The organism is Laspinema olomoucense D3b, assembly GCF_025370785.1.
Taxonomy (GTDB): domain Bacteria; phylum Cyanobacteriota; class Cyanobacteriia; order Cyanobacteriales; family Laspinemataceae; genus Laspinema; species Laspinema olomoucense.
Map to the genome: position 1 here is coordinate 115344 of NZ_JAMXFA010000013.1, position 42534 is coordinate 157877.

The following is a 42534-nucleotide window of genomic DNA, read 5'->3' on the forward strand; positions in this document are numbered from 1 at the left end:
GCCTGCGATCGGCGAACCGGCACCCGAATTTACCCTTCCCACGAATACCGGCAATGGCAACATTTCCCTGTCTGACTATCGGGGACAGTGGGTGGTGTTGTATTTCTATCCAAAAGACTTTACCTCTGGTTGCACCTTAGAAGCGCGGCGCTTTCAGCAGGATTTGCCTAAATATCAAGACAGAAATGCTCAAATCCTCGGGGTGAGTGCAGACTCGGTGGACTCTCATGCGGAATTCTGCGATTCCGAAGGGTTGCGATTTCCCCTGTTAGCCGATACTGATGGTGCTGTGAGCAAAGCTTACGGGTCCTGGATGCCTCCTTTGTCCATGCGTCATAGTTTTATGATTGACCCGGAAGGCATTTTGCGCGAAACCTTTCTCGGGGTCCGTCCTGCAACTCACAGCGTGGAGGTGTTAACGCGGTTAGATGAGTTCCAGAAGCGGGCTTGATGAGGTTGTTTCATATCATAAATTAGGCAATTTGTCAAGCCTTAGACTAAGTTTTGCCTGAGTTTTCTGGCGGTGCGTTAGTCTAGGGATAGGTTTATCGATAAAGATGATATGGATTGGCAACCGGAACGGATTCCTGAACCGACTCCTGAAATTCTGGAGTTTGCAGACCCTGAAGTGTTACCGCCTTTAGAATTAGTGCTTGTAAAGGGGATATCCCTAGATTTAGAAGTTCCGCAGGATGCGAATTTGCCGATCGCCCTTGCGGATGTCTCTGTACCCAGTTTCCAGGCGGATGCTACCGAAGTCCAAATGCCGCTGATGGAGCAAATTAAGCAGGAACTGCAGAATGTAGGGGATGAGGACCTGAAACCGGCGCGAATTCAGATGGGGTTATTGTTTATCGGGGTTTCAGCCTTGCTACTGATGTCGCTGTTGCTTTATATCACGGCAATGCATCCCGGACTGACGGTGAAACAGCAGATGCTCAGATATTGGTCTGAATATGTGGGGTTTGTGGGATTGGGGGTGGCAGGATTGATGATGTTGGGACGGGAAGCAATGCGATCGCCTGAGATATCAGAAGAGGGCGATCGCTAAATCTACCGTTACTCAAACCCCAATTCCCGTTTGAGCATATTCAGGGAGTCCACACCAATATAATTCTCCGTCTTAAACACCCGAGGGGCGCGAATCATTTCCTCTCGCGCCGCATGGATGGCCCCTCGGACTTTATTGTAACTGGGTTGATCACAGATAATCGTATGAGCAGTCCGGACTACTGCATTCACCTTGTAGGCATCATCGGGTTGACTGGTCATTACCAGGACATCTTCGCCGCGTAAACTGTGGATAATTACTTCCGCAACCCGCATAATTCCTAAACTCAAACAAACAATCCCAAAATAACTATTTTTGGGTAAAGTTTTGACTAATTCCATCTCTTCCATATAGTCATAAGTATCGATAGGAATCACCCGAACCGCTTTCGGGCCCGCGACTTCTTCTGCTTTATTGAAAAAATAGCGACTGGTGACTACAGTTCCAGTTGGAGTCTGTTCCAGTGCCTTTGAGAGGTCTTCCAAGGGAACCAACTGCACGGGAATTTTGAGTTCTTGTTCGATTTCAAATGCCATTAATTGCCCTGCACCGATATCATGAGTCGGTGCAGTAACTAATACTCGCGCACTGCATCGTAAGCGCCAGTCAATTTCTGTTAAAAATAGCTCCCGCGCCTGATTGAGAGAACATCCCTGTTGCAGCAATTCATCTAAACTGCGTTTTACCGTTTTATAGGCATCGGGGTATTTTTGAAACAGGGGAGAAGTCATCCGGACCACTCGTTCTTGGTTTTCGTCGCGAACGTAAATGCCCGAACCTGCTTGAGAGTCTACCAGTCCGAGTTCTTCGAGTTGACGGTAAACTTTAGAGATGGTATTGCGGTGCAGACCCGTTTGAATCGCTAACGCGCGGGTACTCGGCAGCTTTTCCCCGGGGGGAATTTGTCGAGAGGCGATCGCGAAGCGGATTTGATTAAACAACTGAGTGGATGCAGGGATTTCGCTTTCGGTCTTGATATGAAACTGAAGCATTCTAGGGACTCCAAGGCACTCGGATTAAACGGGTAGAGATATTCTGCTGCTGACAGTGGTTTGAGAGACGTCGTACCGTTTCAAGGACGGCTGTGCGTTCTCTCTCTTCTTTTGTATCTAGTAAGAAGCCTGTTTGTCGAGTGGGGGATCGCCAAGCATACCAGTCACCCCTTATGGGGATACTTGTTATGATGGGGCGGATCAAATCCCACTGGTGAAAAAGGATTGGACTTAAGCCTCGGGTCGTTCGTTCCACGCTTAAGTTGCCTCTGGGGTGAGTAGATTAAGGGGACAGCACGCTGAAATTTTAGGGTTCAAATGCCGCAGATAAATCGTTCTTCTAAGCCACTGAGTTCTATTTAATTCTAGCATTTTAGGTGGGAAATCTCATTGAAGGTTTTTTAAAGGGAAGTACCTGTTATGCTTGACCCATTTGGGAGAAAACAGCGATAGAATCATGAGTTGTGACAAAGGGTCATGGAGTGTGGGGCAAAGAGATCCCTTGCACCCCGGCTCAAAGGAGGCACCCTAACACCTCTATAAAGTAGGAAGAGTAAAAGGGGGACTCAGGCATGGAAGTCAAGGCGTTTAAGTGCAAGATAGGAGTTAATGGAAAAACCAGGTTGTAACGCAAACCAATCAGAAAGAATATGGCAGATTTAGAGATAAAAAGCGCTCCTGTCAAAGTGCCTAATACAGATTTACTGATTTCTGCGTATCTGGCACAACCCTTGGGAGTCGGTCCATTTCCTGGAATTATCGTGTTTCAGGAAATTTTTGGGGTCAACGAACATATCAGATCCGTGACCGAGAAAATCGCCAAAATGGGATATGTGGCGATCGCTCCGGCATTATACCAACGCACGGCACCTGACTTTGAGGTGGGCTACTCAGAAGAAGAAATGACCCTTGGACGGCACTATAAAGAGCAAACCACGGTTTCAGAACTCAGAAGCGATACCCAAGCGACTCTGGATTACCTGAAAACCCTCCCTTCAGTCAAAACAACGGCAATGGGCTGTATTGGGTTCTGCTTTGGGGGCCATGTGGCCTATCTTGCCGCGACCCTTCCAGAAATTAAGGCGACTGCCTCCTGTTATGGGGCGGGGATTGTCAACTGGACCCCCGGAGGCGGGGAACCCAGCTTGAGTGTTACCCCAGAAATTACGGGGACGATCGCGCTGTTGTTTGGCACAGAGGACCCGTTAATCCCTAACGAACAAGTCAACCAAATCGAAGCGGAACTCCAAAAACAAGGCATTCGTCACCGGGTGATTCGATACCCAGGGGCAACCCACGGGTTTTTATGCGATCGGCGATCGAGCTACAATCCCGAAGCAGCCGTTGATGCTTGGACTCAGATCCAGCAACTGTTCGATGAGACCCTCCAATCCCTGTGAAGGGCTGGGAAATTATCCCGGGTTATCATAAGCTGGCCTATGAAACCAGGGAGGGCCGACTGGGCGATCGGCTGGGTTCACCCTTGGCGATCGCAAAGCGTGAAAATTTTGGCACGATTGGCATGATCAGTATCCACTGGGGCAGGTCGTACATCCGCCAACTTTAATGAAACTGTAATCAAGAGGAAAAAATCATGGTTCAAGGTGTTTTACCGGGTCTGGCACTTGCACCCCCTGAAACCGAGTATTTTAATGCGGAACTCTATCTGCTTGCCAATCCCGACTTGATCGGACTCAATCCCGAGCAATTGCAGACTCACTTTACCGAACGAGGGGTGGCAGAGGGACGTCGCATTATCGTTCCCTTTGATCCCAACTTTTATCGAATCGCGAACCCGGATCTGGGGGGTTTAAATAATCGCGAACTATTCGATCACTTTATTAATGTAGGGCTCGACCAGGGACGGCGATTTTCTCCGATTTTCGACCTGGATTTTTATCGCAAAAATCTCGAACAGCTCGATCCAGAGATTATTACCCAGCTCACTCCTGTTGTAGAACAACCCGTTTCGCCGTTCATTCAGCTAGACCCGAATCGTCCTCAACCCCCTTCCCTGAATGAAAACCTGTTCAATCTCTTTCTGGAGACTCAGCTAGAAGTCGAGACTGATTTAGATGTGGAGGGTCTTGGGGTTCCCGTCGAAGAGCTTCAGAATGTCAGTTTCTCCCCATTTTTCGACCCGATTTTATATCTGAATCAAAATCCCACCTTAGCCGAAGCCTTTGGACCCAATAATCGCCAAAAGGCGATCGCTCATTTTGCTCTCTACGGCATTAACGAAAATCGCCGGTCTTCTTTGATTTTTGACCCCAAATTTTACCGCGAAAATAATCCAGACCTCGTAGCAGCAGGATTAACAACTAGCGAGCAATTACTCATCCACTATCAACTCAGCGGGATACAAGAAGGACGTCGCCCTTCTTTAAACTTCAATCCTTCATTCTATTTAGCCAATAACCTGGATCTACAGGCTAGAGGGTTAACCCTACCTCAACTGGTTGAGCAATATCTCTTGGAAGGACTCGAAGAGGGCCGGCGATCCTCGGAGTATTTTGATCCGATCACAATTAATTCCTTGCTCATTCCCCAAGCCCCTCCTCCTGCAACACCTCCCGCGACCGATGCACCTCCTCCGGCTTCCTCAGTGACCTTACTTGAGGAGAATTTTGTCAAGTGGAACGTTCCCGTGGGCGGGGTCCTCAGTTACAGTTTCGTAGAAACCGCCAGTGCACTGAGCTATTCCGGTCCTGAAAGCGGCGTGGGGGAGGTCAACGAAGGGATTAAAAATAATGTTCGCCAAATTATGGAGGAGTATGATGAAGTCCTGCCTTTTAGCTTAGTCGAAGTTCCCGATCGCCCCTCGAATAATGGTCAGATCCGGATCTTATTTGCCAACAATCCGGCTTACGCTTATAGCAATGCTCCTGGACTGGAAACTGGGGGAGATATTGTACTCAGTCGGAATTATGAAATCGATCCCCAGTTGTCGTTTTCTCAAAGTCGAAGTAATTTTGGCTATCAACGATTGGTTCATGAAATTGGCCATGCTTTAGGGTTAAGGCAACCTAATAACTATGCCGGGTTTGCCTTCGCAGAACGGCCCACGTTCCCAGCCCAGGGTCCCCGCTTATCCTTTGTCCAGGATAATAATAGCAACACGGCGATGAGCTTCAATATTGCTGGGGTCGGAGCCAGTACGCCCATGCCTTATGATATTCGGGCACTCCAGTTCCTGTATGGATTTAGTGACGGGAATAGCGGGAATGATTTATATCAGTTTGATGGTAATAATTTTATTGGCGTCAAGCAAACGATTTGGGATGCCGGGGGAATCGATACCTTGGATTTTTCTGTGTTACCGGCGATCGGCAGCTACTTTTTTGATATGAACGAAGGGGGGGTCAGTACCAACCAGAGCGCCCTGAATGCCTCCACTTACCTGGCGATTAATGATCCAACCCAGTTCCCTTACAGTGCCAGCAGCTATGGGACCTATATTTCCTATGGGACAACTCTTGAAAACCTCCAGGGAAGTCCGGTTAACGATCTGATTTTGGGGAACACTGCGGCCAATGGGATCAATGGCGGGGGTGGGGATGACATTCTCATCGGGGGTTTGGGTCCCGATACATTGGCAGGGGGTCCCGGTCGAGATAGGTTTGTTTACGCACCGGGAGATGGCACGGATCGGATTACGGATTTTAATGCGGCAGAGGATTTTATTGCGTTAGCGCCTCCTCTATCCTTTGAGGGAATCTCGGTTCAAGCTTCGGGTGCCGATACATTGCTCCGGGTAATAGGAACTGGCGAAGTATTGGCCCTGTTGGGGGGGGTGAACCCTAATACCCTGAGTCCCGCTAATTTTGTGGCCTATGGTTAATCTGGTTTTCCATTCCTTGAGGTACTGGGATCTCTCGGGCAATCAGGGACTGAAAGGGTCGGATTGGGGTGGAAGGGCTAGATCCCCGGCAGAACGGTTCTGCCGGTGTTTTGTTAGGAAGGGGCCATTGGTAGAGCCGGGGTACAGTTTTAGATGACTGCGAGAAGAAACTGGGTTTCTGGAGTTTTCTTTGTTGCGGATTGCTATAGATTTTTTCAAGGCCCCAGGTTTCTCTTTCCTATACTGTACCCCTGGACTGGGTGGATCGGGGAATTTTTGGCGGCGACAGTAAGAGTTGCTAAAGTGCAAGATTGTTCGTCAGAATTGAGCCAAGGGAGGACAATTAGGGTGTGCTCTGGGGGATCAGGTGTTAAAGCACTCCGACAATCCGTTGGGAGGCGATCGCTTTAACGCTGATTTTGCTCGTTGCAGCCAAAGGCCCAGGCTTTCTAGGAATGCGCCGATTCTATCGCTTTAGTTGGCACGGCGATCGGCGATGCGGTGCCAGCGATTTCAACTTCATCTTAATTTTGTTTTTTGTTTTAATCACGATGAATTCTAACTCATCCCGTTCTCAAAAGGCCCAACCGTCTTTTTCTGCTGAGGATTTTGCTAAAGCCCTCGAACAACAAGATTATGACTTTCGTAAAGGTCAGAAAGTCCGTGGTAAAGCCTTTGAATATGTTTCTGAAGGGGCCTATATTGATATTGGGGGTAAATCGGCAGCCTTCCTCCCCCTGGCGGAAGCTTCTGTAAAGCCGGTCAGCAATCTGGCGGAAATTGTACCGATTGACGAGGAACGGGACTTTTTAATTGTCAGCGAACCGAATGACGAAGGTCAAGTCAAGGTGTCGATTCGCCAGATGGAATTGAGGAAAGTCTGGGAGCGTTTAGCGCAGGTACAAGAGAATAATGAATCGCTGCCAGTGCGGGTCATTGGCGTGAATAAGGGTGGCGTCACGGTTAATGTGGAAGGGTTGCGCGGTTTTATTCCGCGATCGCACCTAAGCGAGCGGGGGAATTTGGAGCAGCTCATTGGACAGAATCTGAGTGCTACGATTTTGGAGGCCGATCGCGATCGGAATAAGTTGGTGCTATCTCAACGCCTACAAGCTCGCGCCAAGCGCATGGGCCAACTCGTAGTGGGTCAACTGGTTGAAGGTGAAGTAGTGGGACTCAAGCCATTTGGAGTCTTTGTAGACCTCAATGGAGTGACGGGCTTGCTCCATATCAATCAGATTAGCCAAAAGTATGTGGCATCTCTCCATACGGTGTTTCAAGTTGGACAACCGATTAAAGTGGTGATTGCTGAGTTGGATGAGTGGAAAGGGCGGATTTCTCTGACGACGAAGGTGTTAGAGAATTATCCAGGAGAGATTCTGGAGAAAATGGATGAGGTGATGGCAACGGCGGAGGAACGGCGATCGCAAGGGAGTCAATCCGAGTCGCAGTAGGAATTCTCTACCTAAGGGGGAACTGGGGGAGAATTAAGATGAGGATGAAGCGGCGCTCCAACGTTTAATCTCCGTATTTCCCCCATGTCCTGATTGATTTTTTTAGGAAACAGGGGCAGGGAATGGCTCAAGGGTCAAAATTCTGCCCTATTCCCAATACAGATAAAGATTAGGATTCAAATTCCCATGACGTCCCTAGACCCTCTGTAAGGGTTAGGAATCCAATCCCGCCTTAGGTTAAGGAGATTCTGCTTCGCCAACGCTTCACGGATAGCTTCAACCGATGAATTTCTCGTGGGATTTTATTTTCGGGGAAGTAAATTCTACACTGAGAATTACTGGGTAATTCCACGTAATTAACGGGATAATTTTAAAGAGTTATTAAAGCTGTGATCGCGATCAGGGAAGTATTATAGATTTCATGGCTTAATAGAGAAAAGGAAAGAAAAAAGAGCGAGATTACTTGCCTGCCACTCCCCCAAGGCCAGTCGCAAGCCATCATTCAAAAAAATACTTCAGGACCCAACGGGTTAAAACATCACCGCTAGAGCATAATTAAGAACAACTGAGGGCCAAAACAATGAACTTCCCACAAAACATTCTCTGTGTAGCAACAGCAACCACGCTTCTGGGCCTAGCCTCTGTAGCACCTGCCGACGCTTTTACATTTGGAAACAGCGGCATCCTGTTCGATACCGATACAACAGTCAACTTTGAGTTTCTACAATCCCACGGGTGGTGGTTCGGCGATTTTGGGGTTAAAGATCTATCTACGGGACTAGAAACGCTTCTGATTTCTGAAACTCGGAATGTGGATCCCGGGAGCGGTCGCCTAAATGATAACCTGGGGACTCTAGGCACTACAAAGGCTGTCTTACCCGAGGATGCTTTTACCAGTTTCACCTTTAATCAGGGCAAAGACTATAGCTTTTTTCTAAAAAGCTACGATAAAACTACTCAGGGGACTCGTGGAGCTCACACAAGGACGGTCTATTCGACTAGCCTGCTAAATCCTCAGCTATGGAACACCCCGATAACCCTTACTAACAATAACTATGATGAGAGTCTGAATGAGAGAACGGTCAATGGTCGCGATCGCGTCTTGTTTGAGGGGAATTTGTTATCCGGTCTGACGTTATTTTTTGAGGATAACGGGATCGGCGGAAATAATGACTACGATGACTTTATCGTCTCCGCCCGAGTGGTGAACGTATCCGTACCGGAACCGACGACCGTGATAGGTTTAGGAATCGTATCAGCCGCAATGGCCTTGTCTCGGCGTCGTAAATCTAGTCGCGGGTGTTAGGTAACAGTCTGGATGATATAACGGGTTGATCAATGGCCTTTACCATAGCACCAGAAAGCTAATAAATGCTGTCTCCTAGTTGTGAGCGGCATTTATTAGCTTTCTGGTATTTAAGAAGAGGCGCGTTTAAAATTATTAGCAACCACACCCAGAACGGGAGCGCCAGAAATTTTTAATTCTTCCAGAGCTTTGGAGATCGAAGAGCGATCAGTCTTAGCCAGTCCCACCACCAAGATTAAACCATCAGTTTGATCAGCAAGGATACTGCCATCTGCCAGCCCCACAATGGGTGGGGTATCGTAGATAACCAAGTCAAAAAAGTCTTGAAATTGCTCCATGAGCGCGTGCATTTTTTTAGAAGAGAGGAGCTTAATGGGGTCATCCGGCACTGACCCAGAGGTCAACACAAACAGATTGTTCTCTCCTGGGGGTCGCTGAATCAGATCATTGAGACTGATATCAGTGGAAATCGCATCTGTGAGTCCCTGAAAATTCGGGAGCTCTAGTCGGGTATGGAGGTCAGGAGAGCGAAGATCGGCATCCACTAGTAACACTCGTTGACCGATCGCTGCTGCTGCTTCCGCCAGATGTAAGGCAACAGTAGACTTCCCATCTCCTGCTTCTGCCGAACCTATCACCAAGGAATGGATAGGGGAGTTAGAACTTAGCAAACGGACATTCGTGTGTAGAGAGCGGAAACCTTCCACAAACGGTGAGCTGTTGTAACGGCCCGTAGCAGATAAGACAGTTCCAGTTCCTAACCGATTCCCTGAGCTGTGGCGCGCCAAACTGACAAAAGCCGGTTCAGGAGAGAGTTTTTTGACGGGTTTAGCAAGCTTCTTGAGTTCTTTGGCGAAAGGAATCACACCCACCACAGGCAATTTTGTAGCCAAACGGATTTCCTTGGGGACATGGAAAACCGTATGCAACACCTCCACCAGAAAACCAACCCCTACTGCCAGCAGGATGCTTAAAATAACCGTTACTGCTAACTCGCGGCGTGTTTGAGGAACAGTAATTGAGATGGGATTACCTCTTGCATCCCGAGGAACTACCGGGGGATCTATCAGTTCCCAAGGGACGTCATTGCGAGCCGCATCCACACGCAAAGCTTCTCGTCTAGCTAAAAACTCCTGAAGGGTATTTGTCGATACGTCAAGTTCCCGGTTTAGATCGGTATATTGGCGCGAAACTACTGGCAATTCTTTTAGGGCTTGAGTTAAAATTTCTTCAGCTTCAGCGAGGCTTTGCTCTCGAGCCTCAATTTCTTCGATTTCGCTACCCACCTGCTGTACAACTGATTCAGCTGCTAGGCGAGATTGAAGGTATAAGTTGTCGAGTTTTTCCCGCAACATCAAGATCGGTTCGCTGTCATCAAAAAACATAGCTGACTGGATGGCAAGCTCTCCTTCAAGCCTTTGAATCTGACCGATTAAATTTTCATAAGCCTTGGCCTCTCGCGAGAGGATGGTTACGGGATGTTTTTCGAGCAACTGCTTTTGCAGGTTCTTGTACAGTGTTCGCTGTTGTTGTAGCTGTGCAGTCAGGTCTAATCGCTGTCTTTGAATAATTAAACGGTGTTCGGAAAGATATCTATCAGCTAGATTTGGATCCATCAAGTTGTAGTTTTGGCGCAGGCGTTGCAAATCGCCTTGGAGAGTGTCAACTTTCTCCTGGAGTGCGGGGAGTTGCGCCTCAATAAACTGAATACCCTGCCGCAAACTAGCTAGGCGCTCTTCAACACTGTATTCTAAATAAGTCTCTACTAACTGATTTAATACCGCTTCCACTCTTGTAGGATTTTCATCTTGGTAACTCACGACTAAAATTTTTGTACCTTGCTCTTGGTTACCTTTTCCTACGGTGATTCGAGTCATTTCAATGTTCCTAACCACCGATCCATATTGGAGCTTAGGATACTCGGTTTGAAGCTTTGAGATCGCTGGCAACATCAGTTTTGGACTTTTTAGGACACGAATCAAAGTTTGGTAGTCTACCAAGCTAGTTTCTTCAATTCTTGCGCGTTGAAGATCACCATCTCCCCCTGAACCTCGAGCCATCACATACTGCCGAGCTAACCGCCCTTCTGCTGTTACAGGCTCAACTAACAGCTTAAAAGAGCCTTGATAGATAGGAATGGTTTGACGAGAACCTCGGACAATCACTGCTCCCGCCATTACACTCAACGAGATCGCCACCAAAAGCATGATCGGCGTTCTTCTCCGGAACACTGCAAATAGCCAAGCTACGTCAAATTTTTCTTCATCACTTGGCTCGCTCCTTTCCCGGTAAAGTGTCGATAATGATCCTGAATGTTGTAGTTCATGAGGCTTGGGAGATGATGAAAAATTCTGTAAATGGCGATCGTAATCCATGATTAATACCTTTAGGTTTTTGGTTACACGAGGGATCCGTCACAAGTTCCTAGCTTGTCTCTGGCACTCATCACCGACGAGGCAGTCTTAGATAGTCAAATATCCCAAAAAAGTCAAAAATTCTTAGAAATCCAGTGGCATTTGAACTAAAGCCGGTTGCCGTATTAACAGTGTCACCAAATGTAGCTAACCGCGATCGGTTGATGACAACAATATCGTTATCGCGCAGAATTGGATTCGTTTCCTCATTAATGGCAGCATCTAGATCGATGCTGATAATGCGCTGAAAAACTGTACCATTCGGATTAAGACGAAGCAGTTCAACCCTATCCTGCTTCGCCCGGTTGGGATCAAATCCCCCAGCTGCCAGGAGGGCTTGGTTTAAAGGAGTGTTAGGCGGAAGCCGTAGATTACCCGGTCTGACCACTTCTCCCACCACATTAACTTGAATCGCTTCGGGAGAAAAATTAGTGGTCGCTAATACCCCGGCTTCATTGGGATTAATGAAAGAAGCAGTAGGAATAAAAATGGTATCACCATTTTGCAGAATAGGGTCCTGAGTGAAATCCCCAGTTTGTAACAGTTGCCACAAATTTAGATTCAAAACTTGGTCGCCCCCAGTTATCGTAGGTCGGCGCAACTGGATCTGACGAATATCTGCATCCGGTTGAATTCCCCCAGCCAACTGGATTGCTCGCGTCATTGTTGGCAGCCCCGCAGCTCTGATTCCTTCTCCTGTCTCAGATCCCAGTATAGTATAGGTCCCAGGACGCTCAACAGATCCTACCACCGCCACAGTCCGAGGTAGTTCCGTATCCCTCGAAAAGCTAGTTGTTGCAAGTTGCCGGGTTTGTTCTAGGTTGACTTGAGGAGATGTCGGTACAAAGATCACGTCTCCATCTCGCAAGGTTATATCCTGGCGACCATCACCGAGTTGCAGCATCGCCCAAAGATCGAGGGTGAAAACTTGCTCTTGACCCGCCCTCGATAATCGCCGTACTTGGACTTGACTAATATCAGCGGCCAGAGTGACCCCCTGAGCGATTTCTAATGCTTGTACTACAGTGGGGTATTGAACCCCTGGGATATTTCCCGCTCCGGGCGTCAGGCGCATAATGTAGGAACCAGGACGAGTGACTTCTCCAGAAACCCAGACGTTTAGCGGTCTAGGTGCTACCAGACTCACCGCTATTTGGGGACGTCTGATTACCCCTTGGTAAGCGGCTTCGATAGCCCGACTCGCTTCTTCTGAAGTCAACCCCTCCAAATTCACCGTGCCAATCAGGGGCAAGTTCAGTCTGCCATCTACCGGAATCTGGTACTGACCGCTGTACTCCGGAAGTCCCAAAATATTCACATTTACCAGATCCCCACCGCCTAGGGTATAAGCTGGCGATATTGGCATCATGGGATTGATTTGTCTTTGCTCTAGTACATTCTCTTCTCCCCTCAGTTCCTGAGCTACACTTGGAGCAGAGCAAACCATTGCTGCCACCGCCAACAGAGTCATCCCCACAACTGAGTGGATTATTTTTTTTGGCTGTTGTACATCAAAGTGACCTTCAACCCGAGTCCGATTCAACTGCTGCTGCTTCTCCATATTGCTGTTCTGAGGTGCTACCTGCCTAGAATGCCTTGGTGTGGTTAGTCGTCTCGGAGTATTTCCTGCATCATTTGGGGCTTCTTCTTACTGGTTTCTTAGCTTATTTTATGATATAGTTAGACCGACTGACAACCTTTTCCTACATCCAACGATAACATAGGGTTCAAACTGGGACTTGCTCAGGCAAGAGGCCGCCAAAACTCTCAACTTAAAACTTCAAAAATACCTGGCCTTTTTAGAAGGAAGTTTAGTAAAGCTTCATAAGCCCTAATGGAAACAAAAAACTACAGAATTAAAGAATCTTAGAACTATGCACTGAAAAAAACAAAAATTTCTATGATAATTCAATCAATCTCGATAGTAAACTCAGCCCATTCAAATTGATTTGAGTTACTTAATTAAATTAAAGAAGGGTAAACTCACTGGATCCTCCCTCAGAACATCTATTTTAGATAAATAATTTCAATAGGCCACCCTTCAAAAGAATTGATAAAGCATATTTTTATTTAAACCCATAAAATCTTTTTAATCCTAGCCTTCTTAGTAGAATCGGAGAAGGCTAAAAATATTCTTAAATTGTAAAAAGCATACAGTTTGGACAGGAATTATTGGATAAAAAATTAACGGATTGCTAAAATTAGAATAAGGATCAGGGAAAGGTAAATTTTGCTTTTAACCCTTTTATCATCAAAGTTTCAGTGCGATTTATGCAAGCTATCTAAAAGGAAAAATCGGATTCCCCCTTAATTATAATAACTTATTCCTGGTCAAGTTGTAGATTTGTCTCCCTGGATATAAGCCAGAGTAATTCCATGAAACAGTTACTTGCAAATCCTATTATTCTTCTTCTTGTCAGCGGAATAGGTCTCGTTTACATTTTATTATTCTATAACTCTGTCAGCAGAAATAAAAAAATAGCGACATGGCTAGAAGATGCCAGTATTTTTTTATTTTTATTTCAAATTCCCGGGTTAAGTATAGAACCATTTCCCCGATTTCATCCAATGGGACTCTACAACCTCGATAAAACAATGCCTGCTTTAGTAGTTCAAATTGTTGCGTATGCAGCGATTCTATTTGTATTATCACCCCAACTTAGGCGGAATCTTAAAGATGTAATTTATACTTTTTCTATTGTTACGATTAAAAACCCTTTTTTATTGATATTTCTATTGCTGATGTTGCTGTCTGCATTTTGGTCAGAAACAAGAGACTACACTTTAAAAGCATCTTCCGCCTTTTTATTGATTACAATTGTTTCGGCTTATATTGGCAAGCGCTATTCTTTTGAAAGAATTGATAAAATACTCCGGTGGACTCTGGCTTTAAATGCAATTGTCAGTGCTTATTACGCCCTGCTGGTTCCTTCGGTAGGAATCAATGCTACTAAAAATAGCTGGCAAGGAATTAATAGTCATGCAAATCCCTTTGCAGCGTTGATGGCTTTAAGTTCAGCACTCTGGTTATTTGAGACCTTGAACAATCCCAAACGTCGCTGGCTTTCTGGGGGTTTGAGTTTGTTGTCACTGTATGCTTTGCAGAGTGCTGAATCAGCAGGAGCAAGAGTCAACTTTCTAGCCCTAATAAGCTTGTTATTAGTGTCCCGGTTTCTAAAGCGTTTAAGTTTTCACTGGGCAATGTTTATGATTGTCCTTTTTCTAGTAGTAGGTATCAGTTTATCCCTAGTTGTTACAGAAAACCTGGAAGCCATTGTGGTCGATGGTTTGGGTAAGGATTTAACCTTAACGGGTCGAACACCCCTGTGGGAATATTTGATTGTAGAAAAGATCGCATTGCGGCCCTGGTTAGGCTATGGATTTCATGGATTTTGGCAACCTTGGCGCGGCAGTGACAACCCAGCAGCTAACTCCCTCGATGGTAAGCTCTGGATGCCGTCAGGGGATGGTTTTTGGACACCCCCTCACGCTCATAATGGCTTTATGGAGATTATTTTGGAGCTAGGTTGGGTGGGATTTTTTATATTCGCTCTTTCCTTTATCATCACTTTATTTGCCGTAGTCCAGTGTCTGGTTCGGAAGGAGCCTGGATACAAACCCATTGACTCCATCTTGCCCCTAATACTGTTTATGTACATCATTTTTCCAAACTTGACGATTAGCCGTCTAACCGAACCGACGGAAATTTGGTGTTTTTACGTGATCATAGCAGTGGGTACCAGTCTCGATCCGGTCAGGAAGCGATTAGACCAAAAAGAAAGAATGAAGAAGGATATTGCTTCCTTCCCTCTACCGAGAGGAACGTCATTTGATAAATATGGCTAAAGTTGCAAGTTTCCCATATAGGGTATTGTGGAAAATAGTACAAGTGATCGCTTCTTTTTTGCTTAAAGGATTTAGTTCAGGCATTAAGTCCCTTATTTAAAGGCAACTCTCAATCAATGAAAGGTAAGTAAGAAAACCTCTTGGAAAATTTTCTTGTGTCAAGTTTCTCTGTTTGTAAGAGAGGAGATTGACACAATAGAATACTTATTTACCACGAAGTACTTACCAATCTCCGCAATCTACTACCATTTTTCAATAATCATGATAGATATAAAACTTAAGGACACGGCACTGCCGTGTCCCTACAGTTGATGAACCCCTATCGGGTTTAGAGAAAATGGTGTAACGCCACTATATCGTGCCTATTCTACTAAATACGTCTTTCCTACCCTGGGAGTGGGGCAGGCAGGGACTCTTATTAGAATTCATGTAGAAAGAAAGAAAGAAAGTTTGTAATTCCTGATCGTTTCTATTTCGGGGAAAGTTTTCCCTTAAATTGCTCTACCTTGCGACTTATCTTCATTGCCAATTGTATATAGGGATTTTTTTCCATTTTTGCCACTCTCGCTCTACAAACTTTTAATTCGCGTTCTAGAGTTAACAACTTACTGGTATTAGTTAACTCTGGTATGCTTTCTTCTCGATCGGGCTGCAAGATGAGAATCCAGCTCTGCAAGTTAGGATGAGGCCAGTCAATGGGTTGACAAGTCAACCCTTCTGATTCTGCTAGTTCCTTCATCCGCTCTAAAGTGTAAGTCGTAACTCCAGGGTAGACCCATTCATCTCCCGTGTAGTTTTCTTCTCCCTTGACAAAAGTTGCTGCAAAAATACAGTTTTTCTTCATGACTTTCTTGGCTTCAGAAAAACATCTTTTAATCTGAGCTTGACTTGCATGGGAAAAAATGGACTGAGCGAGGATAAAATCAAATGATTGATTAAATGTGGTTAGGCTAAAATTACTATCATTGCTGAAGTGCGGTTGTTTAATATCGATTAATTCTTGACAGATTTCCTGCTTAATTCCTTGTTCTATCAATACTTTGTTCGGTTCTATTCCATAATATTTTCCTTGAAGTAAGTACGGTATAAAAAGCTTTCCACTTCTAAGAGAACCACACCCAATATCCAACAAAAAGTTATGTTCTCTCAATCCTAGCAGGGTGAGCAAGTTAAATTGAGTTGCTCCTTGAACATCATAAATTTCGGCTGGACCAACTGCTCCTCTATAATTTTTTGGATCTTTTGTAAAATCTTCTTGCTGGGTTGTCATAAGCTGTACTTGCTTGCTAACGATTGCTTACCAACTGTGTATTGGAAGGCTTTTGTAAGCCTAATAAAACGAGTAGACCTTGATTGGATTTATAAAGAAACTCTTAAATTATTCCCTCCTCATGCAGGATAACAAGGCATCATTTCGGCTAGAAGGTTTATGGCCTAACCGAATGGCTGACTTGGAAAAGGCTGGAGAAGTTGAAAGGTAGACTTTATAAATCAGGTTTTAGGTAATAACCCTGTTATACTATAAAAAACATCAAACGTCAATGAACTTACCACAACAGGCGCTTAAAGGAGTTGTTTGGTCCGCCATCCAGAATTGGGGCACTCAAGTTATCTCCTTTGTTGTATTCTTTGCCCTTGCCCGATTACTCGATCCGAAGGCATTCGGTTTGGTTGCCCTGGCTGGGGTGTTCTTCTCGTTTATGGAACTTTTTGTGGGGCAGGGATTCTCTAACGCGCTCGTTCAAAAACAGGAGCTAGATCCAGAACACCTAGACACTGCATTTTGGATTAACCTGAGTATCAGTGGGATTCTGATGGTGATTGCCATTGGATTTGCAGGGCCAATCGCCAATTGGTTCGATCAACCCCAGCTTGCTGCCATCTTGCAATGGATGTCAACTTGAACATCCTAAAAAGTAGGTATTCTTCGGCTCATGACAAGTTATTAACCCAGCTTTTCTAAGAAAAGTCTAGTTAACTACTCATCAAGAGTATAGTAGAAGAGGGTTGCAACTCCAAAGACTGATCCCAGATGGCGAAGGCTATTAGTTGGGTCTTCAATATAAGAGGTCACACTCTCTAAATCTGAAGTAACTGCTTCAAATTTAGCTTTATCTACAAAATTCCATAAGAGAGAATTGGGTTGAGAAAGACAGGTTTCTCGAATTCTTAAATAATTACCCTTAATCCATTGAGAACGCTCATATTCTACTGCTTTCTTAGAAACTTGAAAGTCCTGATTTTTTTTTGTATTTGTTCCCAGAATATTCAACAATCTTTTAATTTTTTTGCCAGCTTTAACTAGCCCAGGTTTGACAAGCTGACGAGTCATATGAAAGGTAGAATTTTGGGGCGGCCAAGGAGCCTTATCAAAGGGAAAACTGTGGAGCTGAGGCATTATCAATTTCATGATTTCATAATGGAGACTTTCTGAATATCGATAAGCCGGAGGTATAGCAAAAACTGCTTCCGTAAAAGGACGGGTACAGAATGGCGAAAAGAAATCCCCGATAGGTTTCACTTTTCGAGCATTACTACCCCCCCACCTTCTCACTCGTTCGTAAGTAGCATACAAATCGGGCACGTCATTAACAGAAAATCCATCATCAAGCGCTTCATCAATAAATTCATACAGAGCCTCTTGAGCAAGCGCTGTAGCTTCCGGACGGATAAAACCCCCTCGATTGCTAACGATCTTCTTTCCCATGTATTGTTTGAGTTCTTCCAGCTTACACCCAAACAGGAGATATTCCGGATTATTTCCTATTCCCCTAGAACTGCCAGAACCTACCCCCCATAAACTTGTAAATAAACTCTCAACATGGGCGGGTTGTCCTAAAACATCGGCGATGTACCATAAACTAATAGTGCCGTCATTTTGTCTGATTAATCGCTGAGTCGTTGTTTCCCAAGCTTCATTGACATCCTCATTTGTTCTAGTAATAGTTTGATGTCTTAGATTAAAAGCTTCAGCTATCTTAGAGGCAAGAATTACGTCAGGATTTTTGGAAAACCCATAGGTGTAATACTGAGCATCAATGCCCCCGTAAAGTAGGAAAGAAGCCATCAACCGGGAATCACGACCTGCCGTTATTGGACATTCTAACTCCCCCGCTCCTGCTGCTAAGTAACGACAGATTGTCGTCATTTCTTCAGCAAGTTGGCGCGTATCTTTTTGAGTTAAAGGGGTTTGAGGCTTCCGGGACAGTTGAGAACGGTTGTAATAATTACTACGGCTGGGTTCTGCACGACCCTGTTGCCACTTCCAATGTTGTGACCCAGGAATCACCCGGATTTCTTCATGTAATGTCCGGTCTGATCCAACCCAGCCCATAGTTAACCATTGGCTTACTCCTAGGGGATCAAAGGATTTAGCTTGACTAATTCGAGAAATGAGCCGCACGCTATTGCTGATTAGCCACATATCCTGGCGTTGAAGATAAAACACCTGCTCCATGCCTACAAAATCAGTAAGCAACTCAATTGATTCCTGATTTTGATCGAGCCTCACCACCACAAAATGTCCTTCTAATTCTTCGGGAAGGCTCTTCCAGTGGACATCCAGAGCCGAGGCATCATAGGCATTAAAGTCTCCGGAACGTGCGACTAAACAACCATCATAGAAGGTTGTTTGGTTTTCGTTAGCGAATACATATCTTCGGGATCTACCTTCATTCTCGCGCGTGTACATTGAAGCAGTAAAGCCAGATGTCCCAATACTCTGATGCCAAATCGTATCTGGATCTAGCTGTGGGTAAACCTGAGTCATCTGGCGGAGTTCTGCCATGACTTGAGGACGCTGTTCTTTGGGAAGATTCCACGCAATGAGAAAGAGATTCATAAAGATTTCTTACAGATGTTTATTTTTTTTGCGTACCTGGACTATACTCAAGACAGTTATTACCAGAGTGATGAGTAATGGTACGGTTTCAGCCTTCTAAGTGGGTGAAGGGTTTAACGAACAATCAAGGGTTTCAGCCTTGGATCCTCAAAATGTTTAGACAGTTGGTAGAGTCTAGAGTATGGTAGGATTTAGACAGTGTAACTAAACCATAACACAAAATTTTGTGGCTGTTTGAGTGGACGTATGGATAGAGGGGCATCTCCACGGTTTAGACGCTCATATGTAGCTGCTTCTAAGTGCGGAGGGATAAATTAGCTCCATATATGGTGCATTAAGTTCACTGTCTGACGCTATGTTCTTCTTTTGCCCTTGTCGAAATATGGTGATCGCCATATCCCTGATGAGGAGAGACCTAAGCGGATCTGACTATGTTTTTGAGTTGCTATTAGGAAAACCCGTCGTGAGCGCTGACCCTGTAACAGTTTTAGAATTCAATCAAGACCAAGGTTTTCCTGGAGTGACAGAAGAGGGATAGTTGACATGATTTCTCTAGGCTACAGGGATCTCTGTAGTCGAATCCCCGTTAAGCGTTAGCAAACTTTTCTAGGAACAAGGTGTGGTCAAGGAAACACTAAAACCCTGAGCCTATCCGGTCAAAGCTTCAATATTTTGAGCAAATTTGTTGCTAATTGGTTATATTGGAATTGGTAATTATGTTTTCAACAGTTAATGTCAACATTTATAAAAAATATGACCAAACTGAAGACCAGACTACTCCTGAAGTCAGCTATTGTTAAAACAGTTTATTCCAACTTAATCAATCCCCTCAAGTTGTTTGTAAATATTGAAGATTGGGGTGGGGAAGCAGTAGGGTCAAGAATAGGCTAAAATTCTACGGATTAGCTACGCAAGGGACTCAGTTCAAAGGAAGAATAAATACTAGGAGGTAAAAGCAAAAGTTGTGTCCGAAATAAACTTACGGCAACAAACCCTCAAAGGAGTCTTTTGGTCGGCTATCCAAAATTGGGGTTCTCAAGCAATTTCATTTGTTATTTTCTTTGTTTTGGCCCGTCTACTAGAACCAGAATCATTTGGTCTAGTTGCTTTAGCTAGTGTATTTTTTGCGTTTCTAGAGCTATTTCTAAATCAGGGATTTGCTCAAGCACTCATTCAACGGAAAAATGTTGAGGCAGAGCATCTCGATACAGCTTTTTGGATTAACTTTGTCATTGGGGTATTCCTAACACTGCTGGGCATTACTGCTGCTGAATCAGTCTCTGATTGGTTTGGAGAACCTAAGCTGACACCGATCCTACAATGGATGTCTGTAAGTTTTGTGATTTCAGCCTTTAGTAGTGTCCAGCAAGCCATCTTCCGCCGTAAATTTGCCTTTAAAGCTTTATCGAGCCGTTCCTTAGTGGCCACGTTGATTGGGGGATTGGTTGGCATAGGGATGGCATGGCAAGGCTTTGGGGTCTGGAGTTTAGTGGGCCAAAAATTAGCAAATGCTTTTGCTGGAGTCGTGGTACTCTGGTGGGCTAGTGATTGGAAACCTGGGTTTAAATTATCTACAAGACATGCGAAAGAATTGTTTAGCTTTGGCGTGAATATTATGGGGTCTCAAATTCTTACCTTTTTCATCCTCCGAGGAGATGATTTTTTAATTGGTAAATTTCTGGGACCTGTCCAATTAGGCTATTATACAGTGGCCTACCGGGTATTACTGACGATTTCCCAAATGCTTTACGGCACTATTAATCAAGTGGTATTACCTGGATTCTCTAGAATCCAAGAGGAACCGGAACGGGTACGAAGTGCCCTATGTACTTCAACAAAGTTATCAAATGCTATCTCATTTCCTCTTAGCTTAGGGGTAGCAGCACTAGCGCCAGAATTGGTGCTGCTTCTATTTGGAGAGAAGTGGACACCTAGTATTCCGGCCATGCAAATTTTGGCTTTTATTGGACCCATTCAATTGAGTCAGGGCATTAGTACAACATTACTGACAGCCCTGGGTAAGCCTAGCTGGAATTTAAGCATCAATTTTATTAATTCTGTCACTCATGTCATTGGTTTTTTGATAACCGTATGGTGGGGATTCATTGCCGTAGCGGCTGCACGGGTTGTTTGTGGTTATTTGGTCGTTCCCATTCGGATGTTAATGGTAAAGAAGCTGATCCAGCTCAAACTAACTACCTATTTTAATCAATTTACTACCCCTCTTGTGGCCTCGTTGACAATGGTTGCTGCTATATTTGGCGTGAAATATCTACTAAGTGGTTGGGTTCCCTTAGTTGGCATTCTCGGAGTTTCTCTGGGGATGGCTGCAATCGTCTATCCCCTAATGGTTTGGTTACTCGACCGGGAATTAGTAGGTGTAGTTCTGGATATGGGTTACTCCGTCATTTCCAGGAAGAAAAAGAATCAATAACCGTTTTTATTTTTAGGGATCAAGTGAATTATGAATCAACAAATTAAAGGCCGTATTTTTCTAGTGGGGTGTCCGCGATCAGGAACTACCCTATTGCAAAGTATGATAGCGGCCCATCCAAAGATCGCGTCTTTTCCTGAATCCCACTTTTTTGAACACCTGAATGGGGCTTGGCCATGGGGTCCCGTATTGGGACTTGCTTCACGACGTGCCCAATCTCAATTAGAGAAGTTTCTCAAGGTGATTGATCACCAAAACAAGGAGAGGTTAATCCCTCAAAATGCTTTGTTTAGCCAACCGTATGCGTCGGCATTTATTCAGGTACTAGATCAGGTTACTGAAGAACAAGATAAGAGTCTGTGGCTGGAAAAAACGCCTCAACATTTACACCAAATCGAGACGATAGAAAAATTTGTGAAAGATGCTAAGTTTATCCATTTGATCAGAAATGGGGCTGATGTAGTATCGTCTCTCTACGAAGCATCTCGTAAACATTCAGAAAAGACGTGGGGTGGTCCTTGGAGTATTGATCAATGCATTCAAACCTGGGTTAAAGATGTAGAAGTTTCTCTATGGTATAAAGATAAATCAAATCATACTCTAGTACGCTATGAACACCTTGTAGATGCTCCGGAATCTATATTAATAAAGCTATCTGAATTTATGGGGGTAGAGTTCGATCAGAAAATGTTGCAAGATTATGGTGAAGCTGCAAAACAGGTTGTTCGTGAACATGAGTGGGCATGGAAAGCCGCAGCAAGTGAACCAATTCGTAATGCAAACGGAGAAAAATTTGCCAAGCTTTTCGATGCACAAGAAAGAGAATATATTCTCCAAAAAGTAGCCCAAGTAAAACTAGATCATTTAAGTGATAAATATACTACGGTTTAATGGAAAGGCTTAAGTGAAATGGTAGGGGAGATGCTATTTTTGTAAGTGAATAGCATCTCTTTTACTGACTTCTCCCTTAACCGAACAACTCATGAAACAATCGTCTTAACTTGTCCATAATTGATGATGAATACCCCTATTGCCTTTATTATTTTTAATCGCCCCGATACCACGGCACGAGTCTTTGAGGCAATTCGCCAAGCAAAACCCCCCCAATTATTAGTAGTTGCTGACGGCCCTCGGGAAAAGAGACCGGGGGAAGCCGAAAAATGCGCCGCTACTCGGGCAGTCATCGATCAAGTAGATTGGGAGTGCGAAGTTCTCAAAAATTATTCTGAAACTAATTTAGGCTGCAAGCGCCGAGTGTCTAGTGGGATCGATTGGGTCTTCCAAACCGTTGACGAAGCGATTATTGTTGAGGATGACTGCCTGCCTCAACCGGAATTTTTCTCCTACTGCGATGAACTGCTTGAGCGATACCGACAGGATACCCGAGTCATGCATATCGCGGGTAGCAATTTCGGTATTACGGGTAAAAATCCCCAGGAAAGCTACTATTTTTCGCGACGCACTCATATTTGGGGATGGGCTACTTGGCGTCGCGCTTGGCAGCATTACGATGTCAGTATGAGGTTATGGCCCGAACTGAAACAACAAAATCGCCTCATTGAAATTGTTGGTAATAAACCTGAAGCTGACAAAAAAACTGAGATTTTTGATAAAGTCTATGCTGGAGAGGTGGATACCTGGGATTATCAATGGCATTTTACCTGTTTGTGGAATGGAAATTTTACCATTATTCCCAATACAAATATGGTAGAAAATATTGGATTTCACCAAGATGCTTCAACTCATACCACAGCACCCCCCGGTGATTTTGGGGATCTGAAAGTCGGGAAATTACAGTTTCCCCTCATTCATCCTAAATTTTTTATTAGAGAAGATGAGGCCGACACTTTATATTTTAATAAGATGCACAACCCGACGCTACTAACAAAAATAAAAAAGAGGATTACTAAATTATTTTAAAAAGCCAAGGGATCAGCGAAGCAGGAAAAATCCTAAAGTTGATTGAATGAATCGGTCACCGTTAAATCAAAAGACGTAAAGTGCAGGCATCTGACTAGACTAACAAGTAACTTGATGTTAGTTTAGCTCATTACACCCGGGAACGTAGTTTTCAAATAACAAGGAGAGATATGATTTTTTTGATTGTTGGTGCTAACTTCTATAACAAAGGTGCTCATTTAATGTTACTGAGTGTCATCGAATCTCTAAAGCAGCGATATCCAAATAGCCGTATTTGTGTGAGTCCGACGATTGGAACCCAGGAGCAAATAGATAGCTTAGGGGTGGAAATTTTAGACTATCCCCTGTTTCATGTGGGGGCGGGAAAAACCTTTGAGCGTTACTTGAAGTTTGGTAAGTTTCTGCGATTTCTCCGTAACGATCCCAAAGGAACAATCAAATGGAAAAATGTAGATGCAATTTTTGATATTTCTGGTTTTGCATTTTCGGATCAATGGGGAATTAATCCGGTAAAAAATCTTAGTATTTTTTTAGATGCGGCGGTCAAAAATCATACCAAATATATTTTGATGCCACAAGCTTTTGGCCCATTTGAAGGGGAAGGCATGAAAAAATATATGACAGAGGTATTGCAGAAAGCGGATTTAGTGTTTCCCCGCGATCGCGTCTCTTACGAGTATGTTAGTTCTCTGGTGAATGATCCAGATAAAATTAAAATAGCTCCAGATATTACTTTAACCTATGGGGGGGAAAGTCAGGAGCTAGGGAACTATTGCTGTGCGATTCCGAATGGCAGAATCTTAGATCAAGGGGCGGAACTGTGGGCAACAGAATATGAAAAGCTATTGAATGAGACGATCGCAAAAATATGTAGCCAAACGGATCTGCAAGTGAAGGTCCTGATCCACGATACGGGAAAGATAGATTCAGAACTCGCCCAAAAACTTGTAGAAAACAATGATAGCGATCGCGTCACAATCGTTGCTGAAGAAGATGCACTCAAACTCAAAAAAGCCATCGCTCAGAGCCAGTTTGTGATCGGGTCTCGCTTCCATTCCCTCGCCTCTGCTTTATCGTCAAATGTACCCTCAATTGCCTTGGGATGGTCTCATAAATACACGATGCTGTTTGACAATTATGGAGTCGCTGAATATTCCTTTTTAGCACCGGATCCTAAAATTCTGGAGCGTCTTGATACCCTTCTAAATCCTGGAGATCGCGCGGCGATTCGCTCTAAATTGCAGCAGGCAAACGAAAAGGTAAAAGCCGAGTCGGAAAAAATGTGGGCAGCGATCGGAGCAAAACTATGAAAATTTTACATTTAAGTCAATCCGACATAGAAGGCGGTGCCGCTAGAGGGGCCTATTGGTTGCATAATGCCTTGCAACAGGCGGGGGTGGAATCCCAAATGCTGGTAGCTTCTAAAGAAAGTCATGCTCCCGCTGTCATCGGTCCATCAGGAAAAGTTAGAAAGGGATTGCAAGAACTGCGCTGCAAAATCGATGGGTTTCCCCTGTCTTTTTATCCAGACCGAGACCCACTATTCTCTTTATCTTGGCTGCCTAATAATACCGTTAAACAAGTGAATAGTATTGATCCGGATATTATTAACCTTCACTGGTTAGGCTTGGCTTTTTTAACGCCTGAAAGTTTAGCAAAATTTAAGCAACCACTTGTCTGGACATTGCGGGATATGTGGGCCTTTACTGGGGGGTGTCATTATACCGGAAATTGTGAAAACTACCTAACTCAATGTGGCGCTTGTCCTGCTTTAAAATCTGATAAACCGAACGATATTTCTCGGCAATTTTGGGCCAAAAAGTTTAAAGCGTGGCAGGACCTAAATTTTACAGTTGTGACGATTAGTCATTGGTTGGCAGATTGTGCAAAAGAAAGCAGCATTCTTAAGAACAAAAAAATCCAAGTCATTCATAATGCGTTGGATGAATCAAAATATAAGCCGATGCCGAAAAAAATCGTTAGGGATATACTCGGCTTAAATCCTGAGAAAAAAATTGTTTTGTTTGGGGCTGTGAATGCGACTTCAGAAAAGAGAAAGGGATTTCAATATTTAGTAACCGCTCTAAATAAGCTGGCCCTTAGTGGTCTGAGCGAAAACATCGAATTGGTGGTTTTCGGGGCTTCAAAACCTAAAAATCCTCCCGATTTGGGGATGAACGTAACTTACATGGGATGGCTGAACGATGACATTTCGTTGGCGATCCTTTATGCAGCGGCTGACGTAATGATAGTGCCTTCACTGCAAGAAGCGTTTGGAAAGACAGCGATGGAATCGTTAGCTTGCGGGACACCCGTGGTGTCTTTTGATTCGACCGGGTTAAAAGATATTGTGGAACATCAAAAGAATGGCTACCGTGCGGAGTGTTTTAGTTCGGAGGATTTAGCGAATGGAATTCGCTGGGTTTTGGAGGACGAAGAACGCTGGCAGGCTTTGTCCCGTCGAAGCCGAGAAAAAGTAGAGCAAGAGTTTACACTGGAAGTACAGGCCCGCACTTATTTAAAGCTTTATGAAGAGATTTTGCAGTCTTCTAATCAGTCGGTTAGGGGATGATAGGAGTTGGGAAATTTTGACTACAATAGGTCTGGATATATGGAAAGAAAGACTATAGCTGCGATCGCCACTTGTCACAACCGCAAGGATAAAACTTTGGCAAGTCTGGACGCGCTGTTCAAGCAAAAACTCTCCGATGATGTGCAGCTTGATGTTTACCTCGTAGATGATGGCAGCACTGACGGCACGACGGAAGCAGTTTTACAAACTTATCCTCAAGTCAAGATGATCTCGGGGGATGGTAACTTATTTTGGAATGGCGGTATGCGTGTCGCGTTTGGGGAAGCGCTTAAAGCAGATCCCGACTACTATATTTGGTTTAATGACGATACGGATCTTTATCCCAATGCGGTGGCAAAATTGCTTTCCACCTACCAGAGTTTAAGCGATCGCGGCGAGTCAGAAAGCATCGTTGTGGGCGCTACCTGTGACCCGGAAACTGGAAAATTGACCTATGGCGGGATGGTGCAAAGTACCTGGTGGCATCCCCTGAAATTCCAGTTACTCCAACCCAGTCAAGACCCTCAACCTTGCCATACCATGAACGGCAATTGTGTGCTGATCCCGCAAAAAGTGGCACGGTTAGTGGGTAACCTCGATCCCAACTTCATCCACAGTACCGGAGATCTGGACTATGGACTACGGGTGAGACAAGTTGGAGGGTCAGTTTGGTTGGTCCCCGACTATATCGGCACCTGCGCTACCCATGCAAAACAGGAAGACTATTGGGAGAATCCGGACCTGACATGGCGCGATCGCTTTAAAAAAGCAACCCAAGCCAAAGGTTTACCGCCGAGAGAGTGGAAAGTTTTTGCCCAACGTCATGCAGGACCATTCTGGCTATTTTATTGGGTATTGCCCTATATCCGATTGCTGTTCTCGGCTATTCGTGGGGGCAAAATGGGCAGTCAAATTAATACCTAATTAATACCTAATTCAGCGCGGTTGTTTCCCTCAACAGCAAAGGGTTTCGAGAGTCGGGGGCAATATCAGGAGTCAAATCAATGCTTAGACGAGTGGCTTTGTTAACCAACTTTATTCCACCGTATCGGTTGCCGCTTTACAAGGCGATCGCCGATCGCGTTCCGGACTTTCAAGTATTCATAAGCACCCCGATGGAAGCCAATCGCAGTTGGAGTCCCAACTGGGATGGATTGAACGTTACCGTCCAAAAAAACCTCACCCTCCAGCGGAGTTGGAAGCATCCTCATGGGTTCTCTGAAAATTTGTACGTTCACATTCCCTACGATACCCTTTGGTCCTTGCGGCAGTACCGTCCCGATGTGGTCATTTCAGGAGAAATGGGGATGAGAACCGCTCAAGCCCTGTTGTATCGTAAGTTAAACCCAAACAGCCGGATGATTCTATGGGCCACAGTGTCTGAATATAGCGAACTGGGTCGGGGAAAGCTACGAGAAAAATTGCGACAAGTTCTTGTTCCCCAGGCGGATGCACTCCTGGTGAATGGACAAAGTGGGGCGCGCTATGTCCGCCAGTTTGGAGTCAGTGACCCGAGCATTTTTTTCGCCCCTTACACGACGAATATCGACCCTTTTCTTGCGGTTCCCCTTTCCAGAGGGCCGTTAGATGCCTACCGACTGTTATATGTCGGGCAGTTGGTGGAGCGGAAGGGGATCGAACCCTTTTTGTCTACCCTAGAACGGTGGGCAAAGGCTCATCCAGACCGGACCTTAGAATTTTGGCTGGTGGGAGAGGGGCCGTTGAGGAGCCGCTTGGAGCAACAAGTGTGGCCCTCCAATTTAAGACTACGATTTTTAGGGAATGTGGAGTACGGGAAGTTACCGGAGGTTTACGCACAGGGGGGGATTTTTGCCTTTCCGACTTTAGCCGATGAATGGGGGTTGGTGACCAATGAGGCGATGGCAGCAGGGTTGCCAGTATTGGGGAGTTCTTACAGCCAATCGGTAGAAGAATTAGTGGTAGAGGGGGAAACAGGGTGGCAGTTTCGTCCCGATGAACCGGAGGAAATGTACTCGGCACTGGAGCGATCGCTGTCGATGTCCGTTGCACAGTTGGAACAGATGAGGACTAAAGCCCGCGATCGCATCCAATACTTAACTCCAGATTTCGTGGCGGATAACATCCTCAAAGCCATTGAATCAGTTTGCTAATCGGCTCTTGAATCCGGTCCCTTGTTTCGGGATCAAGGGACCGGTATTCAGGCTTCTTCGGTTAAGTCATATTCAGAGTTTTCTGGAGTCCCTCACCTCAGCAATTTTTGAGGATCAAGACTGTCTGCATACTCTCTTGACAAAAGAGTTATGTACGGCTATATTCAGAGAATTAATCTTTCTTGTAACTCTTCTATTGTTACTTCAATAGCTCGTCTTCTAATCCACCCGTACATAGGATTAAACCCCCATGGACGAGTCTTGCCTGGGTTAATTTTTAAAAAATAAAAACCTTAAGCGGGAGCAGAACCCATGAATATTCATGAAATTTATCGTCCAATTTTAACTTATTTCCGAAAGAAAAGGCTGAAAAAATTTTATAGCTTTTTCCAAATAACAGAAGAAACCAAATTATTAGATATAGGAGGAGATCTTTTTTTTTGGGAGTTGGCTAAAAATGAAGGGTACTCTTTACCGAAGATTACCATCGTGAACCTGTATCCTAGTAACCGGGAGTTGCCAGAAAATATAGATTGGGTAGTAGCTGATGGAACAAAACTCCCGTTTGATGATTTATCATTTGACATCGCTTTCTCGAATTCCGTTATCGAACACGTAGGGAGCTGGGAATCCCAAGTAGATTTTGCCAAAGAAATTAAAAGAATATCCCATCAATATTTCATACAAACTCCCAGTCAATCCTTCCCCGTAGAACCGCACCTGTTAACTCCCTTCATCCATTGGCTTCCCAAAAAAGCCCAGCGGCCCTTACTCCGAAATTTTACCGTATGGGGGCTACTAACTCGTCCTACTCAAAACTATTGTGACAAGTTGTTAGCCGAACTCCAGTTATTACAGAAAAAACAGATGGAAGAACTGTTTCCCGAGGGTAAAATTTTGGTTGAAAAATCCTTTGGACTGGAAAAATCGTTAATTGCCATCAAATCATCCTAAAGGCTCTCTTAAAGATGAAGAATCACAAAACAACCCCTCGGGCTTAAGTCCCCTAAAAAAACTGGTGATATTCCTAGGGGCTAATCGAGAACCCCGTCATCTTTAATGACCACGGATTATCAACCCAGGGAAAATGCTTTTGAATCGAATTCAGCGCCAGGTCCTCACGTTTCTACTGTTCCTCGGTTTAGCCACTGGAATGGTCGTAGGTTTAAAGAGCCTTTCAGTAGAGCGGGGGGTCAATTTAGGACAACCGGAGACGGAGATCCCTGCAACCCTGTTTGGGATGCACCTGCATCATGTGGCCACTATCCCGACCTATCGCACAAATCCACCGATAACGGAAGAGACCCCCTGGCCTTCTGTTCCCATCCCGACTTGGCGTTTGGTGGCCGCTTATGTGGACTGGTTTGCCTTAGAACCCCGGAAAGGTGAATGGAATTTTGAAATTTTGGACAAATCGTTGGAGTTAGCGGAAAAACATCAGGTAGAACCCTTGATGTACCTGGGGTTTTCTCCCAGGTGGGCTTCACAACGACCGGACGAGCCATCGGCTTTTGGCCCTGGGAAAGCGGCTCCCCCCCAAAATATAGAGGACTGGCGCAACTACGTTCGTACTGTAGCAACACGCTACAAGGGAAGGATCCACTACTATGAGCTCTGGAACGAACCCAATGGTTACAAGCGCTTCTACACGGGTACGATCTCAGAAATGTTGGAGCTATGCCGGGAAGCTTACCAAATTCTCAAGGAAGTCGATCCCACAATCACCGTAGTTTCTCCATCGGCAACGGGGGACTGGGGTAGTTCTCCCGGGGTTGAGTGGCTGGATGAATTTCTCAGTCAAGGGGGAGGGGACTATGCGGATGTCATTGGGTATCATTTTTATGTGATGCCTGGGCCTCCCGAAAACATGGTGCCGTTGATTCAAAAAGTAAAAGCAGTGATGGCGAAGCACGGACAGAATCATAAGCCACTGTGGAATACGGAGTGTAGTTGGTTAGGCGATGAAGCTTTTTTTTCTGAAGACAACGCTGCTGCTTATGTTGCACGCTCTTATGTTTTGAATTGGGCGGCTGGTGTGGAGCGTCTGTACTGGTTTGCTTGGGATTCGACTTCGGGAGTACAGATCCACTTAACCCGCTCGGATCACGAAACCCTGACACCGGCTGGGGTTGCCTATGCTGAAGTGCAAAAATGGCTGGTAGGAGCGCAGATGCGGTCCTGCGAAGCACAGTGGGATCAAACTTGGATTTGCTCGTTGGAGCGCGATCGCAGGTATCGCGGCTGGATTGTCTGGAATCCCCAAAAAGAGTTAATGTTGTCCGTCCCAGAAGACTGGGAGATTGAGGGGGTGCGAGACTTAACGGGAGATCGGCACACCGGGTCAATAGACTTGGTAAAGATTGGTCCCACTCCTATCCTCTTAGAAAACTCGGCGTTTACACTCAACCCTGATCTCCAATCCCATTTAAGTTCTGAGCGATCGCGGGTCAAACTTTGACTTTTTATGAGTTTAGGATGAGTTTATGTTATCCCAGCCGTTAAGTTTGCCGAGTCTTTGAGTTGCTTGATGATAAAGTCTGCAAATTTTTTGGCATCGGAACCCATTAAATGAATCCCATCATAAGTGGTCCAATCTGCGGTAGTAGGTTCGGGCAACCACTCAAAGGTATCTGGAGGAAACAGCGATTGGATCAGCGAATGTTCCTCTTGTTTTTGGAGGGTGTTGGCAACCTTGGGTTCCCCGGGTACATTAAATAAAATAAGCCGCACACCTTGTTTTTGAATTTCGCTGATTTGTTGTTTGATCAGTTGAGATTGTTCGGTAATCTGTTGTTTGATCTCAGGGGATAAATGATTCTGAGATCGCTCTACAACTTTCCTGATTAATTTGTCTCTTAGGTCCTCACTGACCACTTGATTTAATGCCAGACTTGGATCTCCTCCCGAGCGATTTTTTAAATAGCTAACCAAGATGCTAACAGGCTGGTATTCTTCCCTAAAGATGGGCAGCCAAGTTTTCACCAGATTTAATAGAGGATTCTGAATTGGAGCGATGATGTCGGCTTCAGGTTCTAGAATCAACGTAGAGTTGAGTTCTACCAGTAAAATTTCAGGTTTTTGGGGTTTGAGAGTGACCAGTTTTAATCCGGTTTGACTGCTTCCTCCAGATATGGCGATATTTTTAACAGGATTACCATTAAAGTATTTTTCGCGGAGTTCCGACGTCAGGGAACTCCCGAGGAGAACGACTTTGGGATTGCGATCACTATAAATATAGCGTTCAGCTTTGATCTGGTTAATTTGGCGTTGATTTATCCCTTCACTCGATGGGACAACACCCCCAACCACTAAAGTCCAATACAACACCAAGAAAAACACAGAAACTAACAGAGTACGCAATAGAGAGCGCATCATTTGGGGTCTATATAATCCCACAGATCCTTTAGAATTGGAAGTATATAAATGCATTAGAACTACCACTATTGAGAAATAGCAAGACCAGCATGATACCGAACATGATATCGTTCCCCCATCTTACCCATCGTTTTTTTGAAAGGCGATCGCCATTAAGGGCCAGTACCCTTTGTAACGGGGGAAAATGAGGAAGGTGATACAGTAACACCGGCAATGAGAAAATCATCACGGGAACGATGTAGGTTAAACCGGGTTTGATGTTGACGTTCCGAAATAAAGTCACCACAAAATCAACCGCATGACTAAACTCAGGCAACTTAAACAAGAGCCATCCCATTGACACAAAAGAAAACACCCAAATTATTCTCAGAGAATCAATGATAAATTGCTGCCAGGATGGGGTTGGCAATGCAGTGGTGGAATGCTTAACTTTTTGATCCAGACCGATTAATCTCTCAGCGGCTAATCCCACCCCATGAAAAATTCCCCAGACGGCATAACTCCAAGCTGCACCATGCCACATCCCCCCCAAAGTCATGACCAACATCAGGTTAATGTAGGTTCTCGTTTTTCCCTTGCGGTTCCCCCCCAAGGGAATATATAAGTATTCTCGCAACCAAGTCGATAAGGAGATATGCCAGCGCCTCCAAAATTCAGTAATTGACCGAGAAATGTAGGGAAAATCAAAGTTTTCGGGCAGGTGGTAGCCAAAGGCTGCGGCTAATCCGATCGCAATCAGGGAGTACCCGGCAAAATCAGCGAAGATTTGCATCGAGTAGCCAAAAAGCAGGACAAGATTCGTAACCGTTCCTAATCCTTGGTAGTAGGGATAGTCGATCCAAAATGTATAGTCTTTTAAGTTATCGGCTATGACCATTTTTAGAAAGTAGCCAGTAACTAAGTAATGAAAGACAATATTCCATGGAATTTCTTTAAAATATTTTGTGTGGATCTGAGGATAGAAATCTTTAGCTTTAACAATAGGACCCGCTACTAATTGGGGGAAAAATGATATAAAAAAAGCCGTTTTAAAAAGATAAGTTTTAAAATCATCTAAACTCTCGTGTTCCGATCGAGAAAGCGTTTCAGAACTGAGTTCTTCCTCGCGAAGGACATCTACGACTAAACTAATTCCCTGAAAAGTGTAAAAAGAAATTCCGATGGGTAAGGGTAACTGCAAAAGCAACGATATCAGTCCATCTTCCGGTTGGCTTACCTTGACAATTTGTAGACCGAGATTCGTCAATAAGGACCCATACTTGAAGAGACCGAGGATAGCCAGATTACTAACCACTCCCAAGGTCCCCCAAAACATCCGCTGTTTTTTGTGCGAGTGTTGAGCTACTTTGAAACTCGTCACGGCGTTGATTAAAATTGATAAGCACAGCAGCAGCAGTAGCGAAGGAGAACCCCAAGCATAAAAGACAAAGCTGGCAACAATGAGAAGAGGAACCTGAGTTTTTTGAAATCTGGGCAAGTAATAGAGCGAAAATGTTAGGAGAACTAAAATTAAAAAAGGAAAGCTATTGAATAACATAAGCTAGGTTTAGGAAAGCTGATATCTACCAATCTCAGAGTAATGGAATCGCAAAATCGATGGAGTTAAATCAGGCCAAAACTACTAGGACCCGTTAACCGATGAACCTAGGGAAAGAGATGCAGTTCTTAGGGATCAAAGCTATTCTCCATTCAATTAATTAGCGGAGATGGAATTGTTTGATTGCTTCGCTGTGTATTTTATCACTTTTTTTAGGCCGTGGGGAGGGGGAAGACAAACTTTACAAAAATTATATAATCTTCCATTGCTCAGAAAAAAGCAGTCGGGAGTAGGAACAGGGCGATCGCCAAGATTCTGGGCCAGGGGAAAAACAACAGTGGCCTCACTCCGAAAATCATCCACGGGGTAAGAATGCCCTGGTCTAGTAAGCGATCGCAGCAGCGATTCCCAGCTCTTACTTCCGCTACAATCAAGAAAAACTGTTTACTCTTATTCAGCCACCGGCTTATCCTATGAAAATCTTACAACTCCATAACTTTTACAAAATTTCTGGCGGCGAGGATGTAGTAGTTCGTGCAGAAAAAAACGTGCTGGAAGCTCATGGCAACTCCGTCGCTTTGCTGGATGTTGACAATGATGCAATCGCCTCAAAGTTCAGCCAAGCCATGACTGCTGTCAACGCGATCTACTCCCATGCCTCCAAACAACGGGTTTTGCAAGAAATTAATCGCTTTCGACCGGATATCGTCCATGTGCATAATTTTTTCCCTTTGCTATCCCCCGCCGTTTATGATGCCTGTCGGGAAGCTAGGGTGCCGGTGGTACAAACCCTGCACAACTTCCGCCTGTTTTGCTCTAATTCCTTCTTTTATCGGGATGGGAAAGTTTGCGAAGACTGTATGGGAAAATTCTTCCCTACCCCGGCAGTGGTTCATGCTTGTTACCGGGATAGTCACGTCGGTTCGGCGGTAGTGGGGACGATGCAAACTGTACACCGGATCCGAGGGACTTGGCGCGATCGCGTAGAGCGCTACATTGCTTTAACTGACTTTGCTCGTAACAAATTTATCGAAGGTGGATTACCGGCGAACAAAATCACAGTGAAACCTAATTTTGTATCGGTCGATCCCGGTTGCGGTGAGGGTCGAGGAGACTATGCACTCTTTGTGGGACGACTCTCCCCGGAAAAAGGTATCGAGACCCTCATCACCGCCTGGGAAAAACTGGGCGATCGCATTGGTCTAAAAATTATCGGGGACGGACCATTATCCCCCACTGTAGAACAAGCTGCTACCCGGATTCCAGGGGTGGAATGGATGGGAAGGCAGTCACAGAATCAACTCCAAGCCTTACTGAAAAATGCCCAAGTTTTGATATTTCCCTCTCTTTGGTATGAGACCTTTGGTCTGGTCGTCATTGAAGCCTATGCCGCAGGAGTGCCAGTGATTGCCAGTAACTTAGGTACAATGTCCTTATTGATTGATCCCGGTCGCACGGGACTGCTCTTTCGTGCTGGAGATGCCCAAGACTTGCAAGAGCGCGTAGAGTGGATGTTATCCCATCCCCAAGAAGTTAAGAAGATGCGGCAGGAAGCCCGACGGGAGTTTGAGTCTAAATACACAGCGACACAGAACTATCAGCAGCTCATGGAAATTTATGAAACCGTTCGCTCTTAACTCTGTGGCTTTCTCGGGCCGGATTTCTATTAGACAGTCTACACGGGATTGCCACCGAATTCCACCTGAGGCACAGAACCTTTACAAATAACTGTTTTGGGGAAACCCTAGAATTATCCCTCGGTTTTTCTTAATTGGTCAGGGCTAAGATAGGCTTCACTGGAACAACTTGATTGATCCGAAAGTTAAAGATTTCGTTCATCCTTGAATGCCACAACAATCTCTCGGAGTACAGTCAACTGCTTAAATAGGCTATCAACAAGTTTGAACACATGATCCTGGGGGAAAGCTAGGGGAGCAAAAAAAATATGGACATCTTCTAGTTGGGCCCATTTTGAAGTAAAATGAGTCACCAACTCAAAAAATTACAGAGCGTGAGTTGGGCAAATCCGGCCTAGAAAATTCTCCTTGACTTCGTGACGAGTACCCCGCACCTGCCTATAATCTAGGGGGGGAATAAACGCCAGCAATACCACTGGCCGATCGCCCACAAAACCAACACAGCAGGAGAACAGAATGTCTGTAGTTATCGTAACAGGATCCGGTGGATTGATTGGTTCCGAGGCTGCCCTGTTTTATGGAAAAGCCGGTTACAAAGTCGTTGGCATTGACAATGATATGCGTCAATACTTCTTTGGACAGGAAGCCTCCACCAGTTGGAACCGAGAACGAATCAGCAAAGAACTCGGGGATCAATACGAACATAACGAAGTTGATATCCGTAATCCAGAAGCGATTAATGGGATTTTTTCTAAGTACAAATCCGATATCGCCCTGATTGTCCATACCGCAGCGCAACCGTCCCATGATTGGGCGGCAAAGGAACCCTTTACGGATTTCTCAATTAATGCCAATGGGACCCTTGTTCTGCTAGAGGCAACGCGCCAGTTTTGCCCGGAGGCAGTGTTTTCCCATTGTTCCACCAACAAGGTGTATGGCGATCGCCCCAATACTTTACCCCTGGTTGAACAGGAAACTCGCTGGGAACTGGACCCCTCTCACCCCTACCAGAACGGGATCCCCGAAGATATGAGCATTGACCAAAGTATGCATTCTCTCTTTGGGGCGTCGAAAGCGGCTGGGGATCTGTTGGTCCAAGAGTATGGGCGCTATTTTAACATTAAAAGTGCGGTGTTTCGCGGCGGGGTCCTCAGTGGACCCCAACACTCCGGTGCTCAATTGCATGGGTTTCCTTCCTATTTGATGAGATGCGCCATGACAGGGACCCCTTACACGGTGATCGGTTACAAAGGCAAGCAAGTCCGCGATGTGATCCACTGTACTGATGTGATTCTGGCGATGGACACTTTTTTCAAAAACCCTCGGATTGCCGAAGTGTACAACCTGGGTGGGGGCCGCGAAAGTAATACGTCGGTCCGGGAAGGGATCCAAATGTGCGAGGAGATTACGGGCAAGAAGATGGAAACCAGCTACACTGAGACCAACCGCATGGGGGATCATATCTGGTATATCAGTGATTTAAGTAAGTTCAAATCCCACTATCCCGAGTGGAAATTAAGCTATCCTAGTGTCAGAGATATTTTTCAAGAAATCTATGACTTTAATCAGTCTCGCTGGGGGAGTTGAGTTTCCCGAATTATCGGGGCTGACTTCTTGAAAATTCATCCAGTATTCCCAGGGGGTTCTACTAAAAAAGTTAGCAATTAGCCTCTGCGCTAATTGCTAAAGATTAAAATTTACCCAGTTCTGAATAGAGGTGATTGGGGTGATTAATCGAGGGAAATACTCCGTACTCGGAGTGGAAATATCAGCCATTGATTATGAATATGGTGTGGAAGCGATTATTAAGGCAGCAAAGGCGCGATCGCCCCTAGCGATGACCGCTTTGGCAGTTCATGGCGTGATGACAGGGTTTTCCGATCCCGTTCATCGTCGCCGCTTGAATGCCTTTGACTTGGTAACTCCGGATGGTCAGCCGGTTCGCTGGGCGCTAAACTGGATTCACGGAATTAAACTGCCCGATCGCGTCTATGGTCCCACTTTGACTTTAAAAGTCTTAGAAGCTGCTGCAATGGAAGGATTGCCGGTGTATTTTTACGGCAGCAAACAGGAAACCTTGGACCTTTTATTGGAGAAATTACAAGTTAAGTTTCCGGGGTTGAAAGTTGTGGGTGCAGAACCCTCTAAATTTCGCCGGTTAACTCCCGAAGAAAAGCAAGAAGTGGTTAATCGGATCAAAAATAGCGGCGCAACCATTACCTTTGTCGGGTTAGGTTGTCCTCGTCAAGAAGTCTGGGTTTATGAATATCACAATCATTTACCTATGCCCTTGATGGCAGTCGGTGCAGCATTTGATTTCCATGCGGGTACGGTATCTCAGGCACCACCTTGGATGCAAAAACGGGGACTGGAATGGTTCTACCGATTGATTCAGGAACCGGGACGGTTGTGGAAGCGCTATTTGTTACTGAATCCGATGTATTTGACCTTTACATTTTTACAAATGTTATCCATTTCTAAGCAGCCGGTTTTGAAGCCAACGGGAATGGAACCTGAAGAGTCTTATGGGTAAGCTATGAATCGGTTTATGGCAGTTTTCAAGCTGCTGTTACAATAAAATAGCCTACTTAAATGCGGGCTATTTTATTGTACTTTAGATTTAGAGTGATTTCAGTTCAGTTATGTAGTCGTATCGGGACTGGGTGTGGGAAAAAAACTACTAATCTCGGAAAAGGGAGGCTTAGGGAAAATGGAAATACAGAAGGTATTTTCCTACCTTAAAGGTTTGTGTCCCCTGCCGTATGAGGTGACGAATACCAAAGTTGCCCGAAAATTTTATGGGCCGATACCGGATTTTGGTTTTGCAATTTTCAGCTAATAAAAATGACCGTTTCAATAGGAGATATTAGATACCTATGGAAGGATTTATAATATTAGTAGTATCGTTGGCTTTAATTGCTTGGCTGTTTAAAAAATTCCCCGGCAATTACAGAGGTTCTGGTTATACACCAGTTCGCAGTTATAAAAAAAAAAGATGGGACTTCTGTTCGCGCTCATACAAGACGGAAACGACGCTAATATAGCCTCAGTATTATCGCCAAACTCGGATGGTTTAGACCTACTAAGTTATCCTTTAAGAGAAAACCCAGGGGTGCGATCGCCTTTTTTGTAGTTGGGTTAGCATGAAGAAGCCAGTTAGGGAAACCAGGGGCGAAGTGGCATATTTGTGATGATTTTCAGTAATACTTTACCCAGGCGATTCAGGTTGCTGGGGATTTTATCTATTTTTTAAGCTAAATTGGGGTTACTGTCCCCCTTCGCAATCCCCGATCGCCCAATCTCTTCTACACTTGCGAAACCATTCCCTCTATTACGCCGCCGAGTTTACCCGGGAATATTGCCACCCTTGAGAAACTTCTAAGGGCAGAATTTTTAAACCATTGAGTATAAATCCTCGGTACGTCACCCCCTGGGAGGGATGCCACTCATAGATCGCTTCGCTACCTTCGCGATACTCAATTTCGCTCATCACCTGGTATTTGTGACTTTCACTCTGGGAAAAAAGCATCACCGGGGTTTCTTCTCCAGCAGGGGCAATCAGTTTGTGGGTGGGAGCAAATGTACTCATCGTTAAAGCCTCGATTAAAACTTGAATTAAAGTAGGGAGATTAGGTAATTTCCCGGTTGACTTGTTGTATTATCAGCCGATTTTGACCCGTCCTGTGCGATCGCTATCCTACAAGCGAGGTGAAATACTTTACTCTACTCCTGTGATTTCGATCGCATCCGATGTTTTTCAACCCGATACTCCAGTTGTCCCATCCTTAAAGGTGGCTTCATCCTCAAAACTGAGTCACCCAACCTGGGAAGATAATACAACGCACTCAACAGCGACTCTAAATCAAAAGGAGAATCCAAATGCAATTTCAAACCTCAGCACAAGAAGCCTGTTATCACAAAGTCGCCCTCTGGATGCAAGAATTATTTGGCAAATTTCCCTGTGCTCGCCAAGATATCCCTGGATTGGGGCTATTTATGGGTTCCGCCCTCGTGGAAGTCCTGATTTTACCTTGGGGAGAAGAGGATGCGGTGATCAATACCCGCGCTTATGTGGTGACGGAAGCCGAACTGAGTTCGGATCTAATGCGCTTTCTTCTGGAACAAAATAGCAATATGATTTTCGGGGCCTTTGGCATTGACGCGAAGGGTGATATCGTGTTTGAGCATAGTATTGTGGGTTCCACTTGCGATAAAAAAGAACTGGAATCCTCGGTGAATGCGGTTCTGGAAGTCTCCGACGAGTACGATGACCAATTGGTAGAACGATGGGGCGGCAAACGTGCTCTCGATCGCATCTGTGGTAACCCGGAGTAAGGCATCGGCACCGTAGCCCTTAGAAACAAACCCGGTTTCTTTAGAAAATTTATCCCCATTAGGACCAAATCTGCGTCAGAAACCGGGTTTCTTGTCCCTTAGTATCGAACAGGGTACCCATACCCTAACTCTTCGTAACCCCTGATAAACTCGGGTTGAGAGTCGATCGCGGATGAGTGATTGTTTTAGAGAATCCCTCCCCTTGGCGATCGCACCAGTCTAAGACTCGATTCCACCCCCACCAGCGATCGCTATCTCCCGCTTTTTTCTGGGTAGCTAAATTACTGACATAGCCCACATGACCCCCATAACGAGTCAGCAAAAGCTCGATCGCCGGGTTGCTGTCGCAAATTTCCTTTAACTCGGGCACAATCGCCGGGTCAAACATCGGGTCATCTGCCGCGTATAAAATTAAGGTGGGTTTAGTGAACTCAGGCAAAATTCCCAAGGGACTGCTGGCGGAGTAATACTCCTCGACGGAAGCAAACCCGAGGCGGGAAATCACCAATTCATGATCAAATCCCCAAATGCTATTGGCGCGGGCGATCGCCTCGGGATCAATTTCAGAGGGATGTAGCTGATGTAGCTGCCATGCCAGGTTCTTCAACTCCTTGGCGATCGCCTTTTCCAAATACTTCCCAAAGGGCTGTTTCACTAAATAAGACAGGGACCGATTAGAATCCAGGTTCGGACAAATCACCGCCCCACCCCCTAGTTCCGAGGGGTCCAAATCTAAATCTTTTCCCCACTCGGCGATCGACTGGGCAGCTTTTACCCCCCACAGCGCCAATTGTCCCCCGAGGGAATATCCGAGAAACCAGAAGGGTCCGGGACATCCCATTGATTTAGCTGTTGCCGCAATCCGCACAAAATCTTCCCCCTCGAACAATCCATCAGAAGTCAGCGTGGGAGACAATTGAGCAGTTTTGCCATGAGCACGCCAGTCAAAGAAGACGACTGCATACCCTCGGGCAAAGGCTTTCCGTCCCAGAACTCTCAGAAACCATTGTTGGGGGAGTTCTCCGGTGATGCCATAGGTGGCAACAATCGTTCCGCGAGGGCGATGGGGAATCGCCACCCAGCCATAAATCGGGACCCCTCCTGCACCAGTAAAGTGGGTTTCCTGATACGGGGGTTCGGGGTCAGGGATTGTCTGTTCCCACTCTCGACTCGCAACTAAAGCCGTATGGAGGGTCATCGCCAGACCATCTTTTAAGAAAAATGGCGGATCGTAGTCGGGATAAAACATAAATGAGTTTAACTATCGAGAGCATTGTTGAGAAGGCGCAGTGCGACTCTCGCCATTAATCGCAAGAGGAGTCTGCTTCTCGATTTTAACCAAGTTGTAACAAAATGTAACGAAGTTTTAATACAAATACCCGCACCCTTCAGGGTGCGTTACAAACTCACCCATCCAGGAAATTTCTCTAGGGATGAATTTGACTTAAAATTAAACGGAGGCGATCGTAATCATCCTTGAGCAAAACGCTGAGAGTACGTCCGGCTTGGACTAACCAATCGCGATCGGCCCCGCGTAACTGATACACCTCGCGAATAGCTGCCGCAGTCAAGGCGTCTACGGGTGCACCGGGAACTTGTAACAGGGTGCGGAGGAAATCAAACTGTTGGGTAAAGTGAACAATTTCTGGGGGTTGACAGCGATATACCGCTTGGTGAATTTGAGGGGGACGAGGGGGAATATATTGATAGACAACCCCTGTGGGACGGCGTGATCCATTTTGGTGTTCAAGATGGGGACAAAATCCGGCGATCGCAGCCCGAAATTCAGTTTTAAGCATGGCAAAAATCTGGGGTTGTTGTTCCCGTAACCCGTCCAAGGATAAACCCAGCGCCCTAGCCCGATGCACCGAATCAATCGGACTCGTTGTGGCAAAATAAACCACCCCATAAATCTGATTCCCTGACTCTTCATCCAAAGATTTCACCCAACTCCCAAAGGGCGGCATCAGGGGAAAGTTTAACTCTTCTGGGTCTAAACATTGGGCTAAAAATTCCGTCGTTGCCGTTTCAATCACCTCAGCAATATGGTCCGGGTGACGGTGTTCGTTAGCAAATTGCGGTAAAGTTAGACGCATAATTAACCCTTAGAAATATCTTTAATGTAAAAAATACAGGGTTGATGAGATTTGACTCCTCAACCCTGAACAGTTTCCACAGGGAACTATTTGCTTTTCTTGCGACCCGCAGTAGCATCTATGGGGTCGAGTTCCGAGAGTCGAAAAGTGACTAATTTATCCCAATTTCCCCCCTCAAAAAGGACAGCCGCCCTACCATCAGTGAGGCGTTGAACTTGTCCTTGAAAGTCGTAGTAAATATCATCGGGATTTTTAACACGAACAGCGGAACCAGGCAAAATCATAATGTTTTCCAGATGGGTAGAATTAAGGGATTCTGGTGACGACCCAGGGAAACTGAGTCATCATTCGTTATGGTCAATCTTTTTGGAGTCATTCGTCAAGTGTTCGCCAACCTAGCCCCATGCTAAAACTTTTTCTTCGGTTTTCCCCGGTGATAGGCGACGGATTCCACCAGCCCGATGCCGATAAAATTAGTCAGCATGGCGGACCGACCGTAACTCAGCCAAGGGAGAGGAATCCCCGTCACGGGGGCCAGTCCAATGGTCATCCCAATATTAACGACCACCTGAAACACCAGCATCGATAAAACCCCGATCGCCAACAATGCGCCAAAGGTGTCTTTCGAGTTTTGGGCAATCAAGACTAGGCGCAGACAAATCACCCAGAACGACAGGAGGATCACCATTGACCCTATAAAGCCAAATTCTTCCCCGATCGCCGAAAAGATAAAGTCCGTATGCTGTTCGGGGATAAAGTTAAGCTGGGTTTGGGTTCCATTATAAAGTCCCCGCCCATGCAGTCCCCCGGATCCAATGGCGATCCGAGATTGGATCAGGTGATATCCAGCGCCGAGGGGGTCTTTTTCCGGGGTGAGGAAGGTGGTCAACCGTTCTTTTTGATAATCTTTGAGCACGTTCCATAAGATATTCCCGATTCGACCGACAATCAGGTTCATTACCACCGTTCCCAACGCCCCCAAAAAAGGCCAGGGTAGGGTACGCCAGCCAATTAAGGCCATTAAGGCGGCCCAGGCAAACCATCCGGGCAAATAAAGGTTAAACAGAAACGCGGCGACCAGGGGGGATATCATGAGGATGATCCAACCGGGATTGGTGTTGCCCCAGTACAACATTCCCAGGGTAATCACCCCAAAGACTAGGGAGGTCCCTAAATCGGGTTGGATAAAGACTAAGGCCCAGGGTACAGCAGTAATTGCCAGACTTTTGAACATAGAACCCAGCGTGTCGGGGGCCCGTTCATGCAGGAGTGCCGCTAGGGTAATAATCATCCCTATTTTGGCAAATTCTGACGGTTGAATGTTAAAGCCACCAATGGTAATCCAACGCTGTGCACCAAGCGCAGTCGTCCCGATAAACATAACCGCCAGTAGGGATAGATTGGTAGCCCCATAAACCACCCACTTTAATTGAATCAGGTTATCGTAGGGCCATCGCGCTATACAGAGGGCCAGGAGCAGTCCAATCCCTCCCACCAACCAGTGTTGCCACCAGTCGGTCCACCCGAGGTGAAGTTCGGCACTGCGGATCATAATCCCGCCAAATATAGTTAAGGCGACTGGCACGATGAATAACGGCGTGTCAAACTCTAGCCAGGGTTGTACCCAGGCTCTCCAACGCGATCGACTTACGGACTTTTGAAACATATTTCAAGGGGGAGATAGGGGAGATAGGGGAGATAGGGGAGATAGGGGAGATAGGGGAGATAGGGGAGATAGGGGAGATAGGGGA

33 protein-coding genes (1 of these 33 cut by a window edge) are annotated in these 42534 nt (G+C 45.4%); 21 read left to right on the forward strand and 12 right to left on the reverse strand.

Translation table 11 applies throughout. The features are described 5' to 3' along the window. Both NG792_RS11895 and NG792_RS11900 read left to right on the forward strand, forming a co-directional pair. Positions 1-451, forward strand: the 3' portion of a protein-coding gene (locus NG792_RS11895; RefSeq protein WP_263012743.1) for a peroxiredoxin. The gene continues 101 nt to the left of window position 1, outside the view; only the last 451 of its 552 coding nucleotides appear in the window; its start codon lies beyond the left edge, outside the window; it ends in the stop codon at positions 449-451. A gap of 111 nt (positions 452-562) precedes the next feature. After that, complete coding sequence (locus tag NG792_RS11900) at positions 563-1051, forward strand: hypothetical protein (protein ID WP_261235552.1); 489 nt, start codon at positions 563-565, stop codon at positions 1049-1051. Positions 1052-1059: 8 nt separating this feature from the next. Here the strand turns inward: NG792_RS11900 and NG792_RS11905 are convergent, their stop codons facing one another. After that, positions 1060-2043, reverse strand: coding sequence for a GntR family transcriptional regulator (locus NG792_RS11905; RefSeq protein WP_254563581.1), 984 nt, complete (start codon positions 2041-2043; stop codon positions 1060-1062). 650 nt (positions 2044-2693) lie between these two features. Here NG792_RS11905 and NG792_RS11910 point away from each other — a divergent pair. The 4 genes from NG792_RS11910 (at position 2694) to NG792_RS11925 (ending at position 8644) form a co-directional block, all read left to right on the forward strand. Further along, complete coding sequence (locus NG792_RS11910; RefSeq protein WP_261235553.1) at positions 2694-3443, forward strand: dienelactone hydrolase family protein; 750 nt, start codon at positions 2694-2696, stop codon at positions 3441-3443. A 194-nt stretch (positions 3444-3637) separates the two neighbouring features. Further along, on the forward strand, positions 3638-5884 hold the full coding sequence (locus NG792_RS11915) for a M10 family metallopeptidase (protein ID WP_261235554.1): 2247 nt from the start codon (positions 3638-3640) through the stop codon (positions 5882-5884). 551 nt (positions 5885-6435) lie between these two features. Beyond that, the gene (locus tag NG792_RS11920; protein WP_261235581.1) at positions 6436-7338 is read left to right on the forward strand and encodes a S1 RNA-binding domain-containing protein; all 903 of its coding nucleotides are present in this window, start codon (positions 6436-6438) and stop codon (positions 7336-7338) included. A 580-nt stretch (positions 7339-7918) separates the two neighbouring features. Next, a complete protein-coding gene (locus NG792_RS11925; RefSeq protein ID WP_261235555.1) occupies positions 7919-8644 on the forward strand; it encodes a PEP-CTERM sorting domain-containing protein in 726 nt (241 codons plus the stop codon). A 110-nt stretch (positions 8645-8754) separates the two neighbouring features. Here NG792_RS11925 and NG792_RS11930 read toward each other — a convergent pair whose 3' ends face one another. Then, on the reverse strand, positions 8755-11019 hold the full coding sequence (locus NG792_RS11930; protein WP_261235556.1) for a GumC family protein: 2265 nt from the start codon (positions 11017-11019) through the stop codon (positions 8755-8757). Positions 11020-11089: 70 nt separating this feature from the next. Further along, a complete protein-coding gene (locus NG792_RS11935; RefSeq protein ID WP_261235557.1) occupies positions 11090-12619 on the reverse strand; it encodes an SLBB domain-containing protein in 1530 nt (509 codons plus the stop codon). An 815-nt stretch (positions 12620-13434) separates the two neighbouring features. Between NG792_RS11935 and NG792_RS11940 the strand changes: the two genes are divergently transcribed. Next, complete coding sequence (locus NG792_RS11940; protein WP_261235558.1) at positions 13435-14904, forward strand: O-antigen ligase family protein; 1470 nt, start codon at positions 13435-13437, stop codon at positions 14902-14904. Between the two features lie 469 nt (positions 14905-15373). On the opposite strand, the gene NG792_RS11945 is transcribed toward NG792_RS11940, so the two are convergent. Continuing rightward, positions 15374-16174, reverse strand: coding sequence for a methyltransferase (locus NG792_RS11945; protein WP_261235559.1), 801 nt, complete (start codon positions 16172-16174; stop codon positions 15374-15376). A 271-nt stretch (positions 16175-16445) separates the two neighbouring features. Between NG792_RS11945 and NG792_RS11950 the strand changes: the two genes are divergently transcribed. Further along, positions 16446-16808, forward strand: coding sequence for an oligosaccharide flippase family protein (locus NG792_RS11950; RefSeq protein WP_261235560.1), 363 nt, complete (start codon positions 16446-16448; stop codon positions 16806-16808). 74 nt (positions 16809-16882) lie between these two features. Here NG792_RS11950 and NG792_RS11955 read toward each other — a convergent pair whose 3' ends face one another. Further along, positions 16883-18745, reverse strand: coding sequence for an asparagine synthetase B family protein (locus NG792_RS11955; protein WP_261235561.1), 1863 nt, complete (start codon positions 18743-18745; stop codon positions 16883-16885). A 964-nt stretch (positions 18746-19709) separates the two neighbouring features. On the opposite strand from NG792_RS11955, the gene NG792_RS28950 reads away from it, so the two are divergent. From NG792_RS28950 to NG792_RS12000, 9 genes are all read left to right on the forward strand, one after another. Further along, positions 19710-21179, forward strand: a complete 1470-nt coding sequence (locus tag NG792_RS28950; protein WP_261235562.1) for a lipopolysaccharide biosynthesis protein — start codon at positions 19710-19712, stop codon at positions 21177-21179. Positions 21180-21209: 30 nt separating this feature from the next. Further along, entirely contained in the window at positions 21210-22070 is an 861-nt protein-coding gene (locus NG792_RS11965; RefSeq protein WP_261235563.1) for a sulfotransferase family protein, read from the forward strand. Between the two features lie 123 nt (positions 22071-22193). Then, positions 22194-23099 (forward strand): glycosyltransferase family 2 protein, encoded by a 906-nt coding sequence (locus tag NG792_RS11970; protein WP_261235564.1) that lies wholly within the window; start codon positions 22194-22196, stop codon positions 23097-23099. Between the two features lie 170 nt (positions 23100-23269). After that, positions 23270-24409 carry a polysaccharide pyruvyl transferase family protein gene (locus NG792_RS11975; protein WP_261235565.1) on the forward strand — a complete coding sequence of 380 codons (1140 nt, stop codon included), beginning with the start codon at positions 23270-23272 and terminating at the stop codon, positions 24407-24409. Continuing rightward, on the forward strand, positions 24406-25671 hold the full coding sequence (locus tag NG792_RS11980) for a glycosyltransferase family 4 protein (protein WP_261235566.1): 1266 nt from the start codon (positions 24406-24408) through the stop codon (positions 25669-25671). The genes NG792_RS11975 and NG792_RS11980 overlap by 4 nt, the downstream gene beginning before the upstream one ends. Before the next feature lie 39 nt (positions 25672-25710). After that, positions 25711-26595: a glycosyltransferase family 2 protein gene (locus NG792_RS11985; protein ID WP_261235567.1), complete on the forward strand. Its 885-nt coding sequence runs from the start codon at positions 25711-25713 to the stop codon at positions 26593-26595. A gap of 80 nt (positions 26596-26675) precedes the next feature. Further along, positions 26676-27803, forward strand: a complete 1128-nt coding sequence (locus NG792_RS11990) for a glycosyltransferase family 4 protein (protein ID WP_261235568.1) — start codon at positions 26676-26678, stop codon at positions 27801-27803. 489 nt (positions 27804-28292) lie between these two features. After that, positions 28293-28757: a class I SAM-dependent methyltransferase gene (locus tag NG792_RS11995; RefSeq protein WP_261235569.1), complete on the forward strand. Its 465-nt coding sequence runs from the start codon at positions 28293-28295 to the stop codon at positions 28755-28757. A 133-nt stretch (positions 28758-28890) separates the two neighbouring features. Then, positions 28891-30261 (forward strand): GH39 family glycosyl hydrolase, encoded by a 1371-nt coding sequence (locus tag NG792_RS12000; protein ID WP_261235570.1) that lies wholly within the window; start codon positions 28891-28893, stop codon positions 30259-30261. Positions 30262-30284: 23 nt separating this feature from the next. Here the strand turns inward: NG792_RS12000 and NG792_RS12005 are convergent, their stop codons facing one another. Together NG792_RS12005 and NG792_RS12010 are read right to left on the reverse strand one after the other, a co-directional pair. Further along, positions 30285-31178 (reverse strand): hypothetical protein, encoded by an 894-nt coding sequence (locus NG792_RS12005; RefSeq protein WP_261235571.1) that lies wholly within the window; start codon positions 31176-31178, stop codon positions 30285-30287. 28 nt (positions 31179-31206) lie between these two features. Beyond that, positions 31207-32655 carry an MBOAT family O-acyltransferase gene (locus tag NG792_RS12010; protein WP_261235572.1) on the reverse strand — a complete coding sequence of 483 codons (1449 nt, stop codon included), beginning with the start codon at positions 32653-32655 and terminating at the stop codon, positions 31207-31209. Positions 32656-33188: 533 nt separating this feature from the next. Here NG792_RS12010 and NG792_RS12015 point away from each other — a divergent pair. From NG792_RS12015 to NG792_RS12025, 3 genes are all read left to right on the forward strand, one after another. Beyond that, entirely contained in the window at positions 33189-34352 is a 1164-nt protein-coding gene (locus tag NG792_RS12015; protein WP_261235573.1) for a glycosyltransferase, read from the forward strand. 516 nt (positions 34353-34868) lie between these two features. Further along, positions 34869-35939, forward strand: a complete 1071-nt coding sequence (locus NG792_RS12020; protein ID WP_261200754.1) for an NAD-dependent epimerase/dehydratase family protein — start codon at positions 34869-34871, stop codon at positions 35937-35939. 139 nt (positions 35940-36078) lie between these two features. After that, positions 36079-36885, forward strand: a complete 807-nt coding sequence (locus tag NG792_RS12025) for a WecB/TagA/CpsF family glycosyltransferase (RefSeq protein ID WP_261200753.1) — start codon at positions 36079-36081, stop codon at positions 36883-36885. Between the two features lie 798 nt (positions 36886-37683). Here NG792_RS12025 and NG792_RS12030 read toward each other — a convergent pair. Then, positions 37684-37941 (reverse strand): hypothetical protein, encoded by a 258-nt coding sequence (locus NG792_RS12030; RefSeq protein WP_261235574.1) that lies wholly within the window; start codon positions 37939-37941, stop codon positions 37684-37686. Positions 37942-38231: 290 nt separating this feature from the next. On the opposite strand from NG792_RS12030, the gene NG792_RS12035 reads away from it, so the two are divergent. After that, complete coding sequence (locus NG792_RS12035; protein WP_261235575.1) at positions 38232-38687, forward strand: YbjN domain-containing protein; 456 nt, start codon at positions 38232-38234, stop codon at positions 38685-38687. A 124-nt stretch (positions 38688-38811) separates the two neighbouring features. Here the strand turns inward: NG792_RS12035 and NG792_RS12040 are convergent, their stop codons facing one another. The 4 genes from NG792_RS12040 to rodA all read right to left on the reverse strand — a co-directional run bounded on the left by NG792_RS12040 (position 38812) and on the right by rodA (position 42449). Next, positions 38812-39936: a YheT family hydrolase gene (locus NG792_RS12040; protein ID WP_261235576.1), complete on the reverse strand. Its 1125-nt coding sequence runs from the start codon at positions 39934-39936 to the stop codon at positions 38812-38814. A 178-nt stretch (positions 39937-40114) separates the two neighbouring features. Then, entirely contained in the window at positions 40115-40783 is a 669-nt protein-coding gene (locus NG792_RS12045) for a hypothetical protein (RefSeq protein WP_261235577.1), read from the reverse strand. Between the two features lie 86 nt (positions 40784-40869). After that, entirely contained in the window at positions 40870-41067 is a 198-nt protein-coding gene (locus tag NG792_RS12050) for an NAD(P)H dehydrogenase subunit NdhS (protein ID WP_261200742.1), read from the reverse strand. Between the two features lie 122 nt (positions 41068-41189). Further along, positions 41190-42449 (reverse strand): rod shape-determining protein RodA, encoded by a 1260-nt coding sequence (gene rodA, locus NG792_RS12055; RefSeq protein WP_261200741.1) that lies wholly within the window; start codon positions 42447-42449, stop codon positions 41190-41192. Between the last annotated feature and the right edge of the window lie 85 nt (positions 42450-42534).

What these genes read in the sequence shown, in the direction of transcription:
- NG792_RS11915 (WP_261235554.1), top strand. Translation starts at nt 3,638, where the DNA reads ATGGTTCAAGGTGTTTTACCGGGTCTGGCACTTGCACCCCCTGAAACC.
- NG792_RS12050 (WP_261200742.1), bottom strand. Translation starts at nt 41,067, where the DNA reads ATGATTTTGCCTGGTTCCGCTGTTCGTGTTAAAAATCCCGATGATATT.
- NG792_RS11955 (WP_261235561.1), bottom strand. Translation starts at nt 18,745, where the DNA reads ATGAATCTCTTTCTCATTGCGTGGAATCTTCCCAAAGAACAGCGTCCT.
- NG792_RS12035 (WP_261235575.1), top strand. Translation starts at nt 38,232, where the DNA reads ATGCAATTTCAAACCTCAGCACAAGAAGCCTGTTATCACAAAGTCGCC.
- NG792_RS11985 (WP_261235567.1), top strand. Translation starts at nt 25,711, where the DNA reads ATGGAAAGAAAGACTATAGCTGCGATCGCCACTTGTCACAACCGCAAG.
- NG792_RS11935 (WP_261235557.1), bottom strand. Translation starts at nt 12,619, where the DNA reads ATGGAGAAGCAGCAGCAGTTGAATCGGACTCGGGTTGAAGGTCACTTT.
- NG792_RS11970 (WP_261235564.1), top strand. Translation starts at nt 22,194, where the DNA reads ATGATGAATACCCCTATTGCCTTTATTATTTTTAATCGCCCCGATACC.
- NG792_RS11905 (WP_254563581.1), bottom strand. Translation starts at nt 2,043, where the DNA reads ATGCTTCAGTTTCATATCAAGACCGAAAGCGAAATCCCTGCATCCACT.
- NG792_RS11925 (WP_261235555.1), top strand. Translation starts at nt 7,919, where the DNA reads ATGAACTTCCCACAAAACATTCTCTGTGTAGCAACAGCAACCACGCTT.
- NG792_RS11900 (WP_261235552.1), top strand. Translation starts at nt 563, where the DNA reads ATGGATTGGCAACCGGAACGGATTCCTGAACCGACTCCTGAAATTCTG.
- NG792_RS11980 (WP_261235566.1), top strand. Translation starts at nt 24,406, where the DNA reads ATGAAAATTTTACATTTAAGTCAATCCGACATAGAAGGCGGTGCCGCT.
- NG792_RS12045 (WP_261235577.1), bottom strand. Translation starts at nt 40,783, where the DNA reads ATGCGTCTAACTTTACCGCAATTTGCTAACGAACACCGTCACCCGGAC.
- NG792_RS11910 (WP_261235553.1), top strand. Translation starts at nt 2,694, where the DNA reads ATGGCAGATTTAGAGATAAAAAGCGCTCCTGTCAAAGTGCCTAATACA.
- NG792_RS12030 (WP_261235574.1), bottom strand. Translation starts at nt 37,941, where the DNA reads ATGAGTACATTTGCTCCCACCCACAAACTGATTGCCCCTGCTGGAGAA.
- NG792_RS12015 (WP_261235573.1), top strand. Translation starts at nt 33,189, where the DNA reads ATGAAAATCTTACAACTCCATAACTTTTACAAAATTTCTGGCGGCGAG.
- NG792_RS11945 (WP_261235559.1), bottom strand. Translation starts at nt 16,174, where the DNA reads ATGACAACCCAGCAAGAAGATTTTACAAAAGATCCAAAAAATTATAGA.
- NG792_RS12040 (WP_261235576.1), bottom strand. Translation starts at nt 39,936, where the DNA reads ATGTTTTATCCCGACTACGATCCGCCATTTTTCTTAAAAGATGGTCTG.
- NG792_RS11975 (WP_261235565.1), top strand. Translation starts at nt 23,270, where the DNA reads ATGATTTTTTTGATTGTTGGTGCTAACTTCTATAACAAAGGTGCTCAT.
- NG792_RS12005 (WP_261235571.1), bottom strand. Translation starts at nt 31,178, where the DNA reads ATGATGCGCTCTCTATTGCGTACTCTGTTAGTTTCTGTGTTTTTCTTG.
- NG792_RS11950 (WP_261235560.1), top strand. Translation starts at nt 16,446, where the DNA reads ATGAACTTACCACAACAGGCGCTTAAAGGAGTTGTTTGGTCCGCCATC.
- NG792_RS11920 (WP_261235581.1), top strand. Translation starts at nt 6,436, where the DNA reads ATGAATTCTAACTCATCCCGTTCTCAAAAGGCCCAACCGTCTTTTTCT.
- NG792_RS11990 (WP_261235568.1), top strand. Translation starts at nt 26,676, where the DNA reads ATGCTTAGACGAGTGGCTTTGTTAACCAACTTTATTCCACCGTATCGG.
- NG792_RS12000 (WP_261235570.1), top strand. Translation starts at nt 28,891, where the DNA reads ATGCTTTTGAATCGAATTCAGCGCCAGGTCCTCACGTTTCTACTGTTC.
- NG792_RS11965 (WP_261235563.1), top strand. Translation starts at nt 21,210, where the DNA reads ATGAATCAACAAATTAAAGGCCGTATTTTTCTAGTGGGGTGTCCGCGA.
- NG792_RS11940 (WP_261235558.1), top strand. Translation starts at nt 13,435, where the DNA reads ATGAAACAGTTACTTGCAAATCCTATTATTCTTCTTCTTGTCAGCGGA.
- NG792_RS12020 (WP_261200754.1), top strand. Translation starts at nt 34,869, where the DNA reads ATGTCTGTAGTTATCGTAACAGGATCCGGTGGATTGATTGGTTCCGAG.
- NG792_RS11930 (WP_261235556.1), bottom strand. Translation starts at nt 11,019, where the DNA reads ATGGATTACGATCGCCATTTACAGAATTTTTCATCATCTCCCAAGCCT.
- rodA (WP_261200741.1), bottom strand. Translation starts at nt 42,449, where the DNA reads ATGTTTCAAAAGTCCGTAAGTCGATCGCGTTGGAGAGCCTGGGTACAA.